The following is a 55,432-nucleotide window of genomic DNA, read 5'->3' on the forward strand; positions in this document are numbered from 1 at the left end:
GATAACCGCTGAAAGCATCTAAGCGGGAAGCGAGCCCTGAGATGAGTCATCCCTGACCCCTTGAGGGTCCTAAAGGGCCGTTGGAGACCACAACGTTGATAGGTGGGGTGTGTAAGCGTAGCGATACGTTGAGCTAACCCATACTAATTACCCGTGAGGCTTAACCATACAACACCCAAGAAGTGTTCAGAGACTTGTAGCAGATACCGAGAACGAATAACTAAATCAGCTTTTTCAGATTGAAGATTTTGCCTGGCGGCAATAGCGCAGTGGAACCACCTGACCCCATGCCGAACTCAGAAGTGAAACGCTGTAGCGCCGATGGTAGTGTGGCATTCGCCATGCGAGAGTAGGACACTGCCAGGCACCCAATTTTAGATTACGCATTGAGCGTGGTCTTTACCGGTTAGTGTGCTGATATGGCTCAGTCGGTAGAGCGCATCCTTGGTAAGGATGAGGTCCCCAGTTCGATTCTGGGTATCAGCACCATTAAATAAGAAAGCCTCCCAATCGGGAGGCTTTTTTGTATCTGCCTTTCAGCCATCCATCGCAAATTGCAGTCCTGCAATGTCGCACCTTCTTGTTGTTGAGATATCTTCCCTTTCTATCCCGTATGCTTTCCGGGCGCCGCTTCTCTCTTAAAGGGATCCGGGCTAAGTTGTGGATTGGCAAAGACAACTACGCTTTCGAAGGGGAAAGAACATGCTGATTAGGAATGTGCGTCTGGCGGGCAGGGAAGGGATGTGGCAAATCCTCTGTCAGGGAGGCGTGATCCGGGCCATCGAGCCCATGAGCACCCCTCTGCTCGCAGCCCATGAGCTTGATGGTGAGGAGGGTCTCGCCATCGCCCCCTTTATCGAGCCTCACATCCATCTTGATACCACCCAGACGGCTGGCGAGCCGAGCTGGAACCTCTCCGGCACCCTGTTCGAGGGGATTGAACGCTGGGCGGAGCGCAAGGCACTGCTGACCCGCGAGGATGTGAAGCTGCGGGCCATCCAGACGTTGAAGTGGCAGATCGCCAACGGCATCCAATTCGTCCGCACCCATGTGGATGTCTCCGATCCCAATCTGGTCGCCCTGAAGGCGATGCTGGAGGTGCGGGAGGAGATGAAGGAGTGGGTGGAGCTGCAGATAGTGGCCTTCCCACAGGAGGGGATCCTCTCCTACCCCAACGGCAAGGCGTTACTTGAAGAGGCTCTCAAACTGGGCGCCGACGTGATAGGCGCCATCCCCCATTTCGAGTTTACCCGGGAGTACGGGGTCGAAAGTCTGCACTACGTCTTCGATCTTGCAGAGAAATATCAGGTTCTGGTGGATGTGCATTGCGACGAAATCGATGACGAACAGTCCCGTTTTATCGAGACGCTGGCAACCCTGGCCTACGAGCGCGGTATTGGCCATCGGGTGACCGCCAGCCACACCACCGCCATGCACTCCTACAACGGAGCCTATGCCTCGCGGCTGTTCCGGCTGCTCAGGATGGCGGACATCAACTTCGTCGCCAATCCGCTGGTGAACATTCACCTGCAGGGGCGCTTCGACAGCTATCCCAAGCGTCGTGGCATCACCCGGGTGAAGGAGATGCTGGAGGCGAACATCAACGTCTGTTTCGGTCATGACGACGTGTTCGATCCCTGGTATCCCATGGGCACGGCCAACATGTTGCAGGTGCTGCACATGGGGCTGCATGTCTGCCAGATCATGGGCTACGAGCAGATCAATGACAGTCTCAAGCTCATCGGCAACCACAGCGCCCGCACCCTGAACGCGCAGGATCGCTACGGCATCGAGGTGGGCAAGCCCGCCAACCTGCTGATCCTTCCTGCAGAGAATGGTTTCGATGCGGTGCGCCGCCAGGTGCCGGTACGTTATTCCATCCGCCATGGCAGAGTCATCGCCGATACTCGCCCGGCCGAGACGACCCTCCACCTTGTGAATCCAGAACGGGTAGACTTTCGCCGCTAGGGTCTAGCAGGGTCGATTAATTGCCCGGCTGTCCCCTGCTGCCGACATTTTGCATAATGCCAACCTGACACTCTTGGAGACTGCTTGATGCAAACCTGGTTATTTGTCGCTGCCGGAGGCGCCTTCGGTGCCTGCCTGCGTTTTGGCATCGCCGAGCTGATGGCCTGGCTGCTGGGACGCCACTTTCCCTATGGCACCCTGGTGGTCAACGTGGTCGGTTCCTTCATCATGGGGATTGCCTATGCCCTGATCAGCCATGGTCACGTGGTGGAACACCCGATGAAGCCATTGCTGATGGTGGGTATCCTCGGCGCCCTGACCACCTTCTCCTCCTTTGCCCTCGATACGGTCGTGCTGGCCCAGCAAGGGGCCTATCTGAAGGCGCTGCTCAATATCGGTCTCAATCTGTTCCTCTGTCTGGCCATGGTCGTGCTGGGGATGCAGTTGGTCGCAAGCCGGGTTTGAGGTGTCCGCACGCCATCGGCTCTGGTAAACTGGCGGCCATTCTTTGCTCTATGGGTATTTGAGGGATGTCGGAACAGACTACTACTACGCATTTTGGCTATAAAACCGTGGCAGCGACCGAGAAGGAAACCCTGGTCGCCGGTGTCTTTCATTCGGTAGCGGCCAAGTATGATCTGATGAACGATCTGATGTCGTTCGGCATCCATCGCCTCTGGAAGCGCTTTACCATCGACTGCTCCGGTGTCCGCAAAGGACAGAAGGTGCTGGATCTGGCTGGCGGTACAGGGGATCTGACCGCCAAGTTCTCCCGCATCGTGGGTGAGACCGGTCAGGTGGTCCTGGCGGACATCAACGACTCCATGCTGAAAGTGGGCCGCGACAAACTGCGCAACCTGGGGGTGGCCAACAACGTCTCCTACGTACAGGCCAATGCCGAGGCGCTCCCGTTCCCTGACAACCATTTCGACGTCATCACCATCGGCTTCGGCCTGCGCAACGTCACCGACAAGGACAAGGCGCTTGCCTCCATGTTCCGGGTGCTCAAGCCGGGTGGCCGCCTGCTGGTGCTGGAGTTCTCCAAACCGGTGAGCGAAGTGATCGCCAAGCTGTATGATCTCTACTCCTTCAAATTGCTGCCGAAAATGGGCGAAATCGTCGCGAATGACAGCGAAAGTTACAAATACCTGGCGGAATCCATCCGCATGCACCCGGATCAGCAGACCCTGGCAGGCATAATGGAGAATGTCGGGTTCGAACAGGTTGAGTTCTACAACCTGACCCAGGGCGTGGTCGCCCTGCACCGCGGTTACAAGTTTTAAGGTCGCCTATGCCGATGGATGCCATGGTCACCGCGGTGATCGAAACCAGCCTCAACCAGTTGCTGGCCCTGGACAAACAGAGCCCGGAGCGGTTGCGCAAGCTGACGGGCAAGGTACTCAAACTGGAGCTGCGCGAGCTCAAGCCGCTCTGGTTTGTCTTCTCGGAGCGCCGTCTGGATGTGCTGGCCAGGTTTGAAGGGGAGGCGGATGCGGTGCTGAGTCTCTCCCTGACCGCCCTCGGCCTGCTCAAGGAGCCTTCCGCCCTGACCCGCTACATCCGCGAGGAGAAGCTGGACCTGAGCGGTGACCCCCAGCTGGTGCAGGCATTCAGCGCCCTGCTTGGCGAGCTCGATATCGACTGGGAAGAGGAGCTGTCCCGCTACACCGGCGACGTGGTGGCCCACATCCTGTGCAGTGGTGCCCGTCAGGCTCGCCGTTTTGTGGGGCGAGAGTTGTGCCGTTCCCAGCGTCAAGTGGCCGAGTATTTGACCGAGGAGGCTAGGCTTGCCCCGGGTCCGCTGGAAGTGGCGAGCTTCAATGACGATGTCGAAGAGCTGGCCCAACAGATGAAGGCGATCGAGTTGCGGCTTGCCCGCCTCGAACAGCAGGTGAGCTGATGACCCCGAAGGAGTTCAAACGCCTCTATCGCATCGTCAGCATCCTGCTGGAACAGGGCATCGACGAGCTGGTGCCCGCCCGTTATCAGCCCTGGCCTGGCCGTCTGGCCCGTCGCAGTCTGTTCTGGCTCAAGAACAAGCAACAAGGCATGAGCCGTGGCGCCCGCATTCGCCTCGCCTTCGAGGCCCTGGGCCCCATCTTCATCAAGTTCGGCCAGATGCTCTCGACCCGCCGAGACCTGCTGCCCCCCGACATTGCCGAAGAGCTGGCCCTGCTGCAGGACAGGGTGCCTCCCTTCTGTGGTCAGGCCGCCCGTCGCCAGATAGAAGAGAGCCTGGGTTGCCCCGTCGAGACCCTGTTCGATGACTTCGACGAGACGCCGCTGGCATCCGCCTCCATCGCCCAGGTGCACACCGCCCGGTTGAAGGAGAACGGCCGCGAGATCGTCATCAAGGTGATCCGTCCCGATATCGAGCCGGTCATTGAGGCCGACCTGCGCCTGATGCAGGCCCTGGCCCGTCTGGTGGCCCGTTTCGTGCCCCAGAGCGGACGACTGCGCCCCGTCGAGGTGGTGGAGGAGTATCGCAAGACCATACTCGACGAGCTCAACCTGATGCGCGAAGCGGCCAACGCCATCCAGCTGCGCCGCAACTTCACCGGCTCCGAGGCGCTCTATGTGCCCGAGGTGTTCACCGAGCACTGCCGCGAGCAGGTGCTGGTGATGGAGCGGATCTACGGCATTCCGGTCTCCGACATTGCGGCGTTGGAAGCCAACGGCACCAACATGAAGCTGCTGGCCGAGCGCGGAGTGGAAGTGTTCTTCACCCAGGTGTTCCGCGACAGCTTCTTCCACGCCGACATGCACCCGGGCAACATCTTCGTCTCTTTCGAACACCCGGAGAATCCGCTCTGGATCGGCATCGACTGCGGCATCGTCGGCACCCTCAACCGGGAAGACAAGCGCTACCTGGCGGAGAACTTCCTCGCCTTCTTCAATCGCGACTACCGCCGTGTGGCCGAGCTGCACGTGGAGTCAGGCTGGGTGCCACCCGATACCAAGGTGGACGAGTTCGAGTTCGCCATCCGCACCGTGCTGGAGCCCATCTTCGAGAAACCGCTCTCCGAGATCTCCTTCGGCCACGTGCTGCTCAATCTGTTCAACACCGCCCGTCGATTCAACATGCAGGTGCAGCCGCAGCTGGTGCTGCTGCAAAAGACCCTGCTCTATGTGGAAGGGCTGGGTCGCCAGCTCTATCCCCAGCTGGATTTGTGGCAGACCGCCAAGCCCTATCTGGAAAACTGGATGCACGAGCAGGTCGGCCCCAAGGCGGTGTGGAATGCCATCAAGGAGAAGGCGCCGTTCTGGGCGGAGAAACTGCCGGAGCTGCCGGAGCTGGTCTACGAGACCCTGCGTCAGGCCCGCCATCAGCAGCACCACTTCGACCAGATGTTTGCCGATTTCCGTCGCCACAGTCGCCGTCAGGGGCAGGCTCGCTACCTCTTAGGGGTTGGAGCCAGCCTGCTGCTCGCGGGTGTATTCTTGCTGACCCAGAAACAACACATTGAGTGGGGACAAATCAGCCTCGCCGGCGCCGGGTTATGCTGGCTGCTGGGTTGGTTGCGAACCCGTTCCCATTAAATAACCTGCGCCATCGGGCGCCTATCCGGAGAAAAAGTCATGGGTGGTATCAGTATTTGGCAGTTGTTGATCATCGCAGTCATCGTCGTGCTGTTGTTCGGCACCAAGAAATTGCGCGGTATCGGCGGCGATCTGGGCGCGGCGGTCAAGGGGTTCAAGAAGGCGCTCTCCGATGAGCCGGCCGACACCAAACCCGAGCAGAAAGATGCCGAGTTCCCGACCAAGCAGTTGAACGAGACGGCCAGCAACGCCGAAGCCGCCAAGCAGAAAGACAAAGATCAGGCCTAAGCCATGTTCGACATCGGTTTTTGGGAACTGGTCGTCATCGGCGTCGTCGCCCTGGTGGTGCTGGGTCCCGAGCGGTTGCCGGTCGCGATCCGCACCGCCAGCCACTGGATAAGGCTGATCCGCAGCACCGCCAACTCGGTCAAGGCCGAGCTGGAACAGGAGCTCAAGTTGCAGGATCTGCACAACGACCTGAAGAAGGCCGAACGGTTGCAGATGAACAACCTGAGCCCCGAGCTGCAGGAGTCCATCGAGCAGTTGAAAGCGGCCGCCCAGTCTGTGAATCGTCCCTATCAGGGGGAGAACGAGATCCGCCCGCCTCGGGAGCTCGCCCAGGCTGAGCCAGCCACTCCGGTGGCGGCCTCGGTGCCCGCGACCCCAGAGGTGCCGCCGGTCAACAGCCAGCGAGAGAGCGAGCCTGTGCCCGCCAGCGAGTCCGCAGCCAAAGGGGAGGTGAAGCCATGAGTCAGGCAGAACAGCCCCTCATCAGCCATCTGGTGGAGCTGAGAACCCGTCTGCTGCGCGCGATCTCCGCCATCCTGCTGGTGTTCATCGCGCTCATCTACTTCTCCAACAACATCTACGACTTCGTGGCCCAGCCGCTACTCAGCCAGTTGCCGGCAGGCACCAGCATGATAGCGACGGATGTGGCGACGCCCTTCATCACGCCCATCAAGCTGACCCTGGTGGTCTCCTTCTTCGTGGCGATCCCCTATCTGCTCTATCAGGCCTGGGCCTTCATCGCACCCGGTCTGTACCAGCACGAACGGCGGCTGATCCTGCCTCTGGTGGCCTCCAGCGCCGTGCTGTTCTACGCGGGGATGGCGTTCGCCTACTACGTGGTGTTCCCCCTGGTGTTCGGCTTCTTCACCAGTACCGCCCCCGCCGGGGTGACGGTGGCGACCGACATCGCCAGCTACCTGGACTTCGTGCTGACCCTGTTCTTCGCGTTCGGGGTGGCGTTCGAGATCCCGGTGGCCACTATACTGCTCTGCTGGACCGGGGTGACCACCCCCAGGAGCCTGAAGGAGAAGCGCCCTTACGTCATCGTCGGGGTCTTCGTGGTCGGTATGTTGCTGACGCCGCCCGATGTCTTTTCCCAGACTCTGCTCGCGATCCCCATGTGGGGCCTGTGGGAGATAGGTCTGTTCTTCGCCCGCTTCTACGTGAAGAAAGAGGACGAGGAGCAGCAACAAACGGAAGAGGGGAGCTGAGGCTCCCTTCCTCTTTTCATGCATCCGTTCGAGGCGTATGGTAAGGCCCCATCGAGTAGATGGTTTTCAAATGCCTGATATGCACCTCGTTTGTCCGGAACCCCTGACTCCATGATCGACATCGGTTTGAACCTGACCAGCAGCCAGTTCGCAGGCGAACAGGCCGACCTGGTGGAACGCGCGCGCGCCGCCGGGGTGGAAGCCCTGATCCTGACCGGCACCGATCTGGCCGGCAGCCGCGAGAGCGCCGCATTGGCCGCCCGCTGGCCCGGTTACTGCTTCTCCACCGCCGGGGTGCATCCCCATGATGCCAAAAGCGTCAATGAGACGACCCTGCCCGCCCTGCGGGAACTGGCGGCCCTGCCCCAGGTGGTGGCGATCGGCGAGTGCGGTCTCGACTACAACCGGGACTTCTCCCCCCGCCCGGTGCAGGATGCGGTGTTTGACGCCCAGCTGGCGCTCGCCGCCGAGCTCGGGATGCCGGTGTTTCTGCACTGCCGCGATGCCCATGACAAATTCGTCGAGATCCTGCGCCCCTGGTTGCCCCGCCTGCCGGGGGCCGTGCTGCACTGCTTCACCGGCTCCGACGCCGAGCTGGACGAGTGCCTGGCGCTGGGGCTGCATATCGGGGTGACCGGCTGGCTCTGTGACGAGCGCCGTGGCCAGCTGCTGCGCGAGCAGGTGGCCCGCATTCCGGCGGGTCGCCTGATGATAGAGACGGACGCCCCCTACCTGGTGCCGCGGGATCTGAAACCCAGGCCCAAACGCAACGAACCCGCTTTTTTGCCGCACATCGCCCAGGTGGTGGCGACCTGCCGTGGTGAAGCGCCCGAGGCCTTGCTGGCCCATACCCGGGCCACCTCCGCCGCATTCTTCCAACTTCCGCTTTTGGAGTGATTCATGGCCACAACTCTTCCGGGGGCCTTCCCGGGCCGTCGCCTGCGCCGGGTGCGCAAACATGACTTCAGCCGCCGCCTGGTGCGCGAGAACGTACTGACCGTCGACGATCTCATCTATCCCGTGTTCGTGCTGGAGGGGGAGGGTCAGCGAGAGGCCGTTGCCTCCATGCCGGGGGTGGACAGGCTCTCCATCGATCTGCTGCTCGAAGAGGCCGCCGAACTGGTGGCCCTGGGTGTGCCGGCGGTGGCCCTGTTCCCGGTGACGCCGCTGGAGAGAAAGAGTCTGATGGCGGAAGAGGCTTACAACCCGGATGCCCTGGCCCAGCGGGCGACCCGTGCCCTCAAGGCTCGCTTCCCGGAGCTCGGGGTCATCACCGATGTGGCGCTCGACCCCTTCACCACCCATGGCCAGGACGGCATCATCGATGACGAAGGCTATGTGCAGAACGACATCACCACCGAGATCCTGGTGAAGCAGGCGCTCTCCCATGCCGCCGCCGGGGCCGACATGGTGGCACCGTCCGACATGATGGACGGCCGCATCGGTGCCATCCGCGCGGCGCTGGAGGAGAATGGCTTCGTCAACGTGCAGATCATGGCCTACTCCGCCAAGTACGCCTCCCACTACTACGGCCCGTTCCGCGATGCGGTGGGCTCCGCCGCCAACCTCGGCAAGAGCAACAAGGCCACCTACCAGATGGACCCGGCCAACGGCAACGAAGCCCTGCACGAGGTGGCCCTCGACATAGCCGAAGGGGCGGACAGCGTGATGGTCAAGCCGGGCATGCCCTACCTGGACATCATCCGCCGGGTGAAGGATCAGTTCGGCGTGCCGACCTTCGCCTATCAGGTGAGCGGCGAGTACGCCATGCACATGGCGGCGATCCAGAATGGCTGGCTCAAGGAGAAGGAGTGCGTGATGGAATCCCTGCTCTGCTTCAAGCGGGCCGGGGCCGATGGCATCCTCACCTACTTCGCCAAGCGGGTCGCCCAGTGGTTGAAAGAGGACGCCCGACGCTGAGGCGGGGAGTGTCCATGCCCTCACAATGCCGGCCCTCGGGCCGGCATTGTCGTCTCTGGCAGATGAAGTGCTGGTTTTATGAACAAAATGCCTGAAAAAGTGGGCAACAAGCCCGTCTCTTGGCGGCAAAGGCTTGATAAATGGGGTTTCTGCCTACATCTTAGATGGTCCAAGCAGGCTTCTGGACGGCAGGGGCTGCAGAGCATTTAGAGGTACCGCAGATGACTAACCCTTTGCTGACAATGGACTCGCTGCCTCCCTTCAGCCAGATCCAGCCCGATCAGGTGCAACCTGCCGTGACGCAGGCCATCGCCGATTGCAAACAGAAGATTGAGGATGTGCTGGCCCAGAAGGAGCCTCACACCTGGGACAGCCTGATCGCCCCGCTGGAAGAGGTCAACGACCGCCTCTCCCGGATCTGGTCCCCCATCAGCCACCTCAACGCCGTGCAGAACAGCGAGGCGCTGCGGGCGGCTCACGATGCCTGCCTGCCGCTGCTGTCCGAATTCCAGACCTATGTCGGTCAGCATGAAGGGCTCTATCAAGCCTATCTGGCCCTCTCCGAGAGCGATGATTTCCCCCGGCTGGATGATGCCCAGCGCAAGGAGATCCTGAACACCCTGCGCGATTTTCGCCTCTCCGGCATCGGTCTGCCTGCCGAGGCGCAGCAGCGTTACGGCGAGATCCAGGCCCGCCTCTCGGAGCTCGCCTCCCGTTTCAGCAACAACGTGCTGGACGCGACCCAGGGCTGGCACAAGCTGGTGACCGACGAGGCCGAGCTGGCTGGTCTGCCCGCGAGCGCCCAGGCTGCCGCGCGCCAGATGGCCGAACTCAAGGGCAAGGAGGGGTGGCTGTTCACCCTGGACATCCCCTCCTACCTGCCGGTGATGATGTATGCCGACAGCCGCGCCCTGCGTGCCGAGCTGTATGAGGCCTTCACCACCCGCGCCTCCGACCAGGGCCCCAACGCCGGCAAGTGGGACAACTCCGCCATCATGACCGAGTTGCTCACCCTGCGCCGGGAGCTGGCCCGACTGCTGGGCTTTGCCAACTATGCCGAGCTCTCCCTCGCGACCAAGATGGCGGACAAGCCGGAGCAGGTGGTGGACTTCCTCACCGACCTGGCTGCCAAGTCCCTGCCCCAAGGCAAGGCGGAGCTGGAGGAGATCCGCGCCTTTGCCGCCGAGCAGCACGGTCAGGACGAACTGGCGGCTTGGGATCTTGCCTATTACGCAGAAAAGCTCAAACAGCACAAGTTTTCGGTCTCTGATGAGCAGTTGCGTCCCTACTTCCCCGCCGGTCGGGTCGTGAAGGGGCTGTTCGAGGTGGTCAAGCGGGTGTTCGGCATGAAGGTGCGCGAGCGTCTCGGCATCGACACCTGGCACCCGGACGTGCGCTTCTACGACATCTTTGACGCCGATGACGAGCTGCGCGGCAGCTTCTACCTGGATCTCTACGCCCGCGAGCACAAGCAGGGCGGCGCCTGGATGGATGTCTGCCTGGGTCGCCGCTACCGTCAGGACGGCTCCCTGCAAAAGCCGGTGGCCTACCTGACCTGCAACTTCAACGGCCCGGTGGACGGCAAGCCGGCCCTGTTCACCCACAACGAAGTGGTCACCCTGTTCCACGAGTTCGGCCACGGCATTCACCACATGCTGACCCGCATCGATGTGGCCGGCGTGGCCGGCATCAACGGCGTGGCCTGGGATGCGGTGGAGCTGCCGAGCCAGTTCCTCGAGAACTGGTGCTGGGAATCCGAGGCGCTGGCCTTCATCTCCGGCCATTACGAGACCGGGGAGCCGCTGCCCGCGGATCTGCTGGAGAAGATGCTGACCGCCCGCAACTTCCAGGCGGCGATGCAGATGCTGCGCCAGCTGGAGTTCGCCCTGTTCGACTTCCGTCTGCACCAGACCTTTGACCCGACCAGAGCGGATCAGATCCCTGCGCTGCTGGCTGAGGTGCGCAGCCAGGTCGCCGTGATGACGCCTCCGGCGTTCAACCGCTTCCAGCACAGCTTCTCCCACATCTTCGCGGGCGGCTACGCGGCGGGCTACTACAGCTACAAGTGGGCCGAGGTACTCTCTGCCGACGCCTTCTCCCGCTTCGAGGAGGAGGGGATCTTCAACCCGGCCACGGGCCACTCCTTCCTGAAGAACATTCTGGAAAAGGGCGGCTCCAGGGAGCCGATGGAGCTGTTCCGTGCCTTCCGTGGCCGGGAGCCCCAGGTGGATGCGCTGCTGCGTCACAGTGGTATCGCCGCGTGAGGTCCCGCCGCCACAGTGAGCCTCGATTGGATGAGCTGCCGCGCCACTGCGGGAGCTTCAAGCAGGTACACATTTGCGGCATAGTGGGATCGAAACGTGATTTTTGATAGAAAAAGGGACCTTTTGGTCCCTTTTTCCAAGCCTTTTTAATATCTTGCGGAGTGCATGTTTGCACTGTCCCCGCCTCTTCAGTAGAGTCGGGTTCTACCTTCCAGGGAGAGAAAGAACCTTGCCATGAGGCGAGCACTCGAGTCTGTCTATCAAATCATCTCCAGCCTGTCTCATTCGAGTGGTCAGGGATATTTTGATGCCTTTGTGAGTGAAATCGCCAACGCGGTGGGGGCTGACTTCGTCCTGGTGTCCGGCAAGGATCAGGCGGGTCTGTTCTTTACCGTGCATGCCGCCTATCCCGCCTCCCTCGACATCAACGCCTACAGCTTCCCCCTCGCCGACACTCCGGGCGAGATCGCCATGCAACAGGGTGAAGCCTGGTTCAGTGATCGCACCCGCCAGCTGTTCCCCCACGCCGCCGTGCTGGAGCGCTGCGAGGTGAGAGCCTATGCCGGCGTCGCGCTCAAGAACGCCGAGGGAGAGACCATCGGCCTGTGCAGCGCCATGTTCAAGCGGGCCATGCCGAGAATGGAGAAGATAGTGGGCCTGCTGCGTCTGCTGGCCCCGCTCGCCGGTCGTGAACTGGCGCTGATGTATCAGCAGCGCCAGAGCCAGGAGCAGCCGGCGCAACCGGAACATCACCACTTCCTGGACACCATGATGTCCCATGCGCCCGTGGGCATCGGCAAGGTGGATCTGGGCGGCAAGATCCTCTGGGCGAACCCGGCCATCGAGAAGATGCTCGGCTACAGCCAGGAGGAGCTGCAACAGCTCACCGTCGCCGAAATCAACCATCCGGACGACTGGCAGACCAGCATTGCGCTCTACGACACCCTCAAGCGGGGAGAGCGTCCCGCGTTTACTCAGGAGAAGCGTTATCTCCATCGGGATGGGACCGTCCTGTGGGGGCGGGTGACGGTGACCCTGATCCGCAACGAGCAGATGCACCCCGACTATCTCATGGTGGTGCTGGAGAACATCGATCCCATCAGGCGCCATGCGGAGCAGCTCAAGCTCTCCCACCGGGTCTATGACAACCTCTCCGAAGCCATTCTGGTGTGCGATGCCGACAGTCGCATCATCTCGGTCAATCCGGCCTTCGAGAAGATCACCGGTTACAGCGAGGAGGAGGCGTGTGGCCAGCGGCCCAGCATGCTCAAGTCCGGACTGCACGATCAGACCTTCTATGCGGACATGTACCACGCTCTGGAGCGGGTGGGGATCTGGCGTGGGGAGGTATGGAACAAGCGCAAGAACGGCAAGCTCTATCCCCAGCAGCTGATGATCAGCGCCGTGCGGGAAGGGGGCAAGATCAGTCAGTACATCGCCATCTTCAGCGATCTTTCCCAGACCAAGCTGGCGGAGCAGAAGATCGCCGCCCAGGCCAACTACGACAACCTCACCGGCCTGCCCAACCGCTGGCTGTTCGGTCGCTGCCTGGCCCGCTTCTGCGAGCGGGGGGAGCGCTTCGCCCTCATGGTGCTCGACCTCAACAACTTCAAGGCGGTCAACAACAGCATGGATCACCATGTGGGCGACGCCCTGCTGAGGGAGGTATCGGATCGGCTGGTGAGCCGGGTACGCACCGAGGACCTGGTGGCCCGCATCGGCGGCGACGAGTTTGCCTTCCTGGTGCCCGGCATCGTCAACCGCCGTCAGGCCGAGGTATTTGCCAAGCAGGTGATCGGCGGCTTTGCCCGTCCCTTCATGTTGGCCAACCAGCACCTCTATGTGACCGCCACCCTGGGGATCACCCTCTGTCCCAATGACGGCGGCGACAGCGACGAGCTCTTGCGCAATGCCGAGCAGGCCCTGTTCGTCGCCAAGCGCCAGGGACGCCCCCTCGGCACCTACAACGCCTCCATGCGGGAAGAGGTGAGCCAGCGCCACCAGATGCAGCACGATCTGGCGGAGGCCATCAAGCTGGGCCAGCTGACCATGGCCTACCAGCCCATCTGGGACAACCGCAGCGGCCGGGTCGCCAAGCTGGAGGCCCTGGTGCGCTGGTATCACCCCCACTGGGGTCAGGTCTCACCGGCGGATTTCATCCCGCTGGCGGAAGAGGCGGGGCTCATCCAGGGGCTGGGTGCCCTGGTGCTGTGGCAGTCTTGCCGGGATCTGGCCAGATTGCAGCAGTCCGGCTTCCCGGATCTGCAGATGTCCATCAACCGCTCCACCCTGGAGTTCCAGACCATAGACCCGGAGGCCAACGAGTGGCTCAGGGTGATCCGCCACTTCGAGCTGGATCCGGCGGACATCATCATCGAGATCACCGAATCTCTGCTGATGGAGACCAGCGATCAGCACAGGGTGCGGATCGATGCCCTGCGCGAGGCGGGCTGCAAGCTGGCCATCGACGACTTCGGCACCGGCTACTCGGCACTGAACTACCTGCGTACCTTCCCGGTGGATCTGGTGAAGATCGATCGCTCCTTCGTGCGCCATATTCCCTTCAACGAGCAGGACCGCCTGCTGCTCGACGGCATCATCAACATCGTGCACAACCTCGGCATGCAGGTGGTGATCGAAGGGGTGGAGACCCGGGAGCAGCTCAATTTCCTCTGCCAGAAGGGGTGCGCCTTCACCCAGGGGTATCTGCTCAGCCGCCCGCTGCCCTTCGACGATCTGACCGAGTACCTGAGTCTCAACCGTCAGGGCATGAACCTGGCGAATCTGACCACGGTGAGCTGACCCCCCGCTTCTGCTATCATGCCGGCTTCTGCGCCGTGATGAGTCCATGTTATGCCCCATATTCAGGTTTTCAGTGAAGTGCCCGCCCGCGATGGCGAGCTCGACGCCCTGCGCCAACGCCTTGCCGACGTGGCGTTTCCCGCTCCCTTCGCCCTGGTGCTGACCGAATCGCGGTTGGAGCTGCGCAAACTGGACGAACCCAAGCTGGGGGCCGTCTATGTGGACTTCGTGGAAGGGGCGGTGGCCCATAGGCGCAAGTTCGGTGGCGGGCGCGGCCAGTCCATCGCCAAGGCGGTGGGATTGAAGTCGGGAGCCATGCCGACCGTGGTGGATGCCACCGCCGGGCTCGGGCGCGATGCCTTCGTGCTCGCCACCCTCGGCTGCAAGGTGACCCTGATCGAACGCAGCCCCGTGGTGGCGGCCCTGCTCCAGGACGGTCTGACCCGGGCGGGGCAGGATCCCGAGATAGGCCCCTGGGTGCGCGAGCGGATGCAACTGCTGCAAGGCCCGGCGGTGGAAACCCTGCTGGCGCTGACCGAGCGGCCGGAGGTCATCTACCTGGACCCCATGTTCCCCCACAAGCAGAAGTCGGCGCTGGTGAAAAAAGAGATGCGGGTGTTCCAGTCCCTGGTGGGGGCGGATCTCGACGCGGATGCCCTGCTGCCGGCGGCGCTCAGGATGGCTGACAAGCGGGTGGTGGTGAAGCGGCCCGACTATGCGGGCTGGCTCAACGAGCACAAGCCCAGCATGGCCATCGAGACCAAGAGCAACCGCTTCGACGTCTATGTGATGGCGGCGCTGGCGAGTTGAGTGGCGACTGGCAGGGAGTCTGAGCGTCAAACGAAGAGGGCCAACCTGATCAGGTTGGCCCTCTTGCTATTCATTGGCTGCGGGGTGGGGCGAAGTGGATCCGCTTTTCTTCCCCTTGCCAGACGAGTTCCAGGGTTGCCAGGTCCGCCAGGCTGAGGCGCTCAGCGCGCTCCAGCAGCAGATATTCCACTCCGTCGCTGGCTTCTATGGTGCGGATCCTGTCCGCCCAGGTTCGTCCATCCCGGTCGGTGATCGTGACGGGCAGTTGCCAGCTTGCGGCGATCTCCAGCCAGTCGTACAGGTCACAGCTGACGGGTTGGTAATCGGCCATGGGGTGTGCGCCTCAGGCTTCCAGCAGCCGGGTGGACCAGCCCATCTTCTGCTGGCGTTCCACCTCGAGGCGCAGCTCGCTGGCGCGCAGGTAGTGCTCGTCCAGCCACCCCTTGGGCAGGGTCAGGGTCAGGGCATCTTCATCGGCTTGCAGCATGAACCTGGGCACAGTGCCCTGGGTCCGGCGCATGCAGAGGATGAGGGAGATGCGCAGGATGCGGGCCAGCCGGATCGCCTGGCGACCGGTGACGGCACCCTGTTTCTCCAGCGGCTCCAGCTTGAATTCATCCCGCTGGTTGAACAGCAGGGCCGACAGCAGCTTCTTCTGCGCGGGGGTGAAGCCCGGCATGTCGATGTTGTCGATGATGTAGGCGGCGTGCTGCGGCGCCTTCTTGTACTCGATGCACAGACCAATTTCGTGCAGCAGGGCCGCGTAGCGCAGGATCGGGCGGCCGTAGCGCTTGGAGAGGCGCCAGGCCGGCTGCAACTGGGTGAACGCCTCGATGGCAGTGTCGCGGACCCGCTCGGCGTGCTCCTTGTCGAGCTGGTAGCGGCTGATCAGGCTGTCGGCGGTGCGATCCCGGGCATCACAGTCGTGATTGTTGCCGAGCAGGCCGTAGATGAGCCCTTCACGCAGGGCACCGCCCGCCAGGGTCATGCTCTCGATGTCGAGGGTCTCGAAGATGGCGATCAGGATGGCGAGACCGGAGGGGAACACGGTCAGCCGTTCGGCCGCCAGCCCTTCGAGCTGCAACTGATCGAGTCTGCCGCAGGCGATGGCCTGACCCATCAGCTCTTGCAACTTGGGCAGGGTGACCCGCTCGCTCTTGCCCTGGGCCAGCATGATCTCCTGCAGCGCCTGGACGGTGCCGGAGGCGCCGACGCAGGTGCGCCAGCCGAGGACACGGTAGTCCGCAGCCACTTTCTCCAGTACCGCCTTGGCGGCGGCAATGGCCTGGTTGAAGCGCGCCTCGGAGAGCTCGCCATCACCGAAGTGGTTGTTGAGCCAGGTGACGCAGCCCATGTGCAGGCTGTTGAGCAGCTTGGCTTCGCTCTGCTCGCCGATCACCAGCTCGGTGCTGGCGCCGCCGATGTCGATCACCAGCCGATTGCCTTCCCCTGCCGACGTCCAGGAGACGCCTTCATAGATGGTCTTGGCTTCTTCCTCGCCCGAGATGATCTCGATGCTGTGGTTGAGCACCCGTTCCGCTTCGCTGATGAATTCGTCGACGTTGGTGGCCAGGCGCAGGGTGGCGGTGCCCACTACCCGGATGTTGTCGGACGGGATGTCCTGCAACTGCTCGGAGAAGAGGCGCAGACAATCCCAGCCCCGCTCCATGGCGGCACGGTTGAGGCGAAAATCGGCATCGAGGCCGGCGGCGAGGCGTACCTTGCGCTTGACCTTGGTGACGGTGCGCAGGGCACCGGCGACCTCGCGCACCACCAGCATGTGAAAGCTGTTAGAGCCGAGGTCGATGGCGGCATAGAGAGGCGAGTTGTGCAACTTGGCCGATCCCTCAGTTCTTGCGGGGGGGACGACGACGGTTGTTGCTGTTGCCACCGCCCTGGCGATCCCGCATGTTGCGGTTCACCGGCTGGCGGTTGCGGAACACCCGTTTTGGCGCGGTGACGTCATCCAGCAGCGCCTCGCGGTCATACTTGCTGACCGGGATGGGGTGGTGGATGTACTCCTCGATGGCCGGCAGGTTGAAGGCATAGTCTTCACAGGCCAGGCTAATGGAGTGACCGCTTTTGCCTGCGCGACCGGTACGACCGATGCGGTGGACATAGTCTTCGGCATCATCGGGCAGGTCGTAGTTGAAGACGTGAGTCACGTCGGGGATGTGCAGACCACGGGCGGCCACGTCGGTGGCGACCAGGATATCCAGGGTACCCTTGGTGAACTCTTCCAGGATCTTCATCCGCTTCTTCTGCGGCACGTCGCCGGTCAGCAGGCCGACGCGGTGGCCGTCGTTCTCCAGCCAGGCGTGAACGTCTTCACAGACGTGCTTGGTGTTGGCGAAGACGATGGCTTTCTCGGGCCACTCCTCTTCCATCAGGGAGAGCAGCAGCAACATCTTGTCTTCGTTGGAGGGGTAGAAGAGCTCCTCCTTGATCCGCACGCCGGTCATCTGTTCCGGTTCGACCTGCACATGTTCCGGGTGGTTCATGTGTTCATAGGCTAGCTCCTGCACCCGCAGGGAGAGGGTGGCGGAGAACAGCATGCTCATACGCTCGGTGGCGGGGGGCATGCGGCGGAACAGGAAACGGATGTCCTTGATGAAGCCCAGATCGAACATGCGATCCGCTTCGTCCAGTACCACGACCTGGATGTTGCCGAGATCGATGACCTTGGACTTGAAGTAGTCGATGATGCGGCCGGTGGTGCCGATCAGGATGTCGACGCCCTGTTCCAGCACGGCCAGCTGCTTGTCGTAGCCTTCGCCACCATAGGCGAGACCGAGCTTGAGCCCGGTGGAGGCTGACATGCTCTCTGCATCGTTATAGATCTGGACGGCCAGCTCCCGGGTCGGGGCCATGATGATGGCGCGGGGCTGGTTGACGAGGCGCGGCCTGGTCAGCGGATGGGTCAGCAAATAGTTGAATGTCGCCGCCAGGAAAGCCAGGGTTTTGCCGGTCCCCGTCTGAGCCTGACCGGCGAGGTCATGACCTTCAACCAGCAGGGGCAGGGACAGTGCCTGGATGGGCGTACAATAGTGAAATCCCTTTGATTCCAGACCAGCCAGAACTTCGGGTTCGAGGCCCATTTGGGCGAATTTTTCGGTCGTTAGATGTGTTTTGCTCATGGCGGTAGGTTATCAGGTTAGGCTTGCAATAATAAACAGGATCATTTCAAATAGGGCAACTATTGCCTTTGTTGAACCATCAATAAAGCCTTAATTACTGACTGGAGTTGGAGATGAGTGACAAGATTGTTCAGCTGAGCGATGCCAGCTTCGAGGCCGATGTAATCAACGCCGACAGCCCTGTTCTGGTCGATTTCTGGGCCGAATGGTGTGGACCGTGCAAGATGATTGCCCCGATCCTGAACGAAGTTGCTCAGGAATATGAAGGTCGCGTGACCGTGGCGAAATTGAACATCGATCATAACGCCGACACTCCGCCCAAGTACGGCATTCGTGGTATCCCGACCCTGCTGCTGTTCAAGAATGGTGAAGTGGCAGCGACCAAGGTCGGCGCCCTGTCCAAGACCCAACTGAAAGAGTTCCTGGACGGCAACCTGTAATAATCAAGAAGGAGCGCATTGCAATAATGCGCTCCTTGTGTTTTATCACCTAGACGCTCACCCTGATTGGTGCTAGTTTATCGCTCGTTTGCTAACCTTTTTGCCTGACTCTTTGCTTAACTACCAGCCTGGCAAGTCAAATCCGATCAGCATCAATCCAGCAGACTGTCTCCTCATTTCAATCCTTGCTTACAGACTTTCACCACTATGAATCTGACTGAACTTAAGAACACTCCTGTGTCCGAGCTGGTCCAGCTTGGCGAATCCATGGGGTTGGAAAATCTGGCTCGGGCGCACAAGAAAGACATTATCTTTGCAATCCTCAAGGCGCACGCCAAGGGCGGCGAGGATATCTTTGGCGACGGTGTGCTGGAAATCCTGACCGACGGTTTCGGTTTCCTGCGCAGTGCAGACGGCTCTTATCTCGCTGGTCCGGATGACATCTATGTCTCCCCGAGCCAGATCCGCCGCTTCAACCTGCGTACCGGCGATACCATTTCCGGCAAGATCCGGCCGCCGAAAGAGGGCGAGCGCTATTTCGCCCTGCTCAAGGTCAACGACGTCAACTACGACCGTCCGGAAAACTCCCGCAACAAGATCCTGTTTGAAAACCTCACGCCCCTGCACGCCAACGAGCGTCTGCGCATGGAGCGTGGCAACGGTTCCACCGAAGACATCACCGCCCGTGTGCTGGATCTGGCATCCCCGATCGGCAAGGGCCAGCGCGGTCTCATCGTTGCACCGCCCAAGGCCGGTAAGACCATGCTGCTGCAGAACATCGCCCAGAGCATCGCCTACAACCACCCGGATTGTGAGCTGATCGTGCTGCTGATTGACGAGCGTCCGGAAGAAGTGACCGAGATGCAGCGGATGGTGAAGGGCGAAGTCATCGCCTCCACCTTCGACGAGCCGGCCTCCCGTCACGTCCAGGTCGCCGAAATGGTGATCGAGAAGGCCAAGCGTCTGGTCGAGCACAAGAAGGATGTGGTGATCCTGCTGGACTCCATCACCCGTCTGGCCCGCGCCTACAACACCGTCATCCCGTCTTCCGGCAAGGTGCTGACCGGTGGTGTGGACGCCAACGCCCTGCACCGTCCGAAGCGTTTCTTCGGTGCGGCGCGCAACGTCGAAGAGGGCGGCAGCCTGACCATCATCGCCACCGCGCTGATCGATACCGGCTCCAAGATGGATGAAGTCATCTACGAAGAGTTCAAGGGTACCGGCAACATGGAACTGCACCTCTCGCGCAAGATTGCCGAGAAGCGCGTCTACCCGGCCATCGACATCACCCGCTCCGGCACCCGCAAGGAAGAGCTGCTGACCGCACCGGACGAGCTGCAGAAGATGTGGATCCTGCGCAAGATCATTCACCCCATGGGCGAGATCGACAGCATCGAGTTCCTCATCGACAAGCTGGCTGCGACCAAGACCAACGACGAGTTCTTCGACTCCATGAAGCGTCAACAGAAGTAACAGCCTCTTCAATGACAAAACCGCGGCCCAGGTCGCGGTTTTTGTTTATCTATTTCACGGCTGGCTTAGTAGTATGAAGCCTCGATGTCACAAGGAAAGGGACGTCATGAAGCTGGTGTTGTTCATATGGATGGGTTGGTTGTGGCTGGCGGCCCCGGCGCATGCCGATTCCCCGCCGCAATTGCAGGCTCCCCTGGTGGCGGACGAGGGACTGGAGGGGCATCGGGCGTACCTGGACGGCCGTATGGCGCTCGGGCAGTTTGATGCCATGGACTCGTTGCTCGAGTCCCTGTCGGTGGGGCAGCGGGAGTTCCTGTTGTTCCAGTTGCTGGGTGAGCTCAAGTCATCGGGCGCACCGAGCCCGGCGCTGCTGGCCTGGGTGCGGGCACAAGCGGCCAAGGCGCCACAATGGCTGGTGGAAGGGAAGGTGGACGGTTTCCTGGTGCAGCTACCCGCCTATGACTTCCCCGCCGAGGCCCGGCTGGTGCTGAGCCACTGGCAGCAGCTGGCCTGGCAGGACAACTATCGCCAGTTGCTGGAGCAGGATCGCTTTGACTTCAAGCAGGTCTACTACAGCCGCAATCCCGAGCTGGCACAGCAGCAGCAGGCCCTGCTGGCGGTGCTCGATCGGCAGCCGGTATCCGTGCTGCGTCGGGAGGCGCAGCGGCTTGCCGCCCTCAATCTCTTCCTGCCGGACAACCAGTTGCTGCTGCACTTCATCGAACAGACCGGGGAGACGGCACTCTACCTCAAGCTGTGGCGTCAGCCAGTGGATCACGATAGCCTGACTGCGCTACACACCATTTCCCGCTTTTATTCAGGTCAGGAGGCGAGCGATCTGCTGATCGCCGCCAGCCAGAACAGCCGCCTGATGGTCCCCGCCCTGCACCAGCTCAGCCGCCTCTCCCCCTTGCCGGACGGGGCCCAGCAGTTCCTCCTGGCCGAACTCGGCAAGCACCAGTATGGCGGGCTGGTGGCAGGCCTGTTGTTGCAGATGGACGAGCCCAGGCTCCTGGGTCAATTGGCAAACCGGCTGACGCTTCAGGAGCGGCGACACGCCTCGTCCGTCATGAGGTCCGATACGGGTACACCGGATACGCCGCCAGGGTTATAATGCGGGACCACCTGATCCCGCTGGGGTACTTGCATGAAATACAAGGACTTGCGTGATTTTATCGCGCAGTTGGAACAAAACGGACAGCTCAGGCGCATCAGTCGCGAGATAGACCCCTATCTGGAGATGACCGAGATCAGCGACCGTACCCTGCGTGCGGGGGGGCCGGCTCTGCTGTTTGAGAATCCCAAGGGCTACACCATGCCGGTGTTGACCAACCTGTTCGGCACGCCGGACCGGGTTGCCATGGGCATGGGCCAACCCAACGTCAGCGCCCTGCGCCAGGTGGGGACCTGGCTCTCCTATCTGAAAGAGCCGGAGCCGCCTCGCGGGCTCAAGGAGCTGATGGAGAAGCTGCCCATCTTCAAGCAGGTGCTCAACATGCCGACCAAGCGGCTCTCTTCGGCCCCCTGTCAGCAGGTGGTGCTGGAAGGGGACGCGGTGGATCTGGATCAGATCCCCATCCAGCACTGCTGGCCCGGGGATGTGGCGCCCCTGGTCACCTGGGGTCTGACCATCACCCGCGGTCCCTACAAGAAGCGGCAGAACCTCGGTATCTATCGCCAGCAGAAGATCGGCAAGAACAAGCTGATCATGCGCTGGCTGGATCACCGGGGCGGCGCCATCGATTTTCGCGAGTGGCAGGAGGCCCACCCGGGCGAACGCTTCCCGGTGGCGGTGGCGCTGGGCGCCGATCCGGCGACCATCCTTGGCGCGGTGACGCCGGTGCCGGACAGCCTCTCCGAATACGCCTTTGCCGGTCTGCTGCGGGGCAGCCGTACCGAGGTGGTGAAGGCGCTGAGCTGCGATCTGGAAGTGCCCGCCAGCGCCGAGATCGTGCTGGAAGGCTATCTGGAGCAGGGGGAGATGGCCCCCGAAGGGCCTTACGGCGATCACACCGGCTACTACAACGAAGTGGACGAGTTCCCGGTCTTCACCATCACCCACATGACCATGCGCCGGGATGCCATCTACCACAGCACCTACACCGGCCGTCCGCCCGATGAGCCGGCGGTGCTCGGGGTGGCGCTCAACGAGGTGTTCGTGCCGCTGTTGCAGAAGCAGTTCCCCGAGATAGTGGACTTCTACCTGCCGCCGGAGGGATGCTCCTACCGGATGGCGGTGGTGACCATCAAGAAGCGCTACCCCGGCCACGCCAAGCGGGTGATGCTGGGAGTCTGGTCCTTCCTGCGCCAGTTCATGTACACCAAGTTCGTGATCGTCTGCGATGACGACATCAACGCCCGCGACTGGAAGGACGTGATCTGGGCCATCACCACCCGGATGGACCCGGCTCGGGACACCACCCTGATCGAGCACACCCCCATCGACTACCTGGACTTCGCCTCGCCGGTCTCCGGGCTCGGCTCCAAGATGGGGCTGGATGCCACCAACAAGTGGCCGGGGGAGACCAATCGCGAGTGGGGTCAGCCCATCGTCCAGGACGAGGCGGTAAAGCAGAAGATCGATGCCATCTGGGACGAGCTGAAGATCCTCGACTGAGGGATCCCCGATGCGGCGCGGCCATTGTGACGCAAAAGTGCGGTATTGCCGTGCCGAATTGGGTATGCTCGACGGACCTGACCACCAACTGGTCGCCATAAAAACAGTGAAACCATGAGCGAAGCGGGCCGGGCAGGCCCCTCACAAGGACAAGAATGCAACGTATCAAGTGCCGCGTAGAGGAACTGCGCGAATATGTCGACACCATCTGGCACGTGGCGCTGGCGCCGCAGCAGGAGGTGAGCTTCAAGCCGGGCCAGTATCTGCTGGTGGTGATGAGCGATTCGGACAAGCGCCCCTTCTCCATCGCCAACTCGCCGACCCGCTCCGGCGTGCTGGAGCTGCAGATCGGTGCCACTCCCGAGAATGCCTATGCCGGTCAGGTGCTGGCCCGCATGCGCGAGCAGGGAGAGATCGAGGTCGAGCTGGCCGCCGGCAAGGCGTTCCTGCGCGACGAATCCCCCCGACCGCTGATCCTGATGGCGGGCGGTACCGGCTTCTCCTATGCCCGCGCCATCCTGGAATACCTGATCGGCAGCGGCAGCAAGCGTCCGGTGTTCCTCTACTGGGGGGTACGCCAGGCGCACTGGCTCTACGAGCTGGAGCAGATGCAGCAGTGGGAGCGCGACTACGCGCCGCTGACTTTCATTCCCGTGGTGCAGGAGCCCGAGAGCGACTGGACCGGCAGGACCGGGCTGGTGCACAAGGCCATCATGGATGACTTCGTCAATCTGCATGACTACGACATCTATGTGGCGGGCCGCTTCGAGATGGCCGGTGCCGCGCGGGAAGAGTTCAAGGTGCTGGGCGCCGAGCCCGAGCGCATCTTCGGCGACGCCTACGAGTTCATCTGACCACGGCCAACCGCAGAGCGTCGATCTGCCCCCTTATCGTCTTGCGAGAGAAGGGGGGATGAGAAACTCGTTGTCCCCATAAAAACGACAAACCCCAGCCTGGCTGGGGTTTGTGCTATCTACGGCGGGTCACGCCGGATCATTCGCCCTTGGCAGCGAGCTGCTGCTCGAGCTGGGCCAGCTTGGCCTCGAGGGCGGTCAGCTTCTCCCGGGTGCGCAGCAGCACCTTGGTCTGCACGTCGAACTCCTCGCGGCTCACCAGATCCAGCTTGTTGAGCTGAGCCTGCAAGACCTGACGGGTCTTTTTCTCCACCTCTTCACCCATGCTGCGAATGCCGGGGGGCAGGGCGTTGTGTATCTGTTTTGCGATCTCTTCCAGTTTTTTCGGGTCGATCATGGGGTCTCCTTAAGCAATGGCGCCATTCTACCGACAAATCGTCCCCTTTGCCGAGATCGGGGCGGCTTTTTGCGCCATGGATCCCATCGGGCTCTGGTCGGGTCTGGTTGATGCCCCCTGGCTGCTACCCTGTGACACCGGGAATCAATTCCAATTCCTTGATGGTGTACACAAAAAAATCAGATCAGATGACTGACCAGAGGCTTATTAATTGTTGCGTTGCTGTTAATATGATTCGGTCGGGTTTGAACCCTACCCCGTCAGGCTCATCATGGATAACAACATAAAAGAGATAAGGATATGAAGAAAAAGCTAATTTACGCGGCCGTCGTCAGTGCGCTGCTGAGCGGTTGTGGTGGCAGTGACGACAACACAGGCGATACCTCAAGCTATCTCGATTATCTGCTGAGCGGCTCCAATGCAGTCCGACCCAGCGCCCTGGCAGCCCGTGCGACCGACGGTACCCTGAAATTCTCCACGGAAACGGCGGATCTCTCCAACCCGGTGTCCGCCCTCTCCACCCTGGATGGCTGGTCGACTACCCAGGCGATCCAGATAGTGCCGGTGACGGCCTCCGGCATCCAGGTCAAGGCGCCGGCCGCTGCTGAATTCGCAGCCTCCGTGGCACCCCTCTACCTGATGGAGCTGGAGTTTGACAGTGCGGCCCTGCGTCCGAGCGGCGTGAAAAAGGTGCTGACCTACGGGGTGGACTTCGTGGTGGCCGAGACGACCGGCAAGCTGAATCTGGTGCCGCTCAAGCCTCTCAACCCCTCTTCCTACTACATGATAGTGGCGACTGATACCCTCAAAGACAGCACGGGTGCCCCCCTGCGACCGGGTAGCGACTACAGCAACTACAAGACCAGCACCGGCAGCAACGCCCAGGAGCAGACCATCAGCGGCCTGATTGCGCTGCAGGAAGGGCTGTTCAAGGCTGCCACCGGCATCACCAGCGATCACGTGATCTTCTCCGACTGGTTCGGCACCCAGTCCGGCGCCGACGTGCTGGTGGCGGTGAAAGGGGCGGCCGCATCCGTGCTCAAGAGCCCGACCCTGGACGCCGCCGCCCTGTGGAAGCAGGACGCCCTGGGCAATACCAGCCTGCCTGGCACCTATACCCTGTCGGTGAGCGGCGGCAGCCCCTTCCTGACCCAGCTGGACGCCGAGAACTTCCTGCCCCAGGAGCAGAAGGATGCGATTGCCGCCGCTTTTGGTGACGGCACTCCACTCCACAATCTGGCCTTGGGTACCACCGTCTACAGCGGCACCGTCAAGCTGCCCTACTTCCTCTCCTCCCCGGCTACCGCCGGCTCCTGGGACAAGGCGAAGACCCAGTCCTGGCACGGTGCCATCCCCAGCCTCTACGCCATCGCGAACGCCCTGAAGGCCCAGGATGCCGAAGTGATCGGCGGCCTGGTGGGGGCGGGCGTGGATCCGGCCCTGCTGGGCGAACTCATCGCCGATCCGAGCCGTCAGGCCGAGCTGCTGGCGGAGGCGAGCAAGCTGATCGGGGTGACCCTCACCTCCGGCGGCAAGGCGCTGGATCCCGAGATGAATATCGGGCGCTTCAACCCGCTGCCGGCACTGGAAGAGTTGCAGTCCGTCCCGATGCGGATCTTCGCCGCCGCACCGCTGGCGAACATCACCGACGTGATCATCTATCAGCACGGCGTCACCTCCGTGAAGGAGAACGCCTACGCCCTGGCCCTTGGCCAGATTGGTGCCGGTGCCCAGGCGAGCAAGAACGTGGCCGTGGTGGTGATCGATCATCCGTTGCATGGTGAACGCGGCTTCGCCCTGACCGGCAGCATGGACTCGGTGACCACCTCCGACAACCCGACCCCCTACCTGAACCTGAGCTACCTGACCGTGGCCCGCGACAACCTGAAACAGAGCGTGGCGGATCTGCTGGGCCTGCGTCTGGCAGTGGGGCTGGCCAATGCCAAGGGCGCCATCGGCACCGCAGGCAGCCTCAAGGTGCACTTCCTGGGTCACTCCCTGGGTGCCATCGCGGGGGCCAACCTGTTGGCGGTGGCCAACCAGTCTGTTGGCAACCCGACGGCAGACGCCCTGTTCAAGTTCGACACTGGCGGCCTGGCCATGCCGGGTGGCGGCATAGCGCCGCTGTTGCTGAACTCGCCGACCTTCGGTCCGACCATCCAGATGAGCGTGCTGACCGCTGGCAGTGCGGCCCTGAAGGCAGCTTTCACCGCCTACGCCCCGAACTGCAAGACGGCAGTACCGACCTGCTTCGTCAACGAGTTCCTGCCGAGCCAGGATGCGGCCACCCAGGCCACGGCGGCCAGCACCCTGCAGAGCTACAGCTTCGCGGCGCAGTCGGTGCTGGATTCGGCAGACCCCATCAACCTGGGGAGCGGTATCGCGGCGGACTTCCCGCTGTTTGCCACCGAAATCGTCGGCGACGGCGCCCTGAGCCTGTCGGATCGAGTGATCCCGAACAGCATCGCCACCGCCCCCCTGGGTGGCACCGAGCCGCTGTTCAAGGTCCTGGCCCTGCAACCGCTGACCGCCACCGGCGCCGCCAACCACAGAGCGGCCCGTTTCGTGGCCGGGGGTCACAGCTCGCTGCTGGCACCGGACGAGAACTTCGATCCGACCGGCGCCGTCACCACCGAGATGCAGACCCAGTTCGGCAGCTTCTTCGCAAGCGGCGGTACCGCGGTCAAGGTGACCGACGCCAGCCTGCTCAAGCAGTAAGCCGGCCGACCAATAAAAACGCCGCCCCTTGGGGCGGCGTTTTTTTATGGCAAATCGGCTCAGGCTGGCCTGTGGTGCCTGTCCAGCCAGCCCTGGGCAAGGCCGACCAGCAGGCCTGCCAGGTGAGCCATGTTGGCGGTGGGGGTACCGAGCATGTCCAAGAAGCCGAGCACCAGCCAGACCAGCATGAAGCCCATCAGGGCCGGCGGCATGGCGAGGCCGCAATCCGGTTGCAGCCTGGCTCGCAGCCAGCTGTAGCCGAGCAGGGCATAGACCACCCCGGAGAGGCCGCCAAAGCGCGGGCCGCTGGCAAAGAACTCGGCGATATTGGGCAGGGCAGCCCCGACGATGAGCAGGATGAACAGCTTGCCGCTGCCGAGGCGCTGCTCTATCTGGCCACCGAGATACCACCACCACAACAGGTTGAACACCAGGTGCACCACCGAGAAGTGGATGAAGGCCGGGGTGACGTAGCGCCAGGCCTGCCAGTCGGTGAACTGGGCCAGGGTGGGGTGGAAGGCGAGCTCGTCGAAGATGGGCAGGCCGATGGCATCCAGAGCGTAGATGGCCAGGCAGGCGATGATGACCACCAGGGTCAGGGGGCCCGCCTGGTGAAGGAAATCGGTGACCGGATCCGTCATCCCCTTGCTGTAGTCGATCCGGGCATCGGCATGGCCGGATTGCCAGGAGGCCTCCATGTAGCGGGGGTGATTGGGTTCGCTCAGGAAGCGTTTGACCTCCTGCTGGGCCTGGGCGAGGCGCCGTTCGTCCGCCAGCCAGACCGAGACGCCGAGCTCGGACTGGGTCAGCTCGCACGGAATGCCCAGGGTGGCGAGATAATCCACCAGCGCCTGGGCCATGCGGGCGTCGCCCAGTACCAGCAGCTGGATCATGCCGGTGGAGGAGGAGCGACCCGCCTCTGTCATGCGTCCCCCGCCTGGATGGGGAACTCCCTGCGCCAGGCCTCGAAACCGCCATCCAGGCTATAGACCTCGTCATAGCCTTGTTGCAGCAGGTACTGGGCCGCCCCCTGGCTGCTGTTGCCGTGATAGCACATCACGATGACGGGGGTATCGAAGTCCACCTCGTTCATAAAGCGAACCAGGGTGCCGTTGGTGAGGTGGAAGGCGCCGACCGCGTGGGCCGTCTCGAAGGATTGGGGATCGCGAATGTCCACGAGACGGGCTTCGCCTGCGCTCAGCTTCTGGTGGGCATCATGGGCGCTGATATGGGCAAACTGGTCCATTGAGATGTCCTGAAAATGGAGGGTTGAAGGGCAGTTTACCGCAAGCGGCGGTTTGCGCTAAGTGTGCAATGGGGGCGGCATCCAGGGGATCGCAATTTTCTTCAATATCGGGCCGCCCGGGCCGGGTAGGCTCGGACTTCCCTCAATTGAACGAGCATCATCCATGGAATTCAGTCTGCTGTTATCCATGGCCGGGTTTGCCCTGGCCATGTCCATCTCCCCGGGGCCGGTCAATCTGGTCGCCCTTGGCACCGGCGCCCGGTACGGTTTCACGGCCAGCCTGCGCCACGTGGTGGGGGCCACCCTCGGCTTCATCCTGCTGCTCCTGCTGATGGGGCTGGGTCTTGGCGGCGCCCTGTCCCGCTGGCCTGTGGCGCTGGGGGCCATTCACTGGGGCGGCGTGCTCTTTCTCGGCTGGATGGCCTGGCAGTTGCTGGTGGACAGCGGCGAGGTGGAGGAAGTGGAGGGCGTACCCCCCGCCTTCTGGTACGGGGCCCTGATGCAGTGGCTCAATCCCAAGGCCTGGCTTGCCGCCAGCATGGGGATGGGAGCCTATGGGATCGCGGGCGGCATGAGCCAGATCGCCCTCTTTACCGGCATCTATCTGGTGATCTGCCTCGGCTCCATCGCCTGCTGGGCCTATGCGGGCAGTCGATTGCAGGGGTGGCTGGTCTCTCCTCGCCGGTTGCGCTGGTTCAATCGGGCCATGGCGCTCTTGCTGCTGCTCAGCGCCGCCTATCTGGTGCGCTCGTCCTGAGGGGCGAGCTGCGCTCTGTACTGGCCCGGGGTGGCTGCCACCCGGCGTTTGAACTGGCGCTGGAAGTGGGCCTGATCGGCAAAACCGCTGGCAAGGGCCACTTCCGCCAGGGGCTGCCCCTGGCGCAGCAGGGTGCGGGCGTGGCGAATGCGCTGATCGAGCAGGTAGGCGTGGGGCGTCATGCCGTAATGGCGGCTGAAGGCGCGCACGAAGTGGGAAGGGGTAAGCCCGGCCACCGCACTCAGCTGTGCCAGGGTGAGGGCGCAGGCACTCTCGTCCTGCATCAGCTCGGCGGCTCGCTGCAGGTGCTGGGGAGGGCGGTCATCCCACTTGGCCGGGGTGAGCCTGGCCAGAAGCTGGCGGCTGAAGAGGTGGCAGGCCACTTCGCGAGCCAGGGGATCCGGCTCCTCCACCAGTTGCCGATGAAGCCGGCAGAGTCCCTGGTAGAGCAGGGGATCCCGGCTTGCGGTCATGTCGAAGGGGCGAAACGCGTTGCCGAGCCCGGCCTCCTCCTGCTGGCGCTGCAACCAGAGGTTGTCGATGTAGAACATCAGATAGGACCAGGGCTGGTCCGCGACGGGATTGCAGGCGTGCACCTCTTCCGGGTTCATCAGCACCAGGCTGCCGCGGCCGACCTCTTGCAGGCTGCGCTGGTTGAGGTAGTGGCTGTGGCCGCCGGTGATGGCGCCGATGGAGAAGTGGGGGTGGCTGTGCTTGTCGTAGCAGACGCGCCGGCCATCCTGCACCGCCCGCGCCTCGATGAAGGGCAGGGCGGGATCGTGCCAGAAGTGGTGCTGATCCTGCGTCGCCCGCGCACGGCTCACAATGTGCTCCTCGGCGGGGGGCTGTTCCCCTGCCGGGCTCGGGGAGCGCGGCAGGGGAAGGGTGACGATGGTTGCTGCATCCTCAGCCGCCGAGATAGGCCTGGCGGACGGCGGGGTTGGCCAGAAGGGCCGCCCCCGTGTCTTGCAGCACCACCCGGCCGTTCTCCAGCACATAGCCGCGATCCGCCAGCTTGAGCGCCTGGTTCGCGTTCTGCTCCACCAGGAAGATGGTCATCCCCTTCTGGCGCAGTTGCTCTATGGTGTCGAAGATCTGTTGGATGACGATGGGCGCGAGTCCCAGGGAGGGTTCATCCAGCAGCAGCAGGCGCGGCTTGCTCATCAGGGCGCGGCCGATGGCCAGCATCTGCTGCTCGCCGCCGGACATGGTGCCTGCCCGCTGCTCCAGCCGCTCGTGCAGGCGGGGGAACAGGGTAAAAATCTGATCCAGCAGGCCGCGCTGCTCCGCCTTGTCGACGAAGAAGGCCCCCATCAGCAGGTTCTCCTCCACCGTGAGGCGGGCGAAGATGCGGCGCCCCTCTGGCACCACGGCGATGTCCTTGCGCATGATGCGGGCGGTGGTGAGGGAGTCTATCTGCTCCCCCTCGAACCAGATGGAACCGCTGCTGGGCTTGGGCTCGCCACACAGGGTCATCAGCAGAGTGGTCTTGCCGGCGCCGTTGGCGCCGATCAGGGTGACGATTTCCCCCTCTTTCACCTCGACGCTGACGTCGTGCAGCGCCTGAATTTTGCCGTAGTGGGTCGATACGTTGCGAAGTTCTAACATCTTTTTGTCCTTACGACTCGCCCAGATAGGCCTTGATCACCGCCGGATTGCTGCGGATTTCGTCCGGTTTGCCGTGGGCCAGCGGGGTGCCCTGGTTGACCACGAAGATGCGGTTGGAGATCTCCATCACCAGCTTCATGTCGTGCTCGATCAGCAGCACCGAGACCCCGAACTCGTCCCTCAGGTTGGAGATGAGCTCGTTGAGCTCGTCGGTCTCCTTGGGGTTGAGGCCTGCGGCCGGTTCATCCAGCATCAGCAGTTCGGGCCGGGTCGCCATGCAGCGGGCGATCTCGAGGCGGCGCTGCTGGCCGTAAGCCAGGTTGCCCGCGGCGCGGTTGGCGAGATCCTTGAGGCCCACCTTTTCCAGCCAGAAGGCGGACTGCTCCAGCCCCTCTTTCTCGGCACGGCGGAAGGAGGGGGTCTTGAACAGGCCGGCGATGAAGCCGGTATTGAGATGCCTGTGCTGGGCCACCAGCAGGTTTTCTACCGCTGTCATCTCCTTGAACAGGCGCACGTGCTGGAAAGTCCGCACTATGCCCTTGCGGGCGATGAGGTGGCCGGGCAACCCCTGGATCTCCTCACCCTTGTAGCGAATGACACCGCCACTCGGGCGATAGAAGCCGGTCAGGCAGTTGAAGATGGTGGTCTTGCCCGCCCCGTTGGGGCCTATGATGGAGATCACCTCCCCCTTTTCCACATCCAGCTTGACGCCGTTGACCGCGAGCAGGCCGCCAAAGCGCATCGACAGATCTGAGACATCCAACAATGGTTGATTGTTGCTCATTTACGCAGCTCCATATGGGGTCGACTCATGGGCAGCAGTCCCTGCGGCCGCCAGATCATCATGAATACCATCAAGAGACCGAACATCAGCATGCGATATTCGTTGAACTCGCGGGCGAGCTCCGGCAGCACCGTCATCACGATGGCAGCCAGCACCACCCCGATCTGGGATCCCATGCCCCCCAGCACCACAATCGCAAGGACGATGGCCGACTCGATGAAGACGAAGGATTCCGGGCTGATGAAGCCCTGGCGCGAGGCGAAGAAGCTGCCGGCAAAGCCCGCGAAGCAGGCGCCTATGGTGAAGGCGGTCAGCTTGATGATGGTGGGGTTGAGCCCCAGGGACTTGCAGGCGATCTCGTCTTCCCGCAGCGCCTCCCAGGCACGGCCGAGCGGCATGCGCAGCAGGCGGTTGATGACGAACAGGGTCGCCACTACCAGCACCAGGGCCATCAGGTAGAGGAAGATCACCTTGTGGTTGGCGTTGTAGGCGATGCCGAAGAAGTCGTGGAAGGTGCCAAAGCCCCCATCCTTGACGGTGCGGTTGAACTCGAGCCCCCCCAGGGTCGGTTTCGGAATGCCGGAGATCCCGTTCGGACCGCCGGTCAGGGTGGTCATGTTGTTGAGCAGGATGCGGATGATCTCGCCAAAGCCCAGGGTGACGATGGCCAGGTAGTCCCCCCGCAGCCGTAGCACCGGGAACCCGAGCAGGAAGCCGAAGGTGGCCGCCAGCAGACCGGCGATGGGCAGACACTCCCAGAAGCTCAGACCGAAGTAGGTGTTGAGCAGGGCGTAGCTGTAGGCGCCGACCGCATAGAAGCCGACATAGCCGAGGTCGAGCAGACCTGCGAGGCCCACCACCACGTTCAGTCCCAGCCCCAGCATGATGTAAATCAGGGTGAGGGTGGCCAGATCGATGGCGCCGCGAGAGGCCATGAAGGGCCAGCTCACCGCAAACAGCAGCACCAGCACGGCGGTGAGGTTATAGAGCTTGGGGGCCTCTTCGGGGCTTGGCAGCACCAGCTTGGTGAAACCGACGGAGAAGCCGCTGATGGAAGCCTGGAACAGCCGGCTTATCTGGCCGCGCAGCATCTGGAACCAGAAGACGATGGTGGCGCCCCCCAGCAGCCAGGCCAGCGATACATCGAGGCGGCTCACCACCAGCAGGCGGGAGCCATCGGTCTCCAGCTTGAAGCCGAGCAGCCAGAAGGAGAGCACCAGCAGCACCAGGCTGGCGATGCAGGCATGGATAAATTGACGTTTCATCAGACTTTCTCCACTTCCGGACGGCCGAGAATGCCAGTGATGGTCATGAACAGCAGCACGAGGGCATGCATAGATTGGTTTTTCATACCTTCTCGACCTCCGGACGACCCAGGATGCCGGTGGGCATGAAGAGCAACACGAAGATGAGCAGGGCGAACGCCATCACATCCTTGTACTCGGTGCTGAGATAGCCCGCGGTGAGCGCTTCCACCACGCCGAGCAGCAGGCCGCCCAGTACGGCACCGGGAATGCTGCCGATGCCGCCCAATACCGCGGCAGTGAAGGCCTTCAAGCCCGCCATGAAGCCGAGATAGGGGTTGATGACACCGTAGTACATGCCGAGCAGCACCCCCGCGACGGCGGCCAGGGCGGCCCCCAGCACGAAGGTGATGGAGATGACCACGTGGGTGTCTATCCCTAACAGGTTGGCCATCTTGATGTCTTCGGAACAGGCACGGCAGGCACGCCCCATGCGGGAGCGGCCGATGAACTGGGTCAACGCCAGCATGGTGACGAAGGTCACCACGAAGATGATGAGCTGCATGTAGGAGAGGCTGGCCTGGAAGCCATCCTCGCCGCCGAGGGTCCAGCCCCCGGAGATCAGAGTGGGCATGGCGATGTCACGCGAGCCCTGGGCCATCCGCATCATGTTCTGCAGGAAGATCGACATGCCGATGGCGGAGATGAGGGGGATCAGGCGGTTGCCGCCCCGCAGTGGACGATAGGCCACCCGCTCTATGGACCAGCCATAGCTGCCGGTGATGATGATGCTGACCAGGAAGGCGCCCCCCAGCAGCAGCACGGTGCTGTCGATGCCCATCATCATGAGCCCGGCCATCACCATGAAGGCGACATAGGAGCCGATCATGTAGACCTCGCCGTGGGCGAAGTTGATCATGCCGATGATGCCGTAGACCATGGTGTAGCCGATGGCGATCAACGCATAGGTGCTGCCTATGGTCAATCCGTTCAGCAACTGCTGAACCAGATAAAGAAGGTGTTCGGACATACCGCGTTCCCTGTGTACTTGCCCGCAAAGAAAGGAGGGGTGACTCACGTCACCCCGACCGGCAGATTATTTGAGTTGAGTGGAGGTACCGTCGGCGTGCCACTGGAACACACCGAATTCGAAGCCTTTCAGGTCACCGTTCGGCGCCCAGGTCAGGGGGCCCATCACGGTGTCGATCGGTGCGGCCTTGATGGCGGCAGCGACGGCAGCCGGATCATCCTCGCCCGCCTTGGCGATACCGGCCGCCAGGGCCTGCATGGCGGCATAGGTGGTCCAGACGAACGGACCGGAGGAGTCCTGACCCTTGGCCTTGAACGCTTCTACGATGGGGGCGTTGGCCGGCACCAGGTCATATTTGTTCGGCAGGGTCACCAGCAGGCCTTCGGAAGCTGGGCCGCCGATGGCGGAGATGTCCTTGTTGCCCACGCCTTCCGGACCCATGAACTTGGCCTTCAGACCCTTCTCGCCAGCCTGGCGCAGGATCAGACCCAGCTCCGGGTGGTAGCCGCCGTAGTAGACGAAGTCGACGTTCTCTTTTTGCAGCTTGGCGATCAGGGCGGAGAAGTCCTTGTCGCCGGCGGTGATGCCCTCATAGGCAACGACCTTGACGCCTGCCTTGTCCAGCGCGGCTTTCACGCTGGAGGCGATGCCTTCGCCGTACTGTTTCTTGTCGTGGATGACGGCCACGCGCTGGGGTTTGACCTGCTCGATGATGTACTTGGCGGCGGTCGGGCCCTGGTCGCTGTCCAGACCGATGGTACGCAGGGTCAGCTGGTAACCGCGCTCGGTGATCTTGGGGTTGGTGGAGGCGGGGGTGACCATCAGTACCCCTTCATCTTCATAGATGTCGGAGGCGGGCAGGGTGTTGTCGGAGCAGAGGTGGCCGACCACGAACTTGACGCCGTCGTTGATCACCTTGTTGGCGATGGCCACGGCCTGCTTGGGATCGCAGGCATCGTCATAGATGACGGCTTCGATCTGCTTGCCCTTAATGCCGCCCGCCTTGTTGATCTGCTCGACCGCCATCTTGCCGCCGGTGAACTGCATGTCACCGTACTGGGCGACCGGGCCGGTCAGGGGGCCGGCAATGCCGATCTTGATGGTATCGGCCGCATTGGCCATGGAAACTGATCCAAACAGAGCCAAAGAAACCGCTGCTCTGACTGCCATTTTGCTGAAGTTATGCATTGATTCGTCCCTTAATCAGTGAATTGTTTCATTTTATGCACGTCATTCCGAGCCTGTGTCCCGCCAGCCCGGCGATAGATAAGGTTCTATCATTCCTCGCCGGGCAATAACAAGATGTTAAAGATACTAACCGGAGCAGGCGCGAGAGGGGTTTTGTGAAACTAACACGCAGTTTATTGCTGTTTATTGGAGTTTAATGTCGCTGTGATGGTGCAACATACAGTTAACAAATTGTCATGGTGACAATTTCCAGAGTAAAAAACTGACGATATTTCATTCTGCGTCCGCTCTCATTTTGACCAAAATCCGTTTGCGCAAAAAGAAATGACCGCATAGATTAGCCAGCATTGATAATTCACTGGCAGCGCCCGTTAAAACCAAGCCTTTATTCGGGAAATCTGCTACTGTTCCGCCTTTGTTATTCAGGAGACAGAGATGGCAACTATCAAGGATGTCGCCTCGCGCGCAGGCGTATCCATCTCCACCGTCTCACATGTACTCAATCACACCCGTCGGGTCAGCGAAGACGCAACCCAGAAAGTGCTTGAGGCGGTGGCAGAGCTGAACTACGCGCCCAACTCGGTGGCGCGCAGTCTCAAGATCAATTCGACCAAGACCATTGGCATGCTGGTGACCACCAGTGCCAACCCCTTCTTCGCGGAAGTGGTACAGGGGGTGGAAGCCTACTGCTTCGAGCAGGGTTACAGCCTGATCCTGTGCAACACCGAGAACCAGCCGCCCCGCCAGCAGCACTATCTGCGCATGCTGATGGAGAAGCGGGTCGACGGTCTGCTGGTGCTGGGGACCGATATCGACACCCAGTTCAGGGACATGCTGCGTATCCACAAAAACGTGCCGCAAGTGGTGCTGGACTGGGGCAACGAGTGCGATTTCGCCAACGTGATAAACGACAACGCCCGCATCGGCGCGCGTCTGGCGGTGCGCCATCTGCTGGAGCAGGGCCACACCAACATCGTCTGCATCACCGGCCATCTCGCCAAGCCGACCACCCAGCAACGGCTGGACGGGGTGCGCGATGCCCTGGCTGAACAGGGGATGACCCTGAAAGAAGAGCAGATCTTCGAAGGGGACTACGAGAGCCAGAGCGGCTTCGATGCCATGCAGCGCATCCTGGCCCTCACCCCTCGCCCGACCGCGGTCTTTGCCTTCGACGATCCCATGGCCATCGGTGCCATCTGCGCCGCCTGGGAGGCCGGGGTCAAGGTGCCGGACGATATCTCCATGATCGGCTATGACGACGTGGAGATGGCGCGCTTCTCCAGCCCGCCGCTCACCACCATCCGCCACCCCAAGGCCGAGCTCGGCCTGCTGGCGGTGCAGCAACTGGTGAGCCGGATCCGCAACAAGGAGCTGGAAGTGGAGTCCATGACGGTGCAGCCCGAGCTCATCGTCCGCCGCTCGGTCAAGTCCCTGCGCTGACGGCGCCACGGGTGCCATGAACAAGAAACCCCCTCGCCAGCGAGGGGGTTTCTGTTTTTGGGCCCCTCTCGTATCTGGGGGCGTCAGGCCTTGAGACCGAGCCGCCTGGCGAGGCGGTGCAGGTTGCCGCCGTCCAGATCCAGCGCCCGGGCGCTGGCGGCCCAGTTGCCGTCATGGGCCGTCAGGGTCTGCTCGATGAGTTGGCGCTGGAACAGATCGGTGGCGGCGCGCAGGCCCAGGCCGGCAATGGCCGGGGAGGCGGGCTGGCTGACGGTGTCGGCGGGAAGGGATGAGCCCGTCGGTCCCAGGTTGAAGTGGTGGGGTTTCAGGGTCGGCGAGGGGCTGCCCTGTTCGGCCCTGGCCAGCACGGCGGCGCGGTGGATGGCGTGCTCCAGCTCCCGCACGTTGCCGGGCCAGTCGTGGCGCTCGAGCAGTTGCAGCGCTTGTGGCTGGATACGCAGCTGCTCCAGCCCCAGGCCGAGCCGGCAGCGCTCGCAAAAGTAACCGGCCAGCAGGGGAATGTCGCCCGGACGTTCCCGCAGTGCCGGGGCGTGGATCGGGAAGACGCTCAGCCGGTGGTAGAGGTCGGCCCGAAACTGCCCCTCGACCACCGCCTGTTTCAGATCCCGGTTGGTGGCCGCCAGGATGCGCACATTCACCTTGAGCGGGGTGTCGTCACCGATCCGCTGCAGATCGCCGTATTGCAGCACCCGCAGCAGCTTGGCCTGCAGCGCCAGGGAGAGCTCCCCTATCTCGTCGAGAAACAGAGTGCCCTTGTCCGCGAGCTCGAACTTGCCCGCCCGATTGTGGATGGCGCCGGTGAAGGCCCCCTTCACGTGGCCGAACAGCTCGCTCTCGGCCACGGATTCGGGCAGGGCGGCGCAGTTGAGGTAGACCAGGGGGGCATGGGCGCGGGGCGAGCCGCCATGCACCGCCTTGGCGATCAGCTCCTTGCCCACACCGGTCTCCCCCAAAATCAGCACGTTCAGCTCGGAGCTTGCCACCACGTCTATCTCGTGGCGCAACCGGGCCATGGCGGGGGTGTGCCCTATCATCTCCGGCTGCTCAGGGCCGGGCCGGGTGCCGGGGACCAGGGGCTCGCTGCTCTGGCGGGCGAGCCGCTCCAGCAGCAGGGCGTTGTCGAGGGCGGCGGCGGCCAGGGCCCCCACCAGCCGCAGCTCCTCGTCGCTGATGCCGTCGAACTGGGTCGGGTTCATGCCGTCTATGGTCAGGGCGCCGATCAGCGCCTGATCCGAGAAGAGCGGCAGGCCGACGCAGGCGTGTACCTTGAAGTCGTCGTGATCCGGCAGCAGGCCGTCATAGGGGTCGGGCAGGGCGCTGTCGGCAGGGAAGCGCACCACATCCCCGGCGCGGGCGATGGCCTCGAGGCGTGGGTGATCCTTGAGGGCGAAGCGGCGACCCAGCACGTCCTGCATCAGGCCGTCGATGGCCAGCGGAATGAACTGGCCCCCCTCGTAGCGCAGCAGGGCCGAGGCATCGGAGTTCAGCAGGCTGCGCACGCTCTGGATCAGGCGGTGGAAGCGGTCCTGATGAGAGATGCCGAGTTGCAGGTCGAGGGCGATGCGCGCCAGGCTGTCGGTCGAGATCACGATAATTGTCCAAATGACAGTATGTTTGTGATTTTGACTATAAAGGTGTGGTGTCTTAATGACAACGAGTGATATGCGAAGCCATTAAAAACAATGGGTTACAATTTGGCACGTCCGCTGCAATAGCTGGTTCAGTTGAACATCCACTATTGCATTCGAGGAACTGCCTGATGAGCATTCACGTCAAGAACAACATCCACTGGGTCGGCCAACGGGACTGGGAGGTACGCGACTTCCACGGCACCGAGTACAAGACCCACAAGGGCACCAGCTACAACAGCTACCTCATCCGCGAAGGGAAAAACGTGCTGATCGACACCGTCGATCACAAGTTCAGCCGGGAGTTCGTGCAGAACCTGGCGGCCGAGATCGATCTCGCCGCCATCGACTATGTGGTGATCAACCACGCCGAGGAGGATCACGCCGGCGCCCTGACCGAGCTGATGGCCCGCATTCCCGGCACCCCCATCTACTGCACCCACAACGCCATCGACTCCATCACCGGCCATCATCACCACCCGGAGTGGAACTTCCACCCGGTCAAGACCGGTGACAGCCTGGACATCGGCAACGGCAAGCAGCTGGTATTTATCGAGACCCCCATGCTGCACTGGCCCGACAGCATGATGACTTACATGACAGAAGATGCCGTGCTGTTCTCCAACGACGCCTTCGGCCAGCACTACTGCGACGAGCACCTGTTCAACGACGAGGTGGATCAGACCGAGCTGATGGAGCAGTGCCAGCGCTACTACGCCAACATCCTCACCCCCTTCAGCCCGCTGGTGACCGCCAAGATCAAGGAGGTGCTGGGCTTCAACCTGCCGGTGAGCATGGTGGCCACCTCCCACGGCATCGTCTGGCGCGAGGACCCCACCCAGATCATCCTGAAATACCTGGAGTGGGCCGACCACTATCAGGAAGACCGCATCACCTTGTTCTACGACTCCATGTCCAACAACACCCGCATGATGGCCGACGCCATCGCCCAGGGCATCCACGAGGTGGACCCCGGCGTGGCGGTGAAGATCTACAACGTGGCCCGCCACGACAAGAACGAGATCCTGACCCAGGTGTTCCGCTCCAAGGGGATACTGGTGGGTTCCTCCACCATGAACAACGTCATGATGCCCAAGGTGGCGGGCATGCTCGAGGAGATCACCGGCCTGCGCTTCCGTAACAAGCGCGCCTCGGCCTTCGGCAGCTACGGCTGGACAGGTGGTGCGGTGGACCGGATCCAGACCCGATTGATGGATGCAGGCTTTGACATCAGCCTCTCCCTCAAGGCCAAGTGGCGGCCGGATGGCTCGGCGCTGGCGGAATGCCGCGAACACGGCCGCCAGCTCGCCCGTCAGTGGGCGTTGCACCCGCTGGACGCACCCCGCCCGATCACCACAACCCAGACAACCGTGACGCCCGTCCCCGCGATGCCTGCTGTTGAGCCGCAAGCCGCAGCGGCCGCCGCCGAATGGGATGACGACCAGGCCATGCTCTGCACCGTCTGCCAGTGGGTCTATGACCCGGCGCTGGGTGAGCCGGATCAGCTGGTGGCGCCGGGCACCCCCTGGGCCCGGGTGCCGGAGAGCTTCCTCTGCCCGGGTTGCGGCATCGGCAAGGAGGTATTCGAACCCTGCTCCGTGGAGGCCTGTGTATGAGCGCAGCAATTCAAACTGACGCCGGCATCAGCCGAGAGATAGTGGTGATCGGCAGCGGCTTCGCCGCCCAGCAGCTGGTCAAGAGCCTGCGCAAGCTGGACGCCGAGCAGCCCATCCGCCTCATCACCGCCGACAGCGGTGACGAGTACAACAAGCCCGACTTGAGCCACGTGGTGAGTAGGGGCTGCCCTGCCGCGGCCATGACTCGCCTTAGCGGCAGCGACTTTGCCGAGCAGCAGCGCATTGCGCTGCTGCCCCACTGCCCGGTACTCGGCATCGACCCAGCCCGGCGGTTGGTGCTGACCGAACGAGGGGAATTCCCCTACGGCCAGCTGGTGCTGGCCACCGGTGCCAGTGCGGCGCGCCCCGATCTGCCGGGCAGCGAATCCCTGGTCACCCTCAACAGCCAGCAGGAGTTCGCCGCCATCGAGGCGCAACTGCGCCAGGCCCGCCGCATCCTGGTGCTGGGGGCGGGGCTCATCGGCTGCGAGCTGGCGATGGACATGGCGAGCGCAGGAAAAGAGGTGACACTGGTGGATCTGGCCGACAGCCCCTTAAGCGCCCTGCTGCCCGCCGCCCTGACCGAGCCGCTGCAACAGGCCCTGCGCACCCAGGGGGTCAGTCTGCAGTTCGGGACGGGTCTCGCCAGGATAGATGCCCAGCCGGGGGATGGCTGGCGCGTCACCCTGACCGATGGGCGCATCAGCGAGCAGGATCTGGTGATCGCCGCGATCGGCCTGCGGCCGAATCAGGCCCTGGCCCGTGGGGCCGGGCTGGCAGTGGAGCGCGGCATCCTGGTCGATGATCGGCTGCAGACCAGCGATCCCCACATCTTCGCCCTGGGGGATTGCGTGCAGTGGCAAGGTCAGCTGCTCCCCTTCCTGCAACCCATAGTGCTGGGGGCCAATGCGCTGGCGCGCACCCTGCTCGGCACACCGACCCCGCTGGCCCTGCCGCCCATGCTGGTGAAGGTGAAGACGCCGCGCTACCCGCTGCAACTGGCGGGTCGTACCCGGGGTGAAGATCTCGCCTGGCAGTGCCGCTGGAACAGCCACGGCATGGTGGCCGAGGCGCACGGCGAAGATGGCAAGCTGTGCGGCTTCGTGGTGGGGGGCGACCAGATGAGCGCCGCCTTCCCGCTGCTGCGTCAGCTGCCCCGTTGAACCATTAATAGCCGAAGGCCGGGCTGACCCGGCCACTCGAGGAGAACCGATATGGCCATGCAACTGATCCCGTCTCACTGGGTGGTACGCCGTTCCACCCCCTTTTTCACCCGCCAGAATGTGCCCCAGGCCCTGCTCACCCACCACAACACCGCGGCCGGGGTGTTCGGCCAGCTCTGCGTGATGGAGGGAACCGTCACCTATCACGGCTTTGCCGACGAACAGGCCGAGGAGCCCGAGGTGAGCCTGGTGATCCGGGCCGGGGAGTTTGCCACCAGCCCGCCCCAGTACTGGCACAGGGTTGAGCTGTCGGAGGATGCCCGCTTCAACATCCACTTCTGGGCCGAGCAGGCCGAATCCGACCAGCCGCTGTTCCACAGCCGCAAATAACGGGGTTTAAGGCTGAGGGGGCGGAGCGGGCAAATGCCCCCTCTGCCCATGCAGATCAAAATCATCAACTCAGATGTTGGTTATCCTACCCCCTCGATTCGGATGAGCACAGTGAGGGAAACATGAGCCTGTTGGAAGCCCTGACCATGACCTCGGGTCTGGTCTATCTGGTTCTGTTGTTGTGGCAGGGCCGCAGCGGTTGGGGCTGGACGCTCTCTCTGCTGTTGGCCGCCGCGCTCTGGCTGCTGGTGGCGGATTCGGTACTCTGGCTCGCACTGGGGCTGGTGGCCACGACTCTGGCGCTCTGGCTGCGCTATCGCCCCCTACTCATGCTGGCCCACATAGACAGTCAACGTCTCAGAACGGCCACCAGGCAGCTATTGCTGCTGTGTTGGGTGTTGGTGGCGGTTCAATATGTTGTTCATATCGGACAGTTGGGGCTGGGGATGACCCCCTGGCTGGTACGCCCTGACGTGGTGGACGGTTTCCTGCCCATCGCAGGTGGTCTCGGGCTGCGGGCCTGGCTCGGGCAGGGGCTGACGGACCCCCATCACCCGGCGGCCACCGTCACCGTGCTGGTGCTCTCCCTGTCGGCCCTGCTGCTGGGTCGGGCGTTTTGTGCCTGGTTCTGCCCGCTCGGGCTGGTGGGGGAGTGGCTGCACGGCCTGCGCTCGCGCCTGTTGCCGGGGGAGTGGACCCCGCCGCGCTGGCTCGATGCCGTGTTGCGCGGCCAGAAGTTTCTGGTGCTCGCCTTTCTGCTCTTCATCATATTGCTGGCGGTACCCGCCGCCGCCCTGCCCGGCTACCTTGCCAGCCCCTACCATCAGGCGGCGGACATGAAGATGGGGGCCTTCTTCTTCAACCTGACCCTGATCTCGGGCCTGTGCCTTGGCTGGGTGCTGCTGCTCACCGCCACCTTCCGGCAAGGGTTCTGTCGCTACCTCTGTCCCTATGGCGCCTGGTTCGCCCTGCTCGGCCTGCTGACCCCAGTGCGCATTCGCCGCGACCCGGCCCGCTGCCTGCGAAGCCTGGGCCACGACTGCGACAAGTGCAGCCGGGCCTGCCCCTCGCGCATCCAGGTGCACCAGCTCATCGCGGTGCAGAGCCTCGAGTGTACCGGTTGCCAGAGCTGCGTGGCCGCCTGCCCCAAGCGGGCCGATGCCCTGCATCTTGGCACGCAAGGGCAGCGACTCGCCTCCCGCCAACTGCTGGGGCTGCTCTGTCTGTTGCTGCTGGTGTTGCCGCTGCTCGCTTACGGCTTGCTGGATCTCTGGGTCAGCCAGACACCGATCCCTGACCGCTACGAGCTGTTGCAGCGGCTGCCCTGGTTGAGCCACTGAGGGGGGAAAGGGCAAAAGGTGGATGATGGGGGGATCTTTCGGATTGGCGATAAAAGCTGTATAAAAATCCCCCGCCAAATTGTTAGCGCCATCCCACTTTGCTCATATTGCAATTGATCATATAGCGCTCCCCACCATAATGGGTACTGTTATTTGGCGTTGTTAATATCAATTGGATGAGCAACAACATGAATATCAAGGTCAGCTATCCCAAGTGGTTTACCCTGGACCATAAGATCGCGTTCTTCTTCCCGCTGTAATTCCCCGCGGCGGCGCGGCATGCCTACCATGCCACTAGCCCGCCTCCATTCCTGAACTGAAATAGCTGCACCTATCTTCGCCGTTTATTCTGGCGAGGCGATGTCGTGCACCCATTTCCCAATATTTCCCACCTGCCGGAGATTCTATTTTCGGCGGGGGAAGAGACTCATTCTAAATATTTAAATCTGGGGTGTTTATATTATGGAAAACTTCAAGCATCTGCCCGAACCCTTCCGTATTCGTGTCATCGAGCCGGTCAAGCGCACCACCCGTGCCTATCGGGAAGAGGCGATTGTCCGGGCGGGCATGAACCCCTTCCTGCTGGACAGCGAAGACGTCTTCATCGACCTGCTGACCGACAGTGGCACCGGCGCCATCACCCAGGACATGCAGGCCGCCATGCTGCGCGGTGACGAGGCCTACAGCGGCAGCCGCAGCTACTATGCCCTGCAACAGGCGGTGCAGGAGATCTTCGGCTACTCCCTGACCATCCCCACTCACCAGGGGCGCGGCGCCGAGCAGATTTACATCCCCGTGCTCATCAAGAAGCGGGAGCAGGAGAAGGGGCTGGATCGCAAGAAGATGGTGGCCCTCTCCAACTACTTCTTCGACACCACCCAGGGCCACACCCAGATCAACTGCTGCGTGGCGAAGAACGTCTACACCAGGGAGGCGTTCGATACCTCGGTCACCGCCGACTTCAAGGGCAACTTCGATCTGGTGAAGCTGGAAGAGGCCATCCTGGAGGCGGGCCCCGCCAACGTGCCCTACATCGTCAGCACCATCACCTGCAACTCCGCCGGGGGGCAGCCGGTCTCCATTGCCAACCTGAAGGCGGTGTACGAGATCGCCAGAAAGTACGACATCCCCGTCATCATGGACTCCGCCCGCTTCGCCGAGAACGCCTACTTCATCCAGCAGCGGGAGCCCGGCTACGCGAACTGGACCATCGAGGAGATCACCAGGGAGTCCTACAAGTACGCCGACGGCCTCGCCATGTCGGCGAAGAAGGATGCCATGGTGCAGATGGGGGGGCTGCTGTGCTTCAAGGATGACAGCATGCTGGACGTCTACACCGAGTGCCGCACCCTGTGCGTGGTGCAGGAGGGCTTCCCGACCTATGGCGGCCTGGAAGGGGGCGCCATGGAGCGCCTGGCGGTGGGCCTGCGAGACGGCATGCGCCAGGACTGGCTGGCCTATCGCATCGGCCAGGTGCAGTACCTGGTGGACGGGCTGGAGGCCATCGGCGTGGTGTGCCAGCAGGCAGGGGGCCATGCGGCCTTCGTGGATGCGGGCAAGCTGCTGCCCCACATCCCGGCGGATCAGTTCCCGGCCCACGCCCTGGCCTGCGAGCTCTACAAGGTCGCCGGCATCCGGGCGGTGGAGATAGGTTCCCTGCTGCTGGGGCGCGACCCCGCCACCGGCAAGCAGCACCCCTGCCCGGCGGAGCTGCTGCGCCTGACCATCCCCCGTGCCACCTATACCCAGACCCACATGGACTTTGTCATCGAGGCCTTCGGCGAGGTGAAGAAGAACGCCCACCGGGTGAAGGGGCTGGACTTCATTTACGAGCCGGCCGTGCTGCGCCACTTCACCGCCAGACTGAAAGAGGTCGAGCATAACGACCCGTCAGCCGGCAAGACGCAGAAAAAATTGATAGAAGCATAACGAGTCAGGGGCACAGATTTTTCTGTGCCCTTTTTTTTCACTGCTCTGTGAAAGATTTGGAGTGACACACATGACATCAACACCGTCCGTCATCGGAGGGGCCTGCATCATTGCCAGCGTCTGTGTCGGTGCCGGCATGCTGGGGCTGCCGAGCGCGGGAGCCGGGGCCTGGACCAGCTGGTCAACCCTCGCCATCATTCTTACCATGGTCGTCATGACGGTTTCAGGCTGGATGCTGCTGGAAGCCCTGAAACCCTACGCATTGACCGCCTCCTTCAACTCGGTGACCAAGGATCTGCTCGGTCACAGGATCAATCTCTTCAACAACCTCACCGTCTATTTCGTGGGCGGCATTTTGCTCTATGCCTACATCACCTCGTCGGGTCTCATCCTGGGCGGCCTGCTGGGCATCAATAGCCAGCTGGCCTCGGTGTTGTTCGTGCTGGTGTTCTCCTGGTTCGTCTGGCATTCGACCCGGGCGGTGGACAGGATTTCGGTCGTCCTGATCGTCTTCATGGTGCTGAGTTTCGTGTTCGGGGTCTCCGGGCTTGCCAGCAAGGTCGACACCGCCAAGCTGTTCAACTCCTTTGCCGAGGAGCTGGGCCGCGCCCCTTACGCCCTGGCCATGCTGCCGGTGGCGCTCACCTCCTTCGGTTACCACCATTCGGTGGCCTCGATGCGCGCCTACTACGGCGAGGAGCACAAGGCCAAGCAGGCGATCCTGGGGGGCACCCTGATCGCGCTGGCCCTCTACCTGCTGTGGCTGCTGAGCATCTTCGGCAACCTGCCCCGCAGCGCCTTCGGTCCCGTCATCGCCAAGGGGGGCGACGTGGACGTGCTGCTCAGGGCGCTGGCCTCGGTGATCGAGTCCAGGCAGGTCTCCCAGGCCATCAACCTCTTCTCCATGGCGGCCATCCTTTCCTCCTTCATCGGGGTGGGGCTGGGGGTGTTCGACTACCTGGCGGATCTGTTCAAGTTCGACAACAGCCGCCAGGGGCGGGCCAAATCCTGGGCGGTGACCTTCCTGCCCCCCCTGGCGCTCTCCCTGATGTTCCCGTTCGGCTTCGTGGTGGCCATCGGCTATGCCGGGGCTGCGGCGACCGTCTGGGCCTGCATCATCCCGGCCCTGCTGGCGAAGAAGTCCCGGGAGCTGGCCCCGGACGAGGCGGGGTTCAAGGCCCCCGGCGGCCAGCCCATGGTGGTGGCCGTCATCGTCTTCGGGGTGCTTACCGCCATCTTCCACCTGATGGCCATGGCGGGTCTGCTGCCCGTCTACACCGGTTGACCCTGGTGTGCTGAACCTGGCCCCATCCCGAACATATTCCACGGATGGGGCGCAGGATCCGGCCCGTTTCCCCCCATTTTCCCTCCGGATTTGATACCCGAAGGCATGCAGGGTAAAGTCCCCCGGCGCCAGCAGTGGCGAACGCAGGAGAAGCACGGCAGTGTGCCGTGACCAGTCGACAATCCGTTTGGGGGAGTAATGGAACAGAAACCATCGTTGGTGGGCGGGGCATGCATCATTGCCGGCGTCTGTGTGGGGGCCGGCATGCTGGGGCTGCCGAGTGCGGGGGCGGGCGCCTGGACCCTCTGGTCCATGCTCGCGGTGGCACTGACCATGGTGGTGATGACGGTCTCCGGCTGGATGCTGCTGGAGTCCTATCGGGGCTATCCCCTGCGCGTCTCCTTCGATACCGTGACCCGGGATCTGCTGGGGGAGAAGGTCAACGCCCTCAACAATCTCAGCGTCTACTTCGTCGGCGGCATCCTGCTCTATGCCTACATCACCTCGGCCGGTCTCATCATCAACGGCATGACGGGGATGGGCAGCCAGTGGGCGTCCGTGCTCTTTACCCTGGCCTTCTCCCTGCTGGTGTGGCACTCCACCCGGGCGGTGGACCGCATCTCGGTGTTGCTGGTGATCCTGATGGGGCTGAGCTTTGCCTTCGGCATCTCGGGCCTGTCGATGAACGTGCGCCTCGATCTGCTGCTCGACCGGGTGGGCAGCGAAGTGAGCTACGCGCCCTATGCCCTGGTGATGCTGCCGGTGGCGCTCACCTCGTTCGGCTACCACCATTCGGTCTCCTCCATGCGCGCCTACTACGGTGAAGAGCGCCGTGCCAGCCGCGCCATTCTGGGGGGTACCCTGATCGCGCTCGCGTTTTACCTCATCTGGCTGGTGAGCGTCTTTGGCAACCTGCCCCGCAGCGAGTTCGGCCCGGTGATCGCGGAGGGGGGCAACGTGGATGCCCTGCTCAAGGCTCTCGGTTCGGTGATCGAGTCCAAGGCGGTGGCCAGCGCCCTCAACGCCTTCTCTATGGCGGCCATCCTCTCCTCCTTCATCGGGGTGGGGCTCGGGGTGTTCGACTACCTGGCGGATCTGTTCAAGTTCGACAACAGCCGGGGTGGCCGCGCCAAGTCCTGGGCGGTGACCTTCCTGCCGCCCCTGGTGCTCTCCTTGCTGTTCCCGTTCGGCTTCCTGGTGGCCATCGGCTATGCGGGCGCCGTGGCGACCCTGTGGACCTGCATCATCCCGCCTCTGCTGGCCTGGAAGGTGCGGGCGGCCCGGCGCGAAGAAGGTGGCGAGGGCTTCCGCGCCCCCGGCGGCCTCTTCATGATCGTCCTGGTGATCCTGTTCGGCGTGCTGACCGCCGCCTTCCACCTGCTCAACATGGTGGACCTGCTGCCCGCCTACAAGGGCTGAGCCGTTACCCGGGTCGCAGTGCCAGCACACAATGACAAAGAAGGAGCCTCATGGGCTCCTTCTTGCTTGTCACACAGGCAATATTGGCGTCGGTTACTGAATGCCGACCGACAGGGAGTGGGGGACCTTGGCGCCTTTACGGGCGGTGGCGCGCATCTGGTAGACCTGGATCAGGTACTTGCCCGACTTGGGCAGGGTGCCTTGCCATTTTGTGTCCACGTTGCCGCCGCCCAGAGCCTCGGCCTGACCCGGGATGGCGCCCGGCGCGAAGACGTTGAAGTTGGCATTGGTGCTGCCGGTGATGGCGACAGTCATGGTCTGGCCTTCTTTGGCGCCCAGGGTGTAGTTGATGGTGTCATAACCGGAGAAAGTGCCGTCAACCTTGGCGCTGTGCGCGCCTTTGGCGAAGTGCACCGGCACCGTGGTCACCTTGTCTGCCGCCTGAACCGAGGCCGCCATCATCATGGCCAGCAAGGCGGCCGTTACTGCTTTTTTCATTATCTATTGCTCCTGTGATCGGGCCCTGGCACGGGCCTCGAGGGGAAGATATGCCTGAGCGATGACGCGACTCCATCGAAATGATGGGGCGGTCGGAGTGGGGGATGTTGCAAGATTTGGGGTATGCACAGACGGACATGGTGCCTTTTGGCCGCAAGCCAGATGAACACAAGGTCGATGGGGTTTTATATGGCGAGTATCCCTGATACAGGGGGCGTTTTTGTCAACGTGGTGTTGACGAACAGGGTGCCCGCTGCGGCCATGACTCTGCGACAGAATTGATCGCCCCGGGTCTCCTGCATGGTCAGGGCGCGGGAGGGCTTGCGGAAAAAGAGGACGTCATGGCTGGCTGGAGCCCTCAGCCGCCATGGCCTGCTGCTCATAGCGCGCCACCGTGCCGTCCTGCTTCATTTGCCGGATCACGCTGGCAAGGGGGGGCAGCAGATCCTGATGCCGTTCGTGCAGGTAGACGTAAGAATCGGCCAGCTCCATCACCCCGGCGGAGTAGATGCCGGCATAGCCCGGGTCCTGGCGCGTCAGGGCGGCCAGGGCCTGGCTGGCAATCAGGGTCTGCTCCACATAGAGGTCACTGCGCCCCTTGAGCAGCTTGCCCATCCCCTGCTCGGCGGTGGTGATGGCAAAGAGCCGGTTCGGTGCCACCACCTTGCCCAGCATCATCTCCGGCAGCTTGGCGCCACGGCGAAACTCGACCCGATAACCGGTGCCCAGCAGGCTGTGCCACCCCTGCAGCTGGATCCCGGGCTGGTGGGCATAGGCCTGATAGGAGACGGCGAAATGGGGCTCGGGCACGCGCTGGAGGGTGCGGGTCTGCTGCTGGTAGCTGGCGGCGCGGTGGATCTCGCCATCGACCTGACCCTGCTCTGCCAGCAGGGGGGCCCGTCCCCCGGGGTAGCCCTGGTACTGGAATGCATAGCCCAGGCGGGCGAACGCATCCCGATAGATGAGATCGAGCCAGCGACCATAGGGGGACTCCCTGGTTTCAAGGGAGCTCACCAGTGTGATGTTGCCTCTGCCTTGCGCCCCCCATACCTGGAAGGCCAGCAGCAAGAGCAGTGAAAGAGCGAAGAAGCGGTATCCTGAAACCTGCGCCATGGTGTCCCTGTCAGAGCGGTGGTTGCAAAGGGTGACAGTCCCATCCTAGCCCAGGGGGTTGCCCGGTCCAGCGCTTTCTGCCGTCCGCCCGTGGATATCCTCCCGTCCCGCCTTGCCCGAATGAACGCCAACCAAGGGAGATGGCCAGCGCCGCTCACAGGCTGGCGAAATCCACCTCGGGCAGGGTTTCGAAGCCGGGGCGGGCAAACAGATAGCCCTGCATCAGGCTGACGCCCATCTCCCGCAGGCAGGCCATCTCGTCGCGGGTCTCGACCCCTTCCGCCAGCGGGGTGATCTGCAACTCCGTAAACAGCGCCAGACAGTGGCGAACGATGGCCTGACGGATCGGGTCCTGGTCGATGCCGCGCAGCAGGTGCATGTCGAGTTTGATGATGTCGGGGCGAAAATCGGCCAGCAGGCTCAGGCCCGAGTAACCGGCGCCAAAGTCGTCGATCGCCGTCTTGAAGCCCAGGGCCTGATAGTGATCGACGATGCCGCGAATATGGCGGTTGTCCTGCACCTGCTCCACCTCGGTGAACTCGAACATGATCTGCTCGATGGGAAAGAGATGCTCGCGGGCCGCCTGCAACGTGGTGCGGATGCAGCGCTCCGGGCGATAGACCGCATTGGGCAGGAAGTTGATGCTCAGCATGCCCCGCATGTCGAGGCGGGCGGCCAGCGCGATGGCCTTGATCCGGCACAGCTGATCGAAGCGGTAGCGGTTGTCGTCGTTGACCCGTGCAATCACGCTCTGCGCCGGCTCGTTGTTGAGCCCCCGCACCAGAGCCTCATAGCCGAAGAGGGTGCGCTGGCTGCAATCGACGATGGGCTGAAAGGCCATGGTGAAATCGAAGTCGAGATCCACCTGCTCATGACACTGCTGGCAGAGGGTGGAGGACGGGGCGGCAGGTATGTCCATGACGTTCCTTTCAAGGCGTGGGGTCGCGAGAGATTGCCTCAAAGGATAACAGCTCCTCTCTCGCCGGCAGAGGTTATTCCTTGGGGCTGGCGGGTATCGGGTAGAGGATTGTGTGGCAAAGTCGGGGCCATGATGGATTCGACAATGACCGATCAATACCAAGCAGCATACTCCGTAGGCCTCCGTCGCCCCGCAGGTTCGATTAGCGCAGCGTCATCGGACGAACGAGAGGTTTTGATTGCGGTTGTTGCCATGAAACAGGGTGGCCAGCCGGAGGGGAAAATTCGGCTGGCCGTTATGGCGGGAGAATTGATTTACGCGAACGTCCGATTACGCCTGACGGCTAATCGAACCTACGAACTGACATTGTTAGCTAATGCCAATTACGGACATCATGTTTGAAAATTTGCTTGATGAGAAAGTTGCATTCATAATGCTCATGCTTTTTTCATCTGAATAAACATTTAAACCAAAGGGTTTTAAATTTAATTTATTAACTGTAACACTTCCATTCTTTTCTTTTTCACAGTCAATTATCACGCCATCTGGCGTAGTTACTTTAACTCTATTTCCGCTTTTAATTACAAGAACAGATGGGTTTGTAGAGAAATTATCTTTTACCAATGGATACCACTCTGAACCATCTTGTTTGGCTGGTATATTAATCCATATCCTGGGAATCTTGCCATCCCCTATTAATATGGGAGCGAATCCTTTGAAATCTATCAAAGTATTAACATTGGATATGATGTTGCTACCGATATAAATACTACTCGGTGCCTTATAGTTGGTGGGAAGAGAATTAATCTTCATTGCCATTCTCCCTTAGTAACATGTAGTTTTCTTTTTTTGTTATTGATGAAGTGCTCTTCTATCGCGTTTAGTAAATCTTCCTTTTCTTTGTCTTCATTAGATTTAACGAAACGCTTTGTTACTAGGCAAATAAATAAGCCAATGACTAGCGATATTATTTCCCATCCAGCTAGTTGAGGGTCTTCTTTAGCTACTAAGGAGGCTACGGCTTTTCCAATGATCGATATTAGTAGGCCTATACTAGCACCTGCGAACAAATTAAAATACATTTCTGTGTTATCAGGCTTTTTTATGATGCTAAATTCATATCTAGTTAAATCGTATGGCATTTCAGCGATATAACGTGTGGGCTCACTTTCTATAAAACCTTCCATTATTAACGGCTTGTCGAATATCTCGCCAGAAAAATGCTTTGATGCGACATTCTTAGAGTCTTTAGGCAATTTAGGTTCCTTTATCCTATTGATAATGACTCATGTCATAAAAATACTAACCTTATCACACAGAGATTCTTGTATTGAACCTATCTGTAAAAAAATGGCGCCTATGGCGCCATTTTGGGGTAATACAGGCAATCTTCGTTACTGCAGCAGGGAGATATCCGCGACTTGCAGGAACAGGTTGCGCAGGTTGTTCAGCAGTGCCAGACGGTTGGCCTTGAGGGCTTCGTCGTCGGCCATCACCATCACCTCGTTGAAGAAGGTGTCGACCGGCTCGCGCAGGGCGGCCAGACGGGTGAGGGCGGCCTGATAGTCACCGGCGGCGAACAGCGGGGCCAGTTCGGCTTGCAGTTCGGCAACCTGGGTGGCCAGCGCCTTCTCGGCGGCATCGACCAGCAGTTCCGGTTTGACGGTCGTGGGCAGTGGAACCTCGACCTTGGCCAGAATGTTGCTCACGCGCTTGTTGGCGGCAGCCAGTGCCAGTGCTGCATCCAGCGTGCGGAAGTGGCTGACGGCCTTGACGCGGCGATCGAAGTCCAGCGGACGGGTCGGGCGGCGGGCCAGAACGGCCAGCACCACGTCGGCACCGATGCCTTCGTCCTGATAGGCGGCGCGGAAGCGGCCCAGCATAAAGTCGACCACGTCGGTAACGACGGTTTTGTTGGTCAGCTTGTCGCCGTAGACGCGTACCGCTTCTTCAACCAGTTCAACCAGATCCAGGTCCAGCTGCTTCTCGGTCATGATGCGCAGGGCACCGATGGCGGCGCGACGCAGGGCGAACGGGTCCTTGTCACCCTTGGGCAGCATGCCGATGCCGAAGATACCGGCCAGGGTGTCGAACTTGTCGGCCAGCGCGACGGCGCAGGCAACCAGACCGGACGGCAGGGCATCGCCGGCAAAGCGCGGCATGTACTGCTCGTTGAGGGCCACGGCCACGGCTTCGTCTTCGCCATCGTGACGGGCGTAGTGCATCCCCATGACACCCTGGGTGTCGGTGAACTCGCCGACCATGTTGGTCATCAGATCACACTTGGAGAGCAGACCGGCACGGCGGGCCTGAGTCACGACGGCATTATCGCCACCACTGATGCGCTCGGCGATAAAGCCAGCGACGGTCTCGATACGCTCGACCTTGGCTTTGACGGTGCCCAGCTGTTGCTGGAACAGCACGGTTTCAAGGCGCGGCAGGCGGGAGGCCAGGGTCTGCTTGAGGTCGGTCTTGAAGAAGAACTCGGCGTCAGAGAGACGGGGACGAACCACCTTCTCGTTGCCGCTGATGATCTGGCTCGGGTCTTTGGACTCGATGTTGGTGACGAAGATGAACTTCGGCAGCAGCTTGCCGTGCTTGTCGTAGACCGGGAAGTACTTCTGGTCACCCTTCATAGTGTGCACCAGCGCTTCAGCCGGCACGGCCAGGAACTTCTCTTCGAAGTTGGCGGTCAGCACCACCGGCCACTCGACCAGTGCGGTCACTTCTTCCAGCAGGGCGTCGTCCAGATCGGCCACGCCACCGAAGGCGGCAGCGGCCGCTTCGACGTCAGCCTTGATTTTGGCCTTGCGGGCCATGAAGTCGGCAATCACCATGCCGCGCTCCTGCAGGATCTGCGGGTACTGGCTGGCGTTGTCGATGGTGAACTCGCTCTCGCCCATAAAGCGGTGGCCGCGGATGGTGCGGGCAGAGTCGATACCCAGAATGTGGGCGGGCACCAGCTCGCCATCCAGCAGCAGGGTCACGGTGAAGACCGGACGCACGAACTGGATGGTCTTGTCGCCCCAGCGCATCATTTTCGGGATGGGCAGTTTGGCCAGCGCCTGGCTAACCAGTTCGCCCAGCAGATCGACGGCCGGACGGCCTTCGACCTTGGCGGTGTGAACCAGCCATTCGCCCTTGTCGGTGACCAGACGCTCGGCCTGCTCAACGGTGATGCCGTTGCCACGGGCCCAGCCTTCGGCAGCCTTGGTCGGCTTGCCTTCGGCATCGAACGCCTGCGCTACGGCCGGGCCGCGCTTCTCGACGCTCTTGCTCGGCTGTTCGCCAGCCAGCTCGCTCACCTTCAGCGCCAGACGGCGCGGTGAGGCAAACCACTCGACGGCGCCGAAGGCCAGATCGGCCTTGGTCAGTTCGGCTTTGAAGTTGTCGGCAAAGGCTTCGGCCAGGGAGCGCAGGGCTTTGGGCGGCAGCTCAGCAGTACCGATCTCTACCAGAAATGTATATTGTGCCATGTCCGTTCCTTAACCTTGCTTGTTCTCACTGCGCTGACACATAGGGAAGCCCAGCGCTTCGCGGGAGGCGTAGTATGCCTCTGCCACGGCCTTGGTCAGGGTGCGAATGCGCAGGATGTAGCGCTGACGCTCGGTGACCGAGATGGCCTTGCGGGCATCCAGCAGGTTGAAGGAGTGAGCGGCTTTGAGGATGCGCTCGTAGGCAGGCAGCGGCAGCGGTTTTTCCAGTGCCAGCAGGTTCTGGGCTTCCTTCTCGTACTGCTCGAAGCAGTGGAACAGGAACTCCACGTCGGCGTGTTCGAAGTTGTAGGTGGATTGCTCCACTTCGTTCTGGTGGAACACGTCGCCGTAGGTGGTCTTGCCCAGCGGGCCGTCAGACCAGACCAGATCGTAGACGCTGTCGACGCCCTGGATGTACATGGCCAGACGCTCGAGACCGTAGGTGATCTCGCCGGTCACCGGCTTGCACTCGAGGCCGCCAACTTGCTGGAAGTAGGTGAACTGGGTCACTTCCATGCCGTTCAGCCACACTTCCCAACCCAGACCCCAGGCGCCCAGCGTCGGGTTTTCCCAGTTGTCTTCCACGAAGCGGATGTCGTGGATTTCAGGATCCATACCCAGTTCTTTCAGGGAGCCCAGATAGAGTTCCTGAATGTTGTCGGGGGAGGGCTTGATGATCACCTGGAACTGGTAGTAGTGCTGCAGGCGGTTCGGGTTCTCACCGTAGCGGCCGTCAGTCGGACGGCGGGACGGTTGTACGTAGGCGCAGGCGATGGGCTCCGGGCCCAGGGCGCGCAGGCAGGTCATGGGGTGGGAGGTACCGGCACCCACTTCCATATCCAGCGGCTGAATGATGGTACAGCCCTGGCGGGACCAATAGTCCTGCAACTGCAGGATCAGGCCCTGAAAGGTTTTGACATCGAATTTTTGCATAGTGTTTTTCGCGCGAAATGAAATCAGAGCAAGATTTGCTGAATGTGAACCGAGGGAGTATACCGTCTGGCATGGTCGGATAATAGGCGAAATTACAGGGGATTAGTGGGGCTATGTTGCCGCTTGCCCTATGATGTCGCCGACGCAAGCGGCCTGCCGATGGCCGATGAAAAACAGGGGAGAGGAAATGGAACTGCGCTGCGCCTGGGTGACCAAAGACCCGGAATACATCGAATACCATGACAAGCAGTGGGGCAGGCCGGTGTATGACGCCCGCGAGTTGTTTGCCAAGCTCTGCCTCGATGGTCAACAGGCGGGGCTGTCGTGGATCACCATCCTCAAGCGCACCGAGAGCTACCATCGCGCCTATGCGGATTTTGATCCGGTGCGCATCGTGCAGTTCGACGACCAAGATGTGGAACGGCTGATGCAGGATACCGGCATCATTCGCAACCGGCTCAAGGTGCAGTCGATCATCAAAAACGCCCGCGCCTATCTGGCGCTGGAGGCGGAAGGCATCGACTTCGTCGATTATCTGTGGGGCTTCGTGGGCGGCGCCCCCATCGTCAACCAGCGTCAGGGCAACGGCGACATTCCGGCGACCTCGCCGGAGTCGGATGCCATGTCCAAGGCCCTCAAGAAGCGCGGCTTCACCTTCGTCGGCAGCACCATCTGCTACGCCTTCATGCAGGCGGTGGGCATGGTGAACGATCATCTGGTGACCTGCCCTTGCCACGCCGAGTGCCAGCAAGCAGCGGCGACGTGAAGGGGAAATGCACGAAGAAGGGAGGCTCAAGCCTCCCTTCTTTTTTTGCTCTGAATCAGCAGGGCTCAAGGGGGCGGCCGAGCGCCTCGCACACCTCGTCGCTGCTCATCAGCCGCACGAAGGGGCCGGCCAGGGTGGCGTTGTGATGGGCGATGATCTGGGGGGCGGTCAGTTGCGGCGTGTCCATGCAGGTATGGGCATCGCTCACCAGCACTACGGTGTAGCCGAGATCTGCCGCCGCCCGGCAGGTGGTGTCGATGCAGTACTGGGTCTTCATGCCGGTGACGATCAGGGTCTGCACGCCGTCCTCTTTCAGCCAGCCATCGAGACCGGTGCCATGGAAGGCGCTGGGGCGCTGCTTGTCGAACACCCGATCGGCCTCGCCGACGACCAGCTCAGGCGCAAGCTGCCAGAACGGACTGCCGGCGGCGATGGGGCTGCCGGCCGGGCCCGTGTGGCGCACCGCCAGCACAGGGAGAGCGGCACTGCGGGCCGCCTGGCTCAGGCGATTGATGTTGGCCAGGGTCTCGGCCCCGGCATGGGGGGCTTCCGGGCCGTGAAGGAGGCCCACCTGGATGTCGATGATGAGCAGCGCGGGGCGGGAAAGGGACGACATGGTCATGGCTCCGTGAGAAATGTCACCCACTCTGGGGCCATGGGCTCTTATGAGACAACCCGCATATGGGGGGCAACCACTCCAGACCCCGGGAGCATGTTCCGTTGCACCGGGCCTGGGGCCTTTTCGCCCCTCGGTACAGCCGGGATACAGTCACACGGGTTCACCATCGGGATCGTCATCACGAGGGAATCCCGTGTCACTGAGCGCCGTTCGCCCTCTCTTCCCCGGCCTGATCGGCTGCACCCTGGGGATGACGTCGCTCGTCAGGGCAAACACGAGGGGAAGCCGGCCCTGTGCAAGGAGGTCCGAGGCTGCACAAACGACGCCCCCGAGGGCCGAGTTTGCGCTACCGGGATCTTGCCCCTCCCCTATCATTGAAAGACGCCGGACCGGTTCAGGTTGTCTGGCGAAGGAGCCATCATGAAGAAGTCCGTATTGGCGCTGCTTGCCGCCACCGCCTTGCTGGCCGCCCTGCCTGCACAGGCCACCAAGCAGGCCCAGGAGCGCCGTGACGCCCGCGATGTGCGTCAGGATACCCGTCAGGAGTCCCGTGACGCGAAACAGGCGTGTCGTGAGGGGGT

General features: G+C 62.1%; 53 protein-coding genes, 1 tRNA gene and 2 rRNA genes (1 of these 56 cut by a window edge). 35 read left to right on the forward strand and 21 right to left on the reverse strand.

Features of this window, described 5'->3' with window-relative positions; all coding sequences use genetic code 11:
• The 16 genes from ACNPAA_RS09665 to ACNPAA_RS09740 form a co-directional block, all read left to right on the forward strand.
• Positions 1-168: ribosomal RNA gene (locus ACNPAA_RS09665) — 23S ribosomal RNA — on the forward strand; the annotation flags it as partial.
• 83 nt (positions 169-251) lie between these two features.
• Positions 252-366: ribosomal RNA gene (gene rrf / locus ACNPAA_RS09670) — 5S ribosomal RNA — on the forward strand.
• Between the two features lie 47 nt (positions 367-413).
• Positions 414-489, forward strand: a tRNA-Thr gene (locus tag ACNPAA_RS09675).
• A gap of 213 nt (positions 490-702) precedes the next feature.
• Entirely contained in the window at positions 703-1,968 is a 1,266-nt protein-coding gene (locus tag ACNPAA_RS09680; protein WP_417891721.1) for a cytosine deaminase, read from the forward strand.
• An 87-nt stretch (positions 1,969-2,055) separates the two neighbouring features.
• Positions 2,056-2,433, forward strand: a complete 378-nt coding sequence (crcB, locus tag ACNPAA_RS09685; RefSeq protein ID WP_010672354.1) for a fluoride efflux transporter CrcB — start codon at positions 2,056-2,058, stop codon at positions 2,431-2,433.
• Positions 2,434-2,498: 65 nt separating this feature from the next.
• Positions 2,499-3,251, forward strand: coding sequence for a bifunctional demethylmenaquinone methyltransferase/2-methoxy-6-polyprenyl-1,4-benzoquinol methylase UbiE (ubiE, locus tag ACNPAA_RS09690; RefSeq protein WP_201872755.1), 753 nt, complete (start codon positions 2,499-2,501; stop codon positions 3,249-3,251).
• Between the two features lie 8 nt (positions 3,252-3,259).
• Positions 3,260-3,868: a ubiquinone biosynthesis accessory factor UbiJ gene (locus ACNPAA_RS09695; protein ID WP_201872756.1), complete on the forward strand. Its 609-nt coding sequence runs from the start codon at positions 3,260-3,262 to the stop codon at positions 3,866-3,868.
• Positions 3,868-5,508 (forward strand): ubiquinone biosynthesis regulatory protein kinase UbiB, encoded by a 1,641-nt coding sequence (ubiB, locus tag ACNPAA_RS09700; protein WP_042017422.1) that lies wholly within the window; start codon positions 3,868-3,870, stop codon positions 5,506-5,508. The genes ACNPAA_RS09695 and ubiB overlap by 1 nt, the downstream gene beginning before the upstream one ends.
• A gap of 39 nt (positions 5,509-5,547) precedes the next feature.
• Entirely contained in the window at positions 5,548-5,796 is a 249-nt protein-coding gene (tatA, locus tag ACNPAA_RS09705) for a Sec-independent protein translocase subunit TatA (protein ID WP_010672358.1), read from the forward strand.
• Between the two features lie 3 nt (positions 5,797-5,799).
• Complete coding sequence (gene tatB / locus ACNPAA_RS09710; RefSeq protein ID WP_244812989.1) at positions 5,800-6,258, forward strand: Sec-independent protein translocase protein TatB; 459 nt, start codon at positions 5,800-5,802, stop codon at positions 6,256-6,258.
• Positions 6,255-7,007, forward strand: coding sequence for a twin-arginine translocase subunit TatC (tatC, locus tag ACNPAA_RS09715; RefSeq protein ID WP_010672360.1), 753 nt, complete (start codon positions 6,255-6,257; stop codon positions 7,005-7,007). The genes tatB and tatC overlap by 4 nt, the downstream gene beginning before the upstream one ends.
• A 111-nt stretch (positions 7,008-7,118) precedes the next feature.
• Positions 7,119-7,904: a TatD family hydrolase gene (locus ACNPAA_RS09720; RefSeq protein WP_244812988.1), complete on the forward strand. Its 786-nt coding sequence runs from the start codon at positions 7,119-7,121 to the stop codon at positions 7,902-7,904.
• A gap of 3 nt (positions 7,905-7,907) precedes the next feature.
• Entirely contained in the window at positions 7,908-8,927 is a 1,020-nt protein-coding gene (gene hemB, locus ACNPAA_RS09725; protein ID WP_039041081.1) for a porphobilinogen synthase, read from the forward strand.
• Between the two features lie 221 nt (positions 8,928-9,148).
• Entirely contained in the window at positions 9,149-11,191 is a 2,043-nt protein-coding gene (gene prlC / locus ACNPAA_RS09730; protein ID WP_042864699.1) for an oligopeptidase A, read from the forward strand.
• A gap of 234 nt (positions 11,192-11,425) precedes the next feature.
• Positions 11,426-13,993 carry a putative bifunctional diguanylate cyclase/phosphodiesterase gene (locus tag ACNPAA_RS09735; protein WP_417891722.1) on the forward strand — a complete coding sequence of 856 codons (2,568 nt, stop codon included), beginning with the start codon at positions 11,426-11,428 and terminating at the stop codon, positions 13,991-13,993.
• Positions 13,994-14,044: 51 nt separating this feature from the next.
• Positions 14,045-14,803 (forward strand): class I SAM-dependent methyltransferase, encoded by a 759-nt coding sequence (locus tag ACNPAA_RS09740; RefSeq protein ID WP_373870756.1) that lies wholly within the window; start codon positions 14,045-14,047, stop codon positions 14,801-14,803.
• Positions 14,804-14,873: 70 nt separating this feature from the next.
• Here the strand turns inward: ACNPAA_RS09740 and ACNPAA_RS09745 are convergent, their stop codons facing one another.
• From ACNPAA_RS09745 to rhlB, 3 genes are read right to left on the reverse strand one after another with little or no spacing between them, the layout of a single operon-like run.
• Positions 14,874-15,134: a Rho-binding antiterminator gene (locus tag ACNPAA_RS09745; RefSeq protein WP_041214156.1), complete on the reverse strand. Its 261-nt coding sequence runs from the start codon at positions 15,132-15,134 to the stop codon at positions 14,874-14,876.
• Between the two features lie 12 nt (positions 15,135-15,146).
• The gene (gene gppA, locus ACNPAA_RS09750; RefSeq protein WP_049636360.1) at positions 15,147-16,637 is read right to left on the reverse strand and encodes a guanosine-5'-triphosphate,3'-diphosphate diphosphatase; all 1,491 of its coding nucleotides are present in this window, start codon (positions 16,635-16,637) and stop codon (positions 15,147-15,149) included.
• 13 nt (positions 16,638-16,650) lie between these two features.
• On the reverse strand, positions 16,651-17,940 hold the full coding sequence (rhlB, locus tag ACNPAA_RS09755) for an ATP-dependent RNA helicase RhlB (RefSeq protein ID WP_104455036.1): 1,290 nt from the start codon (positions 17,938-17,940) through the stop codon (positions 16,651-16,653).
• A 113-nt stretch (positions 17,941-18,053) separates the two neighbouring features.
• Between rhlB and trxA the strand changes: the two genes are divergently transcribed.
• From trxA to fre, 5 genes are all read left to right on the forward strand, one after another.
• Positions 18,054-18,380 (forward strand): thioredoxin TrxA, encoded by a 327-nt coding sequence (gene trxA, locus ACNPAA_RS09760; protein ID WP_010672369.1) that lies wholly within the window; start codon positions 18,054-18,056, stop codon positions 18,378-18,380.
• Positions 18,381-18,587: 207 nt separating this feature from the next.
• A complete protein-coding gene (gene rho / locus ACNPAA_RS09765) occupies positions 18,588-19,853 on the forward strand; it encodes a transcription termination factor Rho (RefSeq protein WP_010672370.1) in 1,266 nt (421 codons plus the stop codon).
• Positions 19,854-19,959: 106 nt separating this feature from the next.
• On the forward strand, positions 19,960-20,967 hold the full coding sequence (locus tag ACNPAA_RS09770) for a hypothetical protein (RefSeq protein ID WP_171865780.1): 1,008 nt from the start codon (positions 19,960-19,962) through the stop codon (positions 20,965-20,967).
• A gap of 33 nt (positions 20,968-21,000) precedes the next feature.
• Entirely contained in the window at positions 21,001-22,470 is a 1,470-nt protein-coding gene (ubiD, locus tag ACNPAA_RS09775) for a 4-hydroxy-3-polyprenylbenzoate decarboxylase (protein ID WP_279976302.1), read from the forward strand.
• Between the two features lie 155 nt (positions 22,471-22,625).
• Positions 22,626-23,324 (forward strand): NAD(P)H-flavin reductase, encoded by a 699-nt coding sequence (gene fre / locus ACNPAA_RS09780; protein ID WP_323938256.1) that lies wholly within the window; start codon positions 22,626-22,628, stop codon positions 23,322-23,324.
• 139 nt (positions 23,325-23,463) lie between these two features.
• Here the strand turns inward: fre and ubiK are convergent, their stop codons facing one another.
• A complete protein-coding gene (gene ubiK, locus ACNPAA_RS09785) occupies positions 23,464-23,721 on the reverse strand; it encodes a ubiquinone biosynthesis accessory factor UbiK (RefSeq protein WP_010672374.1) in 258 nt (85 codons plus the stop codon).
• A gap of 300 nt (positions 23,722-24,021) precedes the next feature.
• Between ubiK and ACNPAA_RS09790 the strand changes: the two genes are divergently transcribed.
• A complete protein-coding gene (locus ACNPAA_RS09790) occupies positions 24,022-26,439 on the forward strand; it encodes a VolA/Pla-1 family phospholipase (RefSeq protein ID WP_279976301.1) in 2,418 nt (805 codons plus the stop codon).
• Between the two features lie 59 nt (positions 26,440-26,498).
• Here ACNPAA_RS09790 and glpG read toward each other — a convergent pair whose 3' ends face one another.
• Positions 26,499-27,332 carry a rhomboid family intramembrane serine protease GlpG gene (gene glpG, locus ACNPAA_RS09795; protein ID WP_109111992.1) on the reverse strand — a complete coding sequence of 278 codons (834 nt, stop codon included), beginning with the start codon at positions 27,330-27,332 and terminating at the stop codon, positions 26,499-26,501.
• Between the two features lie 29 nt (positions 27,333-27,361).
• Positions 27,362-27,685 (reverse strand): thiosulfate sulfurtransferase GlpE, encoded by a 324-nt coding sequence (gene glpE / locus ACNPAA_RS09800; protein WP_005307320.1) that lies wholly within the window; start codon positions 27,683-27,685, stop codon positions 27,362-27,364.
• Between the two features lie 163 nt (positions 27,686-27,848).
• Between glpE and ACNPAA_RS09805 the strand changes: the two genes are divergently transcribed.
• Positions 27,849-28,442, forward strand: coding sequence for a LysE family translocator (locus ACNPAA_RS09805; RefSeq protein WP_010672378.1), 594 nt, complete (start codon positions 27,849-27,851; stop codon positions 28,440-28,442).
• Here ACNPAA_RS09805 and ACNPAA_RS09810 read toward each other — a convergent pair.
• The 6 genes from ACNPAA_RS09810 to ACNPAA_RS09835 form a co-directional block, all read right to left on the reverse strand.
• On the reverse strand, positions 28,421-29,266 hold the full coding sequence (locus ACNPAA_RS09810) for an AraC family transcriptional regulator (protein ID WP_041214153.1): 846 nt from the start codon (positions 29,264-29,266) through the stop codon (positions 28,421-28,423). The two genes, ACNPAA_RS09805 and ACNPAA_RS09810, sit on opposite strands and share 22 nt — an antisense overlap.
• 82 nt (positions 29,267-29,348) lie before the next feature.
• Positions 29,349-30,050, reverse strand: coding sequence for an ABC transporter ATP-binding protein (locus ACNPAA_RS09815; protein WP_201872455.1), 702 nt, complete (start codon positions 30,048-30,050; stop codon positions 29,349-29,351).
• A gap of 10 nt (positions 30,051-30,060) precedes the next feature.
• Positions 30,061-30,834 (reverse strand): high-affinity branched-chain amino acid ABC transporter ATP-binding protein LivG, encoded by a 774-nt coding sequence (gene livG, locus ACNPAA_RS09820; protein WP_010672381.1) that lies wholly within the window; start codon positions 30,832-30,834, stop codon positions 30,061-30,063.
• Positions 30,831-32,099 carry a high-affinity branched-chain amino acid ABC transporter permease LivM gene (locus ACNPAA_RS09825; RefSeq protein WP_039041002.1) on the reverse strand — a complete coding sequence of 423 codons (1,269 nt, stop codon included), beginning with the start codon at positions 32,097-32,099 and terminating at the stop codon, positions 30,831-30,833. The genes livG and ACNPAA_RS09825 overlap by 4 nt, the downstream gene beginning before the upstream one ends.
• Positions 32,100-32,181: 82 nt before the next feature.
• Entirely contained in the window at positions 32,182-33,108 is a 927-nt protein-coding gene (livH, locus tag ACNPAA_RS09830; protein WP_010672383.1) for a high-affinity branched-chain amino acid ABC transporter permease LivH, read from the reverse strand.
• Between the two features lie 66 nt (positions 33,109-33,174).
• The gene (locus ACNPAA_RS09835; protein WP_039041003.1) at positions 33,175-34,296 is read right to left on the reverse strand and encodes a branched-chain amino acid ABC transporter substrate-binding protein; all 1,122 of its coding nucleotides are present in this window, start codon (positions 34,294-34,296) and stop codon (positions 33,175-33,177) included.
• A 435-nt stretch (positions 34,297-34,731) separates the two neighbouring features.
• Here ACNPAA_RS09835 and ACNPAA_RS09840 point away from each other — a divergent pair, with 435 nt between their 5' ends.
• Positions 34,732-35,736 carry a substrate-binding domain-containing protein gene (locus tag ACNPAA_RS09840; protein ID WP_010672385.1) on the forward strand — a complete coding sequence of 335 codons (1,005 nt, stop codon included), beginning with the start codon at positions 34,732-34,734 and terminating at the stop codon, positions 35,734-35,736.
• Positions 35,737-35,819: 83 nt separating this feature from the next.
• On the opposite strand, the gene norR is transcribed toward ACNPAA_RS09840, so the two are convergent.
• On the reverse strand, positions 35,820-37,346 hold the full coding sequence (norR, locus tag ACNPAA_RS09845) for a nitric oxide reductase transcriptional regulator NorR (protein WP_043155422.1): 1,527 nt from the start codon (positions 37,344-37,346) through the stop codon (positions 35,820-35,822).
• A 170-nt stretch (positions 37,347-37,516) separates the two neighbouring features.
• Between norR and norV the strand changes: the two genes are divergently transcribed.
• The 8 genes from norV (at position 37,517) to ACNPAA_RS09885 (ending at position 46,527) form a co-directional block, all read left to right on the forward strand.
• Positions 37,517-39,001: an anaerobic nitric oxide reductase flavorubredoxin gene (gene norV / locus ACNPAA_RS09850; RefSeq protein WP_279976298.1), complete on the forward strand. Its 1,485-nt coding sequence runs from the start codon at positions 37,517-37,519 to the stop codon at positions 38,999-39,001.
• On the forward strand, positions 38,998-40,164 hold the full coding sequence (gene norW, locus ACNPAA_RS09855) for an NADH:flavorubredoxin reductase NorW (protein WP_279976297.1): 1,167 nt from the start codon (positions 38,998-39,000) through the stop codon (positions 40,162-40,164). The genes norV and norW overlap by 4 nt, the downstream gene beginning before the upstream one ends.
• 51 nt (positions 40,165-40,215) lie before the next feature.
• Positions 40,216-40,554, forward strand: coding sequence for a DUF1971 domain-containing protein (locus ACNPAA_RS09860; protein WP_041212030.1), 339 nt, complete (start codon positions 40,216-40,218; stop codon positions 40,552-40,554).
• Positions 40,555-40,676: 122 nt separating this feature from the next.
• Complete coding sequence (locus tag ACNPAA_RS09865; RefSeq protein WP_109112736.1) at positions 40,677-41,894, forward strand: 4Fe-4S binding protein; 1,218 nt, start codon at positions 40,677-40,679, stop codon at positions 41,892-41,894.
• A gap of 188 nt (positions 41,895-42,082) precedes the next feature.
• A complete protein-coding gene (tnaC, locus tag ACNPAA_RS09870; RefSeq protein ID WP_223302601.1) occupies positions 42,083-42,154 on the forward strand; it encodes a tryptophanase leader peptide in 72 nt (23 codons plus the stop codon).
• A 202-nt stretch (positions 42,155-42,356) separates the two neighbouring features.
• Positions 42,357-43,823: a tryptophanase gene (gene tnaA / locus ACNPAA_RS09875; protein ID WP_010672391.1), complete on the forward strand. Its 1,467-nt coding sequence runs from the start codon at positions 42,357-42,359 to the stop codon at positions 43,821-43,823.
• Positions 43,824-43,893: 70 nt separating this feature from the next.
• Positions 43,894-45,108, forward strand: coding sequence for an aromatic amino acid transporter (locus ACNPAA_RS09880; RefSeq protein WP_417891723.1), 1,215 nt, complete (start codon positions 43,894-43,896; stop codon positions 45,106-45,108).
• Between the two features lie 198 nt (positions 45,109-45,306).
• Positions 45,307-46,527: an aromatic amino acid transporter gene (locus ACNPAA_RS09885; RefSeq protein ID WP_049636371.1), complete on the forward strand. Its 1,221-nt coding sequence runs from the start codon at positions 45,307-45,309 to the stop codon at positions 46,525-46,527.
• Positions 46,528-46,620: 93 nt separating this feature from the next.
• Here the strand turns inward: ACNPAA_RS09885 and ACNPAA_RS09890 are convergent, their stop codons facing one another.
• From ACNPAA_RS09890 to ACNPAA_RS09900, 3 genes are all read right to left on the reverse strand, one after another.
• Positions 46,621-47,025 carry a hypothetical protein gene (locus ACNPAA_RS09890; RefSeq protein ID WP_010672394.1) on the reverse strand — a complete coding sequence of 135 codons (405 nt, stop codon included), beginning with the start codon at positions 47,023-47,025 and terminating at the stop codon, positions 46,621-46,623.
• Positions 47,026-47,364: 339 nt separating this feature from the next.
• Positions 47,365-48,138, reverse strand: coding sequence for a hypothetical protein (locus ACNPAA_RS09895; RefSeq protein ID WP_417891724.1), 774 nt, complete (start codon positions 48,136-48,138; stop codon positions 47,365-47,367).
• Positions 48,139-48,292: 154 nt separating this feature from the next.
• The gene (locus tag ACNPAA_RS09900) at positions 48,293-49,057 is read right to left on the reverse strand and encodes an EAL domain-containing protein (protein ID WP_113978817.1); all 765 of its coding nucleotides are present in this window, start codon (positions 49,055-49,057) and stop codon (positions 48,293-48,295) included.
• Positions 49,058-49,201: 144 nt separating this feature from the next.
• Between ACNPAA_RS09900 and ACNPAA_RS09905 the strand changes: the two genes are divergently transcribed.
• Positions 49,202-49,459 carry a hypothetical protein gene (locus tag ACNPAA_RS09905; RefSeq protein WP_417891725.1) on the forward strand — a complete coding sequence of 86 codons (258 nt, stop codon included), beginning with the start codon at positions 49,202-49,204 and terminating at the stop codon, positions 49,457-49,459.
• Here the strand turns inward: ACNPAA_RS09905 and ACNPAA_RS09910 are convergent.
• The 4 genes from ACNPAA_RS09910 to glyQ form a co-directional block, all read right to left on the reverse strand.
• Entirely contained in the window at positions 49,427-49,870 is a 444-nt protein-coding gene (locus ACNPAA_RS09910; protein ID WP_152952594.1) for a hypothetical protein, read from the reverse strand. The two genes, ACNPAA_RS09905 and ACNPAA_RS09910, sit on opposite strands and share 33 nt — an antisense overlap.
• Positions 49,867-50,313, reverse strand: a complete 447-nt coding sequence (locus ACNPAA_RS09915) for a hypothetical protein (protein ID WP_053288903.1) — start codon at positions 50,311-50,313, stop codon at positions 49,867-49,869. The genes ACNPAA_RS09910 and ACNPAA_RS09915 overlap by 4 nt, the downstream gene beginning before the upstream one ends.
• 138 nt (positions 50,314-50,451) lie before the next feature.
• Positions 50,452-52,533, reverse strand: a complete 2,082-nt coding sequence (gene glyS / locus ACNPAA_RS09920; protein ID WP_417891726.1) for a glycine--tRNA ligase subunit beta — start codon at positions 52,531-52,533, stop codon at positions 50,452-50,454.
• Positions 52,534-52,542: 9 nt separating this feature from the next.
• Positions 52,543-53,466: a glycine--tRNA ligase subunit alpha gene (gene glyQ / locus ACNPAA_RS09925; protein ID WP_005339464.1), complete on the reverse strand. Its 924-nt coding sequence runs from the start codon at positions 53,464-53,466 to the stop codon at positions 52,543-52,545.
• Positions 53,467-53,653: 187 nt separating this feature from the next.
• Between glyQ and ACNPAA_RS09930 the strand changes: the two genes are divergently transcribed.
• A complete protein-coding gene (locus tag ACNPAA_RS09930) occupies positions 53,654-54,232 on the forward strand; it encodes a DNA-3-methyladenine glycosylase I (protein WP_053288901.1) in 579 nt (192 codons plus the stop codon).
• Between the two features lie 55 nt (positions 54,233-54,287).
• Here the strand turns inward: ACNPAA_RS09930 and ACNPAA_RS09935 are convergent, their stop codons facing one another.
• Positions 54,288-54,848 carry a cysteine hydrolase family protein gene (locus tag ACNPAA_RS09935; RefSeq protein ID WP_080989849.1) on the reverse strand — a complete coding sequence of 187 codons (561 nt, stop codon included), beginning with the start codon at positions 54,846-54,848 and terminating at the stop codon, positions 54,288-54,290.
• A 423-nt stretch (positions 54,849-55,271) separates the two neighbouring features.
• Between ACNPAA_RS09935 and ACNPAA_RS09940 the strand changes: the two genes are divergently transcribed.
• Positions 55,272-55,432: the 5' portion of a hypothetical protein gene (locus ACNPAA_RS09940; protein ID WP_043156027.1), read on the forward strand. It continues 82 nt past the right edge of the window; only the first 161 of its 243 coding nucleotides appear in the window; it begins with the start codon at positions 55,272-55,274; its stop codon lies beyond the right edge, outside the window.

Origin of the sequence: Aeromonas sp. PS2Canimalfood6, assembly GCF_048276795.1 — a bacterium.
Taxonomy (GTDB): Bacteria; Pseudomonadota; Gammaproteobacteria; order Enterobacterales; family Aeromonadaceae; genus Aeromonas; species Aeromonas caviae.

Excerpts from the sequence above, each read along its gene's own strand:
- norV (WP_279976298.1), top strand. The coding sequence starts at position 37,517 with ATGAGCATTCACGTCAAGAACAACATCCACTGGGTCGGCCAACGGGAC.
- glpE (WP_005307320.1), bottom strand. The coding sequence starts at position 27,685 with ATGGACCAGTTTGCCCATATCAGCGCCCATGATGCCCACCAGAAGCTG.
- crcB (WP_010672354.1), top strand. The coding sequence starts at position 2,056 with ATGCAAACCTGGTTATTTGTCGCTGCCGGAGGCGCCTTCGGTGCCTGC.
- rhlB (WP_104455036.1), bottom strand. The coding sequence starts at position 17,940 with ATGAGCAAAACACATCTAACGACCGAAAAATTCGCCCAAATGGGCCTC.
- ACNPAA_RS09840 (WP_010672385.1), top strand. The coding sequence starts at position 34,732 with ATGGCAACTATCAAGGATGTCGCCTCGCGCGCAGGCGTATCCATCTCC.
- tatA (WP_010672358.1), top strand. The coding sequence starts at position 5,548 with ATGGGTGGTATCAGTATTTGGCAGTTGTTGATCATCGCAGTCATCGTC.
- ACNPAA_RS09770 (WP_171865780.1), top strand. The coding sequence starts at position 19,960 with ATGAAGCTGGTGTTGTTCATATGGATGGGTTGGTTGTGGCTGGCGGCC.
- tnaA (WP_010672391.1), top strand. The coding sequence starts at position 42,357 with ATGGAAAACTTCAAGCATCTGCCCGAACCCTTCCGTATTCGTGTCATC.
- hemB (WP_039041081.1), top strand. The coding sequence starts at position 7,908 with ATGGCCACAACTCTTCCGGGGGCCTTCCCGGGCCGTCGCCTGCGCCGG.
- ACNPAA_RS09895 (WP_417891724.1), bottom strand. The coding sequence starts at position 48,138 with ATGGCGCAGGTTTCAGGATACCGCTTCTTCGCTCTTTCACTGCTCTTG.
- ACNPAA_RS09805 (WP_010672378.1), top strand. The coding sequence starts at position 27,849 with ATGGAATTCAGTCTGCTGTTATCCATGGCCGGGTTTGCCCTGGCCATG.
- ACNPAA_RS09790 (WP_279976301.1), top strand. The coding sequence starts at position 24,022 with ATGAAGAAAAAGCTAATTTACGCGGCCGTCGTCAGTGCGCTGCTGAGC.
- livH (WP_010672383.1), bottom strand. The coding sequence starts at position 33,108 with ATGTCCGAACACCTTCTTTATCTGGTTCAGCAGTTGCTGAACGGATTG.
- ACNPAA_RS09905 (WP_417891725.1), top strand. The coding sequence starts at position 49,202 with ATGACCGATCAATACCAAGCAGCATACTCCGTAGGCCTCCGTCGCCCC.
- ubiD (WP_279976302.1), top strand. The coding sequence starts at position 21,001 with ATGAAATACAAGGACTTGCGTGATTTTATCGCGCAGTTGGAACAAAAC.
- ACNPAA_RS09890 (WP_010672394.1), bottom strand. The coding sequence starts at position 47,025 with ATGAAAAAAGCAGTAACGGCCGCCTTGCTGGCCATGATGATGGCGGCC.
- ubiK (WP_010672374.1), bottom strand. The coding sequence starts at position 23,721 with ATGATCGACCCGAAAAAACTGGAAGAGATCGCAAAACAGATACACAAC.
- ACNPAA_RS09825 (WP_039041002.1), bottom strand. The coding sequence starts at position 32,099 with ATGAAACGTCAATTTATCCATGCCTGCATCGCCAGCCTGGTGCTGCTG.
- tatB (WP_244812989.1), top strand. The coding sequence starts at position 5,800 with ATGTTCGACATCGGTTTTTGGGAACTGGTCGTCATCGGCGTCGTCGCC.
- fre (WP_323938256.1), top strand. The coding sequence starts at position 22,626 with ATGCAACGTATCAAGTGCCGCGTAGAGGAACTGCGCGAATATGTCGAC.
- ACNPAA_RS09880 (WP_417891723.1), top strand. The coding sequence starts at position 43,894 with ATGACATCAACACCGTCCGTCATCGGAGGGGCCTGCATCATTGCCAGC.
- ACNPAA_RS09900 (WP_113978817.1), bottom strand. The coding sequence starts at position 49,057 with ATGGACATACCTGCCGCCCCGTCCTCCACCCTCTGCCAGCAGTGTCAT.
- ACNPAA_RS09720 (WP_244812988.1), top strand. The coding sequence starts at position 7,119 with ATGATCGACATCGGTTTGAACCTGACCAGCAGCCAGTTCGCAGGCGAA.
- ACNPAA_RS09865 (WP_109112736.1), top strand. The coding sequence starts at position 40,677 with ATGAGCCTGTTGGAAGCCCTGACCATGACCTCGGGTCTGGTCTATCTG.
- glyS (WP_417891726.1), bottom strand. The coding sequence starts at position 52,533 with ATGGCACAATATACATTTCTGGTAGAGATCGGTACTGCTGAGCTGCCG.
- livG (WP_010672381.1), bottom strand. The coding sequence starts at position 30,834 with ATGAGCAACAATCAACCATTGTTGGATGTCTCAGATCTGTCGATGCGC.
- ACNPAA_RS09935 (WP_080989849.1), bottom strand. The coding sequence starts at position 54,848 with ATGTCGTCCCTTTCCCGCCCCGCGCTGCTCATCATCGACATCCAGGTG.
- ubiB (WP_042017422.1), top strand. The coding sequence starts at position 3,868 with ATGACCCCGAAGGAGTTCAAACGCCTCTATCGCATCGTCAGCATCCTG.
- glpG (WP_109111992.1), bottom strand. The coding sequence starts at position 27,332 with ATGATCCAGCTGCTGGTACTGGGCGACGCCCGCATGGCCCAGGCGCTG.
- prlC (WP_042864699.1), top strand. The coding sequence starts at position 9,149 with ATGACTAACCCTTTGCTGACAATGGACTCGCTGCCTCCCTTCAGCCAG.
- ACNPAA_RS09745 (WP_041214156.1), bottom strand. The coding sequence starts at position 15,134 with ATGGCCGATTACCAACCCGTCAGCTGTGACCTGTACGACTGGCTGGAG.
- ACNPAA_RS09740 (WP_373870756.1), top strand. The coding sequence starts at position 14,045 with ATGCCCCATATTCAGGTTTTCAGTGAAGTGCCCGCCCGCGATGGCGAG.
- tatC (WP_010672360.1), top strand. The coding sequence starts at position 6,255 with ATGAGTCAGGCAGAACAGCCCCTCATCAGCCATCTGGTGGAGCTGAGA.
- ACNPAA_RS09680 (WP_417891721.1), top strand. The coding sequence starts at position 703 with ATGCTGATTAGGAATGTGCGTCTGGCGGGCAGGGAAGGGATGTGGCAA.
- ACNPAA_RS09695 (WP_201872756.1), top strand. The coding sequence starts at position 3,260 with ATGCCGATGGATGCCATGGTCACCGCGGTGATCGAAACCAGCCTCAAC.
- ACNPAA_RS09835 (WP_039041003.1), bottom strand. The coding sequence starts at position 34,296 with ATGCATAACTTCAGCAAAATGGCAGTCAGAGCAGCGGTTTCTTTGGCT.
- ACNPAA_RS09815 (WP_201872455.1), bottom strand. The coding sequence starts at position 30,050 with ATGTTAGAACTTCGCAACGTATCGACCCACTACGGCAAAATTCAGGCG.
- ubiE (WP_201872755.1), top strand. The coding sequence starts at position 2,499 with ATGTCGGAACAGACTACTACTACGCATTTTGGCTATAAAACCGTGGCA.
- ACNPAA_RS09735 (WP_417891722.1), top strand. The coding sequence starts at position 11,426 with ATGAGGCGAGCACTCGAGTCTGTCTATCAAATCATCTCCAGCCTGTCT.
- rho (WP_010672370.1), top strand. The coding sequence starts at position 18,588 with ATGAATCTGACTGAACTTAAGAACACTCCTGTGTCCGAGCTGGTCCAG.
- ACNPAA_RS09930 (WP_053288901.1), top strand. The coding sequence starts at position 53,654 with ATGGAACTGCGCTGCGCCTGGGTGACCAAAGACCCGGAATACATCGAA.
- trxA (WP_010672369.1), top strand. The coding sequence starts at position 18,054 with ATGAGTGACAAGATTGTTCAGCTGAGCGATGCCAGCTTCGAGGCCGAT.
- ACNPAA_RS09910 (WP_152952594.1), bottom strand. The coding sequence starts at position 49,870 with ATGAAGATTAATTCTCTTCCCACCAACTATAAGGCACCGAGTAGTATT.
- ACNPAA_RS09860 (WP_041212030.1), top strand. The coding sequence starts at position 40,216 with ATGGCCATGCAACTGATCCCGTCTCACTGGGTGGTACGCCGTTCCACC.
- ACNPAA_RS09885 (WP_049636371.1), top strand. The coding sequence starts at position 45,307 with ATGGAACAGAAACCATCGTTGGTGGGCGGGGCATGCATCATTGCCGGC.
- norW (WP_279976297.1), top strand. The coding sequence starts at position 38,998 with ATGAGCGCAGCAATTCAAACTGACGCCGGCATCAGCCGAGAGATAGTG.
- glyQ (WP_005339464.1), bottom strand. The coding sequence starts at position 53,466 with ATGCAAAAATTCGATGTCAAAACCTTTCAGGGCCTGATCCTGCAGTTG.